Genomic DNA, 56,356 nt, shown 5'->3' with positions numbered 1-56,356 from the left:
CCGTGCCACTGAAGTACCAACGCGAGGGTATCAAGTACAAGGAACTGTCCGAAGAAGAAAAAGAACAGTGGGATGCGCTGGAGTGGGACGAAGACGGCAACATTCCCGACGCGGTGGACTCCGCCGCCTTGAACAAGTGGCTATTCAACACCGACACGGTCGACAAGGTATTGCAGCACCTGATGACCGAAGGCGAGAAAGTGGCCAGTGGCGACCGTCTCGGCAAGACCATCGTCTTCGCAAAGAGCAACGCTCACGCCGATTTCATCGCCGAGCGATTTGACATCAATTATCCGCAATACAAGGGAGCGTTCGCGCGTGTGGTGACTTACAAGACTGATTACGCGCAGAGCCTGATTGACGAGTTCTCCATTAAGGAGAGCATGCCGCACATCGCTATCTCGGTTGATATGCTAGATACCGGTATCGATGTGCCGGAGGTGGTCAATTTGGTGTTCTTCAAAATTATTCGCTCCAAGACGAAGTTCTGGCAAATGATTGGTCGAGGTACCCGTCTTTGTCCAGATTTGTATGGACCGGGCCAGCACAAGCAGTTTTTCAACGTTTTCGACTATTGCCAGAATCTGGAATTCTTTAACCAGGAACTCCCGCCGGATGAAGGCAAATCTCCGGTTCCATTGAGCACGCGACTGTTCAGGGCACGGCTGGAAATGATTGCCGAGTTGGACAAGACCTTCGGAACGGGGACCAAAGTGGCAGAAGCAACAACCGGCTATGGTGAGCAACCAACGGATGAGCAGCTGCGCGCGGAACTGGCGGGTTTTCTGCACCAGCAGGTTGCAGGTATGAATCTCGATAATTTTGTAGTCCGGCCTCGCCGTCAGTCGGTCGAAAAATTCGCGAAGCTGGCTGCCTGGCACATGCTCGACGATGACAGTTTGCAGGAGTTGAGCGAGCAGGTAGCGGACCTGCCCACTGCATTGCTGGACAACGATGAAGAAGCCAAGCGATTCGATATGCTGGTGTTGCGTACGCAGCTGGCAATATTGCAGGCTCAGCCGGATTTCTTACCCCTGCGCGAACGAATGCAGGCCATCGCCGGCGCCCTGGAGGAACAAGACGCAATTCCTGCCATCAAGGCGCAAATGGTACTGATTCAGTCGGTGGCCGGGGATGAATGGTGGGACGACGTAACCATCGGCATGCTGGAGGTCGCACGGAAGAAACTGCGCGCGCTAGTCAAGCTGATTGAAAAGAGCAAAAAAAATATCGTATATACCGATTTCGAAGACGAGCTGGGCGTAAGTGCCGTGATTACTTTACCAGGTGTCGGTACTGGCATGAATATGGCGAAATTCAAAGACAAGGCGCGTCAGTTCCTAAAAGCCCACGAGAGTCACTTGTCATTGCAACGGCTGCGTCGCAATCAACCGCTGACGCCATCGGACCTTGATGAACTTGCCAAGATGCTATTGGAGGCAGGCGGCTCGCCGGAACTGATTCAGGAAGCGACGAAGCAAAGTCATGGGTTGGGAATTTTCATTCGCTCCTTGGTCGGAATCGACCGTGAGTCAGCCACCCAGGCCTTCAGTCAGTTTATCGTCGGCACTACGGTCACTGCCAAACAGATTGAGTTTATCGACCTTATAGTGCAGTACCTGACTGAAAACGGTGTAATGGCGCCAGAACGGCTTTACGAATCCCCCTTCACTGATATAAATCCACAAGGTCCGGAAGGAGTATTCCCTTCGCCGAAGGTAGACCAAATTGTAAAAGTACTCGCCGAAGTGCGAATTCGAGCCGTCGCCTGACCACATCATCGAAATTATCAAAAAAAGCATATGCAGCCAACCCAGCAAGTCCTACATAGTCTACAAATCTCCCGCCTCAAGGGATTTAAAAATCTCGACGAAATTAAGTTCGATGATAAGCCTTTGACCGCAATCCTAGGCGTTAACGGATGCGGGAAGTCGACATTACTGCATGCGTTAGCGTGCTGCTATCAACCGAATTCTGGACGGCAGGGAGAGAACTTCAAATTTAGTCATTTTTTTACACCAACAACCGATGCGACATGGGCTGGAAGTCAATTTTCGATGAACCACTCATACCGGGTGGAACAGGAAAGGCACAACCACCAAATTACGACGTACTCAAAGCAAGCAGACCGTTGGGCACCTCGATATAGCACACGACCGGAGCGGGACGTAATCTTCATTGGAATTAGAACCTGTGTACCAACAATCGAAACTGAAAGCTATACGTCATTAATAAGATACGTTACAACTACAAGCAGCGATGTACTTTCTGCAACGATATTGCTGAAGGTTGGAACAATTTTCAATCGAAACTATACGGAACTCAATTCCCACAATTCAACAGGTGGTAAACGATACTCAGGTTTGGCGTATGGCGGCATTCGATATTCGTCGCTCAGCATGGGGGCAGGTGAACAACGTGTATTATTAATTATAGGTTTGGTATTCAACGCACCCAAATATTCCCTTATTTTAATTGATGAAATAGATTTACTTCTTCATACAGATGCTTTAAAAAGACTCCTTAAAATATTACACGATAGAGCAGCCGAAAAATCCCTACAAATAGTATTTACGACGCACCGTGAAGCGGTATTGGAACTGGATTCAACCATAAGCATTAAGCATATTTTACAAACTCCAGAGAAATCATATTGCTTTTCAGACACGAAGCCAGATGCAATACATCGCCTAACCGGGCAGCAAGAGCGGCCAATAGAAATATTCGTCGAAGACGATATGGCAAAAGCTATAGTTACAAAAGAACTGGCCCATCACTCGATGCAGCGCTTTGCGGCAATAACGCCCTACGGAGCTGCCGCCAACTGTTTTGCCTTGGGAGCAGGTCTTTTATTACGTGGCCATGATGATTTTTCAAACAAGTTAATTGTATTAGACGGTGATATATATCGCTCGGAGAGCGATAGATTAGAGCGAATTAAAGCTGTTCTTTCGGGTACAGAGAGTGATTTACCTCAAAAACGGTCAAATATTTTAGCCGCCATCAAGGAATTTAATGTGGGGAATCCAAACATTACTCCTGAGGCAAAATTACATCTTATGCTTCGGAATAATAGCATTGTCGGCCACGAAGAAATCGTTCAAATTGCGAATTCAATTGAAGCGGTTAACGATACTCACAGTTTTGTCGGGGAAATAATTGAGCGACTTGGCGTCGATAGGCTAGTTGGATTGTCGAAAATAGTGGACGCCGCCTACACCACCGCGGAATGGCCAGGATATGTGGCAGAAATTCGGCAATGGCTAAATCAGCGACGAGCTAACTTCGTGGAAGCTCAGTAGCAATCCGAACGGATGATTCTCGACCTCATTTAATACGTATTCTCTAATCCGTTTGACCTCGATTTGGAGGCACGAGGGGCCGCTCTAACTGCTCTTGCGAAATACCTTTACCGATTGCATTTTGTAAATACGTAATCAGTCTGACATCGTAGGCATGCAGTGTTTTAAGCAATTCCGCATTTTCGGCTCTAACTCCTGCATATTTCTGCGCCAATATTTCATGCTCAGGTAGAAGCTCGCGCGGAGGCTTTCCTGTCTTTCGAAACTTACGATACTCTTCGCGCTTGTTTTCATAAGCGGTCTTAATTTCGGAGTGCGACTGCAACGCTTGCCTGGACCACAGGTAGCTGGTTTGATTTTTGATTTCGCCAACAAGTTCGTTCCAAGTCAACTGCTTGTTGCCAGGCAAACTTGCAATCAGTTTCTTGATGTACGAAACCCGTTGCTCCGTAAGATTTATACGTCGCTTCCTGCGTCGCAGGGTTTTCATAATCCGTTACTCCTCCGAATCGTCGTAAATGATGTTCTGTTTGCCCAGGTGAACAAGTGTACCGAACGGAATGGATGGGTCGTTATGCGTTGCAACAATTTGCGTCAATCGTATGAGCGTTTTTTCATGAGCGATTTTCCAGTTATCGACACCGTAAGTACCGTCCTGCATTTCGGTTTCGACCATTTTGAGCAGTGCTTCCGTGTTTTCCTTTGCTTCATTCGCACGACCCTTCTGCTCCGGATTTCCTTTCTCAATGAGATGTTCTTCACAAAAGAAATCGCATTTGCCATGCTTGGGACATGGCAGTGCCGACCAGTCGTGAATACATATGCCAAGGTCCGTAACGTGGCCAGTTCCAACCATGGAGAGCAAAAATTCTTCCCTGCGTACTGGGTCATTTATTCGGTTAGCTAACTCCGGTAGTGGGCCTATTGGGTCATTCTTTTGCAGGTGCTGTCTTACGCTTTCCGCAAGCTGCCTCCCGGTCATTTGGTTGTATGTCGAGTTTTGTCCGATTTGCGTTCTTCCCATCCAACGCGCAAGCTCGGTTTCACCTAGCCCCCCCTCAATACCGAGAGTATTCAGCCAATGTCTGAACTGATAAGCAATGACTTTGAACGGTTTTCCGTCATCATCGCAAATATTGAGTCGCTCGAAAATTGATGGCACTCCTGGGCGCCCTACCATGTAATCGCTTAGCTGTCCTTGCGTCGCCAAAATTGCAGTTCCATTCAGGGTATTTTTTGTTGAGTGGAAATAATTTACGCCCACTACAAATAGACACTGGTCTAAAGAATATCTTGCTTGTCCACTATTAAAGACAGTCGACACCCCGCAACGACTGACTAGTGCGCGTTCCAAGTCACCCTTTGCAACTAATGTCACTTCTCTTCCATTTATATCATTTGTGAACATATTGGAGCAGTAACTTTTGGCAAACTGCCTTCCAGCCTTTCCGTTATTTCTGGTTAGGCCTACTGCTTCCTCCAATTCAGCCATTGTGAAAGTGTAGTCATCCGGCAACAAGTGCCAAGGCTTCGGCAACAGCGTCCTATGACGATTTTTAATAATGAAACTCGCAATGTTACAAAACGGCTCGGTTATACGGAGGATGTCGGTAACAGCTCTTCTGGCCACGTCCGCCATCACTGTCGGAAGCCATTTTTTCTGAGAGTCCTTATGGGCGTTTTTTCCGGGAATATACCGTAGCGCATATCGCACAGCAGGATTTCCATTTCTATCGACAAGCGGCTGTCCATCCGGTGAAAATTGTGGCTCCTCAATCCAACAATCACGGCGAAGCGTCAAAAGTTCACAGGGGCGAAAGCCACAGCACAACAGAAGTTCAATTGCCCGTTGGCAGAGTAAATCTTTGTCGGTTAAATCTGTCCGATTAGATATACGAGCCGCAGCGTCCAGTACGTCGTTCTTCGGAAGTTTCTGGGCTCGCCGTGCCTCAAACTTTTTTCCTAAGCGACTATGGTGCATTCCGCCGTCTTCAGCGTCACGGGTCGTCGTATTTTTCCATTCAATCCTCACCTTTGTAAGCCTAAAGGTATCAAGCATCTTTGCAAGCTCTGCTAATTTTCCACCAATTCTGTAAACCGAGGACCTCTTTTCTTTTAATTTACAAGAATTTATTGCTAAATCAAAATCCATGGGTAGTAAATCAATCGGGTCATGGCTGCGCAATCGAATTGAGGCATACAGATAACGCAGGGCTCTAACCATGACCATATGGTCTATTGTTGGAAGGCCTTTGATATTGCGAATTTCACGTCGACACATAACTGCCTTAACAAATGAGCCAAACGGTTCGACAAACGACTCTGCGTTACTTATAGTGGTCTTGGCAACAAAATTTGCATTAAACCAAATCCTCTCTTCATGTCGCCCATCAGACGCTCTGCCTTTTTTTTGCACTGGCCACATTACGCTTGTCCATGGAACTTCTCCAAATGGATTTGCCGACCTGGATTCATTGATGAATTCCTCTAAGCTTTTTTGTACAGAATGATGAACGGTGCTTTTAAACGTCATAATGAGGCCTTTGCGGCACAACCTCGCCACTCATTGCAGATTTCGATAACCCGCTTTACGGCTTCAATCGTGGACTCGTTGACATTGACCATTCGGGGGTCGGCCCCGCGGCGAAGGCGGTCGTCGCGTTCGTGTTCCAGCATAGTTAAAACCTCCTGATGAGGGCCCTCCAACCAGGGTTGAAATTTGAAGCAGGTATAACAAGCTATGGGAGCGAACAGGCCACAAAACTTAAAATTCCCACACGAACCGATGGACGTCATCTTGCGATTTTTTTCATCCACAAATCTGATGCGGCTCGCCAGGTCATTACCACGCATTGCATCTTTTTCATCGAGCACCACAAGTCCCATGAATGCCTGCGCTGTCCATGTCAATCGAGAAGTCAAAGCTTTATCAATTGCAACCACAGCGTCGGAGCGCGAGTTGAAATAGACCATTACGTACTGTAAATCGGTATGGTCTAGGGCATCTGCCAATTCATAAGGCGAGGCTCCCTCCTGAACCATTCTTGTTGCAAAACTATATCTCAGTCGACGAGGTGACAGTGCGAGCGGGTCGCCGGTTAAGGAACGAAGGTCAAACATATCCACGAATTTTCGCAATACGTTCGAGAACTGATGAGACGTCCACCGGTACGCCTCTGGTGCGAAATCAGTATGTAAGATATTTGTGCGTGGAGAAGAGCGCGAGAACAATGCTGGCTCAAAATCGTGCCCAGCCGCAGTCAATCCCATTTCCCACTGGCTATTTTGCGATATTAGTTCTTCGACTAACTCGCCGATTTGCGGTTGCAATGACCTCGTTTTATAGCCCTCGCGAAGCTGCACGTTCCTCTTTTTTATACGTGGGATGCGCAACTCATAAACGGCGCTACCATCGGACAAATGTGTCTTTATTAAATCTTCATTATTCAGTAGTCGTAGATTTTTTGTGTTAGTTCCAAATGCAAGCAATAGCCAAATCACTGTCAACTCTGACGCGGGCATCAACCGTTCTTTTGTTGCGTGACGCAACCAAGTTGTCAATTGATGGATTTCGGATGGGCGCAGGGGACCTTGCTGCGGGTCATCGCTCATGACCAACGCGCCTTTTAGATTTCCGCCAATAGTCCGGCTTTCCAAGACGGTCGCAAATTCGTCATCAAACCCGTCTTGCACTACGTCTACGCACCAGAGGTACCACCTCCTAAATGCGTCAAGCGTATTTGCCGCAGTGCCAGAATCAAAATCTCTCAATAAGCGGAGCCTCGTTCCTTCATACAAATGCATGTTATACGAACTCGCATCATGAACGTTAAACCCGGCATCTATCGCCGCCTTCAAAAAAGCATTTAAATTGTAAAATTGATTTCGAATATAGACCGGATTATTTTTCGTAATAAAAATTTGAAAATACAAGCGTATCGCTGTTAATACTGCGCCTGGCTTAAGCGGAAGCAATAGCCAGTTCAGTATTTCAGTTGCCCCAATTCTCCAAGTCGAACCTGATACATCGACGCTTTCGCCTGACCTGGTAATGACCGAAAAAGTTTGGTCACGGGGGCGCGCGATAGAGGTTGCGTCGCATTTTGATTGTCTTGAAAGTGTCATTTAGTTAATGCCTTCCTTTGAAGTTCCATACTTCTCCGGTTCGCCGATTTACGAATGGCACGTTTTGCATACACCGCGGGCATGGATGACGTCGGGCACCAACCGTTTTGATATTTTTGGTCTCGCTCACTGATTTCATGGTCAGCGTCTGCCGTGTTTTCTACCCAGCGCTCATTAAAATCATGTCGCAAAATATGCTGGCAGACATCCTTAAAAATGGGGTGACGGTCTCGCAATTTTTCGATAATTCGTCGGTGACCGCGGTTACCAAGCGGTTCACCGCGATAGTTTGTAAAGATATAGGGGTGCTTTCTCGCTGCCGGGAATTCTTGTTTATTTGAGCGGTGTTCACTAATCCAGACGTCGAGCGCATCCCGTAATTCGTTATCCATCGCCATAAGTCTGCCGAGTGTTTTGCTGTTCGGCGGGTTCTTCCTTGGGTCCTCCGGGTCATCATGACGTCGATGAACAGTCAGCGATGCTGGGCGGGCCTGGAAATCGATATCGCGCACCTTCAAACCGAGAATTTCGCCGGCTCGCGGCCCGAGGGCGAACGCCAGCAGAAACATCGCATAATTTCTTTGTTGTAATTTTTTTCCAAACGGATTGTTGACCGCACCAGGCTTAATACACTCGAGGAAAAATGCGCGTTGTTCGGGGGTAAAACCCAGGCGCTCCCCAGGCAATTTTGATTGATGACCACGATATCGGGGAGATATGCTTTTCGCACGTTTTAAGAATCGTTTGAGTTCTTCGTTTGCGGCGTAGCGGCGCCGGTCGTTATCAATGCGGGCGAGCACTGGTTCAGAGGTCCACTCAATGAATTTGATGCAGGTCGCGTATCGATGAGCAGCATACGAGGGGGTGACCACCGCCAGGCCGTCTTGCGTGAGTCTGCATCGCTCAGAGAGGGCGACCAACTCTTCCAAGCTGAGGAATTGTTGCTTTGCTGCGCGTTCAACGAGGTCAATATGCCGCTCCTCGAAAAACCGAAAAGCTAACGCCAAGAAGCGTAATTTTTGGCGAATGGCACTGGCTGTTATGCAAGTAGGCCGCAGCTTTGTCAGGACGTACCGCATCGCGGTCATGACGGGCAGCCCCAAGGGTTGGCCTTCCACCAATGTGGGTACTTGCTCTCCAGACGGCAATTTCACTTCCCGAATAGAAAAATGCGTCATCTCCGCCTCGTCACGTCAACATACCGAAACTGAGCTTAATCCAGAAAACCGAGCAATGCAACTAAGTCATTGATTACAAAGACTTTTTGCTATACTAGTCGACAGCAAGAATAAAACTTCATTGCGTTCATGAAAGTACTCGTCATCTTCGGAAATTTGCCCGAGGTCACCTTTAATGGCTGTTTAGAGGAAGAACGACGGCACGCATTGGGGGAAATTGCCGCGGTCGAGAGCAAACCCAAAATCACCGTCTTGAGAGAAGCGGGCTACGCTGCGCTTCGCCCGCTAGAAATTCTCGGAACTTTGAGAGCGGCTGCGTTTTTGCAAGTGGCTGGAAAACGAGATGAAAAATTTACGCGTCAGCAACCGGTATGAAGGAGACATCTTTACAATAAAAATGCGGTTCCGGTGAGACTGTCATGAAGCTCAATAGAAAAAACCGGAGTTATCTACATAACCAATTGATTATGCAGACACTTCCGGTTTTTCTTAACAAATTAAATAGTGGTTCCGCCTAGAATGGAATATCGTCGTCCATGTCCGAGAAGTTCGGCGCCGGACGACTGCTGGCCTGGCGCGGTGCGCTGGCGCCAGATGCTGCGGCCGGCGCGCTTTGACGCGGTGCAGGCGCATTGCCGTAATCGTCATCACTTGGCGCGCCGCCACCGCCCATGCCCTGGCGACTGCCGAGCATCTGCATTGAATCGGCGATGATTTCGGTGGTGTAGCGCTCGACATTTTCCTTGTCGGTCCACTTGCGCGTTTGCAATTTTCCTTCGATGTACACCTGCGACCCTTTTTTCAGATACTGACCGGCGATCTCTGCCAGCTTGCGATAGAAGGTGATGCGATGCCATTCGGTGACTTCTTTCTTTTCGCCGGTGTTCTTGTCTTTCCAGCTTTCAGTCGTCGCCACGGCAATGTTGGTCACCGCTTCGCCGTTCGGCATGTAGCGGGTTTCCGGATCGCGGCCGAGGTTGCCGATGATGATGACTTTGTTGATCGATGCCATGCTTGATTCTCCTGGAGGTACCTGTGTCGCGGCAGTCGCACTGCCTTCGGGTCGATGATCTGGCCGCAATTATAAGCCAGCCGCGCACCGCCCAACCAGCCATGGCAGCGGCGCAGGGTGCACAACTGTCCGGGCAGACAAAACCCGTTATAGTGTCGTGTTCACGCCAGCCGATCGCGCCGCATCGCCGCGACAGTGCCAGGCCATCCCCACGCATAAGGCAGTTCATGGAAGAGATTCGCATTCGAGGTGCGCGCACGCACAACCTCAAAAACATCAATCTGGATTTGCCACGCAATAAACTGATCGTCATCACCGGCCTGTCCGGTTCCGGCAAGTCGTCGCTGGCCTTTGACACGTTGTATGCAGAGGGCCAGCGCCGTTACGTCGAATCGTTGTCGTCGTATGCGCGGCAGTTCCTGCAACTGATGGAAAAGCCCGACGTGGATCTGATCGAGGGCCTGTCGCCGGCGATTTCGATCGAGCAGAAAGCCACATCGCACAATCCGCGCTCGACCGTCGGTACCGTCACGGAAATCCACGATTACCTGCGCCTGTTGTACGCCCGCGTCGGCACGCCGTATTGCCCGGATCATCCGGAAAATCCGTTGGCGGCACAATCGGTGTCGCAGATGGTCGATGCGGTGCTGGCGATGCCGCTGGAGAGCAAGCTGATGATCATGGCGCCGGTGGTGGCCAATCGCAAGGGCGAGCATGTCGATCTGTTCGAGCAGATGCAGGCCCATGGCTTCGTGCGCTTTCGCATCCAGAGCGGCACCCATGCGGCAAAGATTTATGAAGTCGACGATCTGCCGACGCTGAAGAAAAACGAGAAGCACACCATCGACGTCGTAATCGACCGCATCAAGGTCAATCCCGAGATCAAGCAGCGTCTGGCCGAGAGTTTCGAAACCGCGTTACGGCTGGCCGACGGCCGCGCGCTGGTGCTGGAAATGGACAGTGGCGTCGAGCACGTCTACTCGAACAAGTTTGCCTGCCCGATCTGCGGTTATGCATTGCAGGAGCTGGAGCCACGGCTGTTTTCGTTCAACAATCCAATGGGCGCCTGCCCGGAATGCGATGGCCTCGGTCATATCGAATTTTTCGATCCGAAGCGCATCGTCGCGTTTCCGAATCTGTCACTGGCCAGCGGCGCGGTCAAGGGCTGGGACCGGCGCAATCAATTCTATTTCCAGATGCTGTCGAATCTGGCGGCATTCTATGACTTCGACCTCGACGTCCCGTTCGAGCAGCTGCCCGAAAAGGCGCAGCAGGCGGTGCTGTATGGCTCCGGCAAACAGGTCATTCCTTTCACGTATGTGAATGAACGCGGCCGCGCCGTGGTGCGGGAACACACCTTCGAAGGCGTGGTGACCAACCTGCAGCGGCGGTATCGCGAGACCGATTCCAACGCGGTCAAGGAAGAGCTGGCCAAGTTCATCAATGAAAAGGAATGCCCGTCTTGCCATGGCGCGCGCCTGCGCATCGAGGCGCGCTTCGTCAAGGTCGGCAATGGCGACCAGCAACGCGCCATTTATGAGGTCGCCGCCACACCGCTGCGCGAAACGCTGGAATTCTTCGAAACCCTGACCCTGGTCGGCGCCAAGAAGGAAATCGCCGACCGCATCATCAAGGAAATCGTTTCGCGCCTTCGCTTCCTCAATAATGTCGGGCTGGATTACCTGTCACTCGAACGCAGCGCTGACACCCTCTCGGGCGGCGAAGCGCAGCGCATCCGGCTGGCTTCGCAGATCGGCTCCGGCCTGACCGGCGTGATGTATGTGCTGGATGAGCCGTCGATCGGTTTGCACCAGCGCGACAACGACCGGCTGATTGCCACGCTCAAGCATCTGCGCGACATCGGCAACAGCGTGCTGGTGGTCGAACACGATGAGGATGCGATTCGTTGCGCCGATTACGTGGTCGACATGGGACCGGGCGCTGGCGTGCATGGCGGCGAAGTGATCGCGCAGGGCACGTTGAAAGACATCCTGAAAAGCAAGGAATCGCTGACCGCGCAATACCTGAACGGCACGCTTGCCATTGCCGTCCCCAAAAAGCGCACGGCACCCGATCCAAAACGGCAATTCGTCATTACTGGCGCCACCGGCAACAACCTGAAAAACGTCACGCTGGAACTGCCGGTCGGCTTGCTGACCTGTGTGACCGGCGTGTCCGGTTCGGGCAAGTCGACGCTGGTCAATGACACCCTGTATCACGCAGCGTCGCGCCATCTGTACGGTTCGCAGGCGGAACCGGCGGCGCACGAGACCATCAGCGGCTTCGAACATTTCGACAAGGTGATCTCGGTCGACCAGGGCCCGATCGGGCGCACGCCGCGCTCGAATCCGGCCACCTACACCGGCCTGTTCACACCGATCCGCGATCTGTTTGCGACGGTACCGATGGCCAAGGAACGCGGCTACACGGCCGGCCGGTTTTCCTTCAACGTCAAGGGCGGTCGCTGCGAAGCCTGCCAGGGCGATGGCGTGATCAAGGTCGAGATGCACTTCCTGCCGGACGTGTATGTGCCGTGCGATGTCTGCCACGGCAAGCGCTACAACCGCGAAACGCTGGAAGTGCATTACAAGGGCAAGAACGTCACCGAGGTGCTGGCCATGACGGTGGAAGAAGCCGCCGTGTTCTTCAAACCGGTACCGGTGATCGCACGCAAGCTGCACACACTGCTTGATGTCGGCCTCGGCTACATTCGCCTCGGCCAGAGCGCCACCACGCTGTCAGGCGGCGAAGCGCAGCGCGTCAAGCTGTCGCTTGAATTGTCCAAGCGTGACACCGGTCGCACGCTGTATATCCTCGACGAACCGACCACCGGTTTGCATTTCCATGACATCGATCTGTTGCTGAAAGTGATCCATCGGCTGCGTGATCAGGGCAACACGCTGGTGATCATCGAACACAATCTGGACGTCATCAAGACGGCCGACTGGCTGATCGACCTGGGGCCGGAAGGCGGCGCTGGCGGCGGCATGATCATTGCCACCGGGACGCCCGAGCAGGTCGCCAAGAATGCTGCGAGCTTCACCGGCCGCTATCTCGCACCGCTGCTGAAAACCCGCCGCTAGGGTGCGGCGCCGCGTGGCGCGTTACGGTTGACGAACGCGACCACCGTATCGAGCACCGGCGCCAGTCCGCGCAACGGCCACGCAATCGCTCCCACCAGGCTGGTATGGCTGGTGCGATCGAAAACCACTTCCTCGACCGGCACGCCGGCGTCGCGCAGGCGCTGCGCCAGGCCGCCGGTGTTGCGTACCGGATTGACCAGCTTGTCGTTGCGCGAGGCGATCAGTAACGTGTTGGGCGCGGCGCGTGTGACGTGGTTGATGGGCTGCGACGCCGGCGGTGTATCGGGATAAAAGAATACCGGTCGCACTTCCGGATTGACGATGGGAATGAAGTCATACGGCCCGGCCAGTCCAATGAATCCGCGCAATGCCGCGGGCGACTGCCCCTGCTGCGCCAGCCAGCGCGAATCGAGCGCCACCATTGCTGCGTTGTAGGCGCCAGCGCTGTGCCCCATCACAAACACCCGCTTTGGATCGCCGCCATGCTGCCCGATTTCCTTCAGCGTCCATGCCACCGCCAGCGCCGAATCGGTCAGGAAGTCCGGATAACGCACCTGCGGATAGAGCCGGTAATCTGCCAGCACCGTCACAATGCCGCGTTCGGCCAGCGCCTCGCCGACAAACGCATAATCACGCCGGTTGCCGCTGTTCCACGAACCGCCGTAAAAGAACACCACCACGGGCGCCGGACTGACGGCTGACCTGGGCCGATAGATGTCGAGCTTGTTGCGCGCATCGGGCCCATAGCTGACGTCGAGCAGTTTTTCCGAGGCGCTGCCCGAAGTCAGCGCGTTAATCACGCCCAACGGCGAACAGGCCACCAGGCTGGCCGCCAGGAGCAGCGATGCGGCAGAGATCAGAATTATTTTCATTGGCACTTTACTCAGATTGGCACAGCGAGAAGGAAGCTTGCTACAGTACTACGACGAATCCACGTCGTCGGATTCAAGGAGTCTGTCATGTCACCTTCGTCGCAGCAATTTATTCAGCGTTGGCTGTGGCCGTTGCGTTTTGGCCTGATCCTGATCATTCCGCTGTCGATGGTCCATGCCGTGCGACTCGGCAACGCGACCGGGATGCCGAACCTGTTCGCCTTCTGGCCATTGTTCGTCAACTATATTCTGCTGAGCATCATCGACTATTCGGTTGGACGCGACACCTCGCAACCGAATGCCGACGTGCGCGACATTCCGCTCTACAAGTGGCTCGCGCTGGCCGCATTGCCGACGCAGATACTGTCACTGATCTGGGGCCTGCATGTGTTCAGCCACGCCGGTTTCAGCTGGGTCGGACAAGTGGGCTGGATTCTGTCGGTCGGCGCCGTCTCCGGCACGGTGGCAATCACCGCCGCACATGAACTGATTCACCGCCCCGGTCGACTTGAGCAACGCTGCGGCGGGGTGTTACTGGCGCTGGTTTGCTATGGCGGATTCAAGATCGAACATGTGTACGGTCATCATGTGCATGTCGCCACGCCGCTGGACGCGTCGTCAGCGCGCTTCGGGCAATCGGTCTATGCCTTCCTGCCGCAGGCTGTGGGACGCAACCTGGCCAACGCCTGGCGGATTGCAGCGCGGCAGGCGCAGCGGCATGGCCTGCCCGCCCGGCGCAATGAAATGCTCGGCTGGAGCATGCTGTCGGTGGCCTTTGCTGCGCTGGTCTGGGCCACCTTCGGGGCGGCCGGAGTGCTGTTCTTTTTTGCGCAGTCGATGGTGGCGTTCTGCGAACTCGAAGTGATAAATTACGTCGAGCACTACGGACTGACACGCCGCCGCACCGCGAGCGGGTATGAGCGGGTCGCGCCGATCCATTCGTGGAATTCGAGCTACCGGATGATGAACTGGTTCTTGCTCAATCTGGCGCGTCACTCCGACCATCACGCCGCGGCATCGCGCCGTTACCAGGAGCTGCGTCATGTCGACGACGCGCCGCAACTGCCGGGCGGTTACGGCGCGATGTTGCTGCTGGCGCTGCTGCCGCCGCTGTGGTTCCGCATCATCAATCCGCGCGTCCCGCAGCAAATGCGCGAACCGGCCTGATCAGATTTTCAGCAGCCGCTTTTCGGCCCGTCCAACGCTCTCGCTGGTGCCGCGCAGGACCACGATGTCGCCTGCCAGCAGCACCGTCTGCGGGGTGGCGTCAACCCGGCTTTTGGCACGCCGTAGCGCGGTGATCTCGGCGCCCAGCTCGGCCAGGTTGAGCGCGCCCAGGGTTCTGCCCACGGCCGCTGCGCTGTCGGTCAGCGGCACCGAATGCAGTCGCACATGGGCCTGCTCGGCATCCGCTTCGACGTCGCTGGCGCCATGGAAATACCCGCGCAACGAGGCGTAGCGTTCGTCACGCGCGCTCTGGACCCGATGCACCACGCGTCGCAGTGGCACCCCCAGCATCACCAATGCGTGCGAGGCCAGCATCAGACTGCCCTCGATCGCTTCCGGCACCACTTCGGCGGCACCCGCCGCACGCAGCGCATCGAGATCGGTGTCATCGTGACTGCGCACAATCACCGGCAACGCCGGCGCCAGTTCATGGGCAAAGTGCAGCACCTTCAACGCTGCCGGGGTGCTGGCGAAGGTCACGACCAGCGCCGCGGCTCGATGGATGCCGGCCGCCACCAGCGCTTCGCGTCGCGCCGCATCGCCATACGACACATTCGCCCCGGCCGCCTGCGCTTCCTGGACCCGGTCCGGATCGAGGTCGAGCGCGTGATACAGGATGCTCTCTTCCTCCAGCAGCTTGGCCAGGCTCTGGCCGCTGCGGCCAAAGCCCGCAATGATCACGTGCTTCTGGGTCTTCATGGTACGGGTAGCGATCTGGGTCAGCGCGAGCGACTGCATCATCCATTCGTTGGTGGCCAGCTTCATCACGATTGCATCCGAATTGGCCAGAATGAATGGCGCCAGCAGCATCGACAGCACCATCGACGCCAGGATCAGTTGCACGATGAACGGATCGATCAGATGCATGCCGCCAACCTGATTCAACAGCACGAAACCGAATTCGCCCGCCTGTGCCAGCGCCAGCCCGGTGCGCAGCGCAATGCCGGTGCTGGCGCCAAACAGGCTGGCCAGACCGGCGATCAGGACAAATTTCAGCAGCACTGGTGCGGCCAGCATCAGCAATACCAGCCACCAGTTCTCGACCACCAGCCTGACATTGAGCAGCATGCCGATGGTAATGAAGAACAGGCCAAGCAGGACATCGCGGAACGGCTTGATGTCTTCTTCCACCTGATGCTTGTATTCGGTCTCGGAGATCAGCATGCCGGCGACGAAGGCGCCCAGCGCCAGCGACAGGCCGGCCTGCTCGGTAATCCATGCGGCGCCGAGCGTGATCAACAGCAGGTTCAACATGAACAGCTCCTGCGAGCGGCGCTGGACCACGACACGGAACCAGCCGCGCACCAGCTTTTGTCCGAGCACCAGCAGCAGGATCAGGACACCGGCCGCTTTCAGGACGGCCCAGCCGAGCGTAACCGCCATCTCCTTCGGGTCTTGCGCCAGCGCTGGCACCAGAATCAGCAGCGGCACCAGCGCCAGGTCCTGGAACAGCAGGATGCTGATGATGCGCTTGCCATGCTCGCTCTCCAGCTCCAGTCGTTCGGTGAGCAGCTTCGAGACAATCGCGGTCGACGACATCGCCAGCGCGCCGCCAATCGCAAACGCCGCGCCCCAGCTGATATCGGCCACCTGCGGCAGCAATCGGGCCACCAGCCAGCCCGCCAGCATGGTCACCAGAATTGTCAGAAGGACCTGCGCCATGCCCAGCCCGAATACGGTGCGTCGCATCGACACCAGCTTTGGCAATGAGAATTCGAGACCGATCGAGAACATCAGGAACACCACGCCAAACTCGGCCAGGGAACTGGTCGTGGCACTGTTTTCGGCCCAGCCGAAACCATGTGGTCCGATCAGGATGCCGACGGCAAGGTAACCCAGCATCGGCGGCAAATGCATCATGCGAAACGCCACTACGCCCAGGACGGCAGCGCCAAGCAACAGCAAGGTCAGTTCGAGGGCGGAATGCATCGGAATGAAGGAATCCTCGGAGAAAAATCAAGACGCCATTTTAGTTGGCGCTGGCAGAATTTTTGCTTTGTGATTTCGTTTATACTTCAGCGATGAGTGTACCCCATCAAAATTCCGTCTCCCCCCTCCTCTCAATCGAACGTGCACAGCGCGCACTGCAGCTTGGCCGCGAAACCCTGCAGATCGAAGCCGATGCCTTGCTGACACTGCAGGAACGCCTGACCGGCGAGGTCGGCAGCCGCTTTTCGCTGGCGGTCGGTCTGCTGCTCAACTGCACCGGTCGCGTGGTCGTTTCAGGCATCGGCAAGTCGGGCCATATTGCGCGCAAGATTGCCGCCACCTTTGCCTCGACCGGCACCCCGGCCCTGTTCGTCCATCCGGCCGAGGCGGCGCATGGCGATCTTGGCATGGTCGCGGCCGACGATGTCTTCCTGGCGATTTCCAATTCCGGCGAAACCTCCGAGTTAATGGCAATCGTGCCGACCATCAAGCGCATGGGTGCCACCCTGATCTCGATGACCGGCAATGATGCTTCCACGCTGGCCCAGCTGGCCACCGTGCATTTGAATGTTGCGGTCGACAAGGAAGCCTGCCCACTGAATCTCGCACCGACTGCCAGTACCACCGCGGCGCTGGCGCTGGGCGATGCGCTGGCGGTGGCCTTGCTCGACCTGCGCGGCTTTCGTGAAAAGGATTTCGCGCGCTCGCATCCCGGCGGCGCGCTCGGCCGGCGGCTGCTGACGCTGGTGCGCGATGTAATGCGCAGCGGCGATGCGGTGCCGGCAGTCACACCCGAGGCATCCCTGTCGGCTGCGCTGGTCGAAATCACGCGCAAGGGCATCGCCATGACCGCGATTGTCGATGAGCGCTTCCATCCGGTTGGCGTGTTCACCGATGGGGACCTGCGCCGCCTGATAGAGCATGTCCAGGATTTCACCAAGCTGTCGATCGCCGATGTGATGCACCCCAATCCACGCAGCATCGGCGCCGACCAGCTGGCCGTCGATGCGGTGCAGATGATGGAAGAATTCCGCATCAACCAGCTGCTGGTGACCGATGCCGATGGTGTTCTGATCGGCGCATTGCACATTCACGACCTGACCCGTGCCAAGGTGATTTGATGGGGTCGACGTTGCAGCAGGCGATGACGCGGGCGGCGCAGGTCAGGCTGATGATCTTCGACGTCGATGGCGTGCTGACCGACGGCAGCCTGCACTACGACGCCGACGGTGAAGTACTCAAGACCTTCAACGTGCACGACGGGCTGGGCATCAAGATGCTGCAGCAGTCGGGCGTGATGACCGCCATTATCAGCGCGCGTCAATCGTCGATGGTGCTGCGCCGCGCCAAGGACCTCGGCATCACCCATGTCTTTCAGGGCGGGCACGACAAGCGCATTGCGTTCGACCAGTTGCTGGCGCAAACCGGTGTCACTGTCGCCCAGTGCTGTTTCATTGGCGACGACGTGATTGACCTGCCGATTCTGCGGCAGGTCGGATTTGCGGTCAGTGTGCCAAACGGTCACGATGAAGTGCGCCAGCGCGTGCATTACATCACGACCGCAGCGGGCGGTCGGGGCGCAGTGCGCGAGCTGTGTGATCTGGTACTGCGTGCGCAAGGCAACTATGAGGCGGCACTGGCGCCGTGGCTGGCATGAATCGGGCGGTCACCGCCAACCGCTTTCGGCTGGCAATCCTGGTCACGCTCAGCCTGGTGCTGGTACTGGGCAGTTACTGGGTTCTTGAAGTGCTGCGCAAGAGCGGCGACGCCGGCGCCACGCGGCCGGTGCGCACCGCACCCGACTACTACGTGCAGAAATTCACCTTCGTCAAAATGGCCAAGGCAAGCAACGCGCGCTACAACATTTCCGGCGACTTGCTGGTCCACAATCCGAAAGACGACTCGTTCGAGGTTACCCGGCCGATTGTCAACAACCTGGTCAGTGGTCGACCGGCGACGGTGATGCACTCCGATCGCGCGCTGGTCAACAGCGGCAGCTCCGAAATCCAGATGATCGGCAATGTCGATGTCAACCGCCCGGCCTCGGGCGCCTCCGAACGCTTTCACATGATCTCGACGTATTTGCTGCTGCTGCCCGACGACGACATCATGAAAACCGACAAACCGGTCGAACTTGCCCTGGGGACTACCGTGCTGCACGGCACTGGCATGGTCGCCAACAACAGCACGCGCCAGCTTGACCTGGCCAGTCGCGTGCATGGCGTCTACGTGCCGGCAGTGGCGAAATAGCCCGTGCGCACCAACCCGATTGCATGACATCACCTGGACATTCCATGAAACTGTTTTCCTTCCTTTTTTTGCTCATGCTCAACGCTGCCCTGATGGCCAGCGTGCATGCTGAGAAAGCTGACTCCACCAAGCCCACGGTCGTCGATGCGAACCAGATGGCCTATGACGACGTCAAGCAGATCAACACCTTTACCGGCGACGTGATCCTGACCCGCGGTACCTTGACGATGAAAGCCGCACGCGTGGTGGTGACGCAGGATGCCGCCGGCTATCAGTTTGCGACGCTGTACGCCGGTCCCGGCGCCCTGGCCAGTTTCCGCCAGAAGCGTGATGGGGGTCCCGACCTGTGGATGGACGGGCAGGCCGAACGCATCGAATACGACGGCAAGACCGAACTGGTGAAACTCTTTTCGAAAGCAAGAATGCGTCGACTCGACGGCAACAAACCCACCGACGAAGTCGAGGGCGAATTCATTTCCTACGATAGCCGCAGCGAATTTTTTGCCGTCAACAACACCCCGGCCGGTGGCGAGAGCAAGCCCGGCGGCGGTCGCATCAAGGCCGTGATCCAGCCGCGCATCACCACGCCGGCTGCGGCCGTCCCGGCAGGTGGCGCCAAATGAGCCAGAGCAATTTGAGCGTGCGCGGCCTGCAAAAAAGCTATGGCGTGCGGCAGGTCGTCAGCGACGTCTCGCTCGATGTCGCCAGTGGCGAGGTGGTCGGCCTGCTCGGCCCGAACGGCGCCGGCAAGACCACGTCGTTCTACATGATCGTCGGGCTGGTGCCGTCGGACGCCGGCGCGATCTGCCTTGATGGCACCGATATCTCACGCCTGCCGATCCATCAGCGCGCCGTGCTGGGACTGTCCTATCTGCCGCAGGAAGCCTCGGTATTTCGCAAGCTGACCGTGGCCGACAACATTCGCGCGGTGCTGGAATTGCAGCGCGATGGCGGCAAGCCCTTGACGCGTGCGGCGATCGACAAGCGACTCGATACCTTGCTGCACGATTTGCAGATCGAAAAGCTGCGCGACAACCAAGCCATGTCGCTGTCCGGTGGCGAACGGCGGCGCGTCGAAATTGCGCGTGCACTCGCTACCAATCCGCGCTTCGTGCTGCTCGATGAACCGTTCGCCGGGGTTGATCCGATCGCCGTCATCGAGATCCAGCGCATCGTGCGCTTCCTGAAAGAGCGTGGCATCGGCGTGCTGATCACCGATCACAATGTGCGCGAGACGCTCGGCATTTGCGACCGCGCGTACATCATCAACCAGGGTGCCGTGCTCGCCAGCGGGCGCCCGGACGACATCATCCAGAATGAGTCGGTCCGGCGCGTCTATCTGGGCGAACACTTCCGCATGTGAAGCCAGTTCCTCCGCGCGCATGAAACAGTCCCTTCAACTCCGCACCTCGCAGCATCTGGCGCTCACGCCGCAGTTGCAGCAGTCGATCCGGCTGCTGCAACTGTCGACGCTCGAACTGCATCAGGAGCTGGAGCAAATGCTCTCGGATAACCCGTTGCTGGAGCGGCTGGATGATCCGCTCGACCACTCGATCCGGCTGCTCGCCGACGGCGCCATCGGCGCCGATGGCATTCGGCAGCAGGGTGCCAGCGAGGACGCCAACGCGCCGCCGCCATCCAGCGACAGTGACGGCAGCGCACCGGACCAGAATGAGTCGGCCGAGTCGGCCGTCAATGGCGAGAGTGACTGGAGTTTTGACGATGTTGCGCGCACCGGCAAGACACCGGACGACGAAGACTCGCGGCCACAGCTGGAAGCGCCGGTCTCGACCTTGCGCGAGCACCTGCTCGAACAAATGCGTGTGACGGTACGCAACCCGCGCGACCGGGCGCTGATCGAGTTGATGATTGATGCGCTCAACGACAACGGTTATCTGGACGATACGCTGGAGGCCATCCACGAACGACTTCCGGCCGAGCTGGAAGTCGAAGCGGAAGAGTTGAGCATTGCCTTGAAACTGCTGCAGAGCTTCGATCCGGCCGGCGTCGGCGCCCGCAATGCGGCCGAATGCCTGGCGCTGCAGATCCGGCGCTTCCCCAGTGTTCCGATGGTCACCCGGCGCATGGCGCTGGGCATCGTCGAACAGCATCTGAACCTGTTCGCCCAGCGCGACTTCGGCAAGCTCAAGAAAATCCTCGACTGCGACGACGAGGACCTGCGCGAGGCGCAATGCGTGATCCGGCAATGCAATCCGCACCCGGGTGCGCTGTTTGGTTCCGGCACCTCCGACTACGTGGTGCCGGATGTGATCGTCAAGCGCCTGCGCGGAAACTGGCAGGTGATGCTCAATCATGATGTGATGCCGCGCCTGCGCGTCAATGCGCTGTACGCCAACATCCTGAAGCAAAACAAGGGCGACGCATCGCTGACTTCGCAGCTGCAGGAAGCCAAGTGGCTGATCAAGAATATGCGTCAGCGATTCGATACGATTTTGCGCGTGGCACAGGCCATCGTCGACCGCCAGCGCAACTTTTTCTCGCACGGCGCCGTCGCCATGCGCCCGCTTGTCTTGCGTGAAATTGCTGATACACTGGGTCTACACGAGAGCACTATTTCCCGTGTGACAACCCAGAAATATATGCTGACCCCGCATGGCATGTTCGAGCTGAAGTACTTTTTTGGCAGCCATGTCGCCACCGAAGCTGGCGGCGAAGCGTCTTCCACGGCGATCCGGGCACTCATCAAACAATTGATAGGAGCTGAAGACCCGAAAATTCCATTCTCTGACAGTAAAATTGCAGACATGTTGGGAGAACAGGGCATGGTCGTCGCCAGACGTACCGTCGCAAAATATCGCGAAGCGCTCAAGATCCCTCCTGTGGCCCTGCGCAAGGCTTTGTAGTTTTCTCCGTAGTTTTGTTTTTCATGTCGTACCTGTCGTTGTGTTCGGACGTGCCAGTCTGACCGCGCACACACCGAACCGCCAGCGGCACTATTCAAAGGAGCGCTGTATGAATCTCACAATCAGTGGACATCACCTCGAAGTGACCCCTGCCATCCGCGAATATGTGCAAACCAAACTTGAGCGTATTCGACGCCATTTCGATCATGTCATTGATATCGCTGTCATCCTGACCGTCGATAAACTTCCTGAAAAAGAAAAGCGGCAAAAAGCAGAGATCAACCTGCACCTGCGTGGCAAAGACCTGCACGTCGAAAGTATTGCGCATGATTTGTATGCGGCCATCGACGCTTTGATCGACAAACTCGATCGGCAAGTTATCAAATACAAAACCAAGTTGCAGGCACATCAGCACGACGCGATCAAGCACATCCCTGACCCGGCTGCGATCCTCGTCTCCACTTCCTGATCAGACTGGTTGCCGGGCAGACCGGCATGACTCCACTGAGGGCGCATTCGATGCGCCCTTTTTGATTTTGACCAGGTGTGCGGCAAGCCCCGCCCTTCAGGTTGAAGTCATAGGCACGGTCGGCGCTGCCGGCCAAGATGTTGACGTGTTCGCTTGTCACGTTGCATTCCGACACGGTAATGTTCGAGTATGCTAATTCAACGCGCTTACAAATACCGCCTACGCACCAACGGTGCGAACACGCGCGCAATGCGCCGCTTCGCCGGCTGTGGGCGCAAGGTGTGGAATTTGGCATTGAACCTGCAGCAGGCGAACTACGCCGCTGGCGGCAAGTACATCAGCTATGCGGCGATGTGCAAACACCTGACCGGCTGGCGCGCAGCGCCGGCTACAGTATGGTTGTCGGACGCGCCGGCGCATACACAACAGCAGGCGCTAAAAGACCTCGATCGTGCGTACCAGAACTTCTTCGCCGGTCGGGCCGACTTCCCGACATTAAAGAAGAAGGGTCGGGCTGACAGCTTCCGTTACCCGGACGCAAAGCAGTTCAAGGTCGATCAGGGCAACGGACGAATCTTCCTGCCCAAGCTTGGCTGGATCCGCTACCGCAACAGCAGGACGCTGCTCGGCACGCCGCGCAACGCCACCGTCAGCGCGGCAGCCGGCGACTGGTTCGTGTCGGTACAGACGCAGTATGAGGTCATAGAGCCGGTGCCGGTGGCAACCGATGCCATCGGCATTGACCTCGGCATTGTGCGTTTCGCCACCCTGTCAGATGGCGCATTCATCGCACCATTGAACAGTTTCAAGAAGCACCAACAGCGCCTGGCGAAATACCAGCGCTGCATGAGCAGAAAAGTGAAATTCAGCAGCAACTGGAGAAAAGCCAAGGCCAAAGTCACGGCAATTCACCGTGACATCGCCAATGAGAGAAATGACTTCCTGCACAAGACGACAACGACTATCAGCAACAACCACGCGTTGGTCGCGGTCGAAGATTTAGAGGTCGTGAACATGACAAGGTCGGCGCAGGGGACTGTTGAAACCCCGGGCAAGAACGTGCGTGCTAAGGCAGGATTGAACCGGTCGATCCACGATCAGGGCTGGGGCGAGTTTAGCCGCCAGCTCGCGTACAAGCTCAACTGGAATGGCGGATTTTTCATGCAGGTGCCCGCCCACCATACCAGCCAGACTTGCCCGTGCTGCGGGCATGTCGACAAAGCCAACCGAAAGACCCAGTCGGCGTTTCTGTGTACCATTTGCCGGTACCAGAACAACGCCGATGTCGTCGGCGCGATCAACGTACTCGATCGCGCCCTAGCGCAACTTTCTAAACCGAGTACTGAAGAAGGGCCGGACACGGCCCGGATCGCCTGTGAAGTGAACGGAGCAATCAGTCCGTCAGCAGCAGGAACCTGCCGAAGCGACGTGCAAGAGGTTCTGCATGCGCAGTAGGAATCCCTTCGTTTTCGCACAAGCGGCAGCCATCAGGCTGAGACGGGGGAGGATGTCAACGGTACACTTGCGGTCTGCCCAACTCGACACATTACCATGACCGAATTCATTCACACCGCACGCAACCACGCCACCGGCATCATCACACTGGATCGCCCGAAGGCCCTCAACTCGTTGTCGCTGGAGATGGTGCGGCGACTGACCGAGCAATTGCTGGCTTGGCGCGACGACGCAGCCGTGGCAGCCGTGGTGATCCGCGGCAGCACCGAAAAGGCGTTCTGCGCGGGCGGCGATATCCGTTTCTTTCATCAGGCCGGCACCGCCACACCGACTGGCGGCAGCGCCCTGCTGGAGGACTTCTTTACGGAAGAATACGCACTCAACCACCTGATCCATAACTTCCCGAAACCCTATGTGGCGATCATGGATGGCATCGTCATGGGCGGCGGCATGGGCGTGGCGCAGGGCGGTGCAGGCAATCGGCTGCGCATCGTCACCGAGCGCACCAAGATGGCCATGCCCGAGGTGAACATCGGCCTGTTTCCGGATGTCGGTGGCAGCCATTTCCTGTCGCGCGCAGCGGGTCAGCTCGGCACCTGGCTCGGCGTCACCGGTGAGATCATCACTGCCGCCGACGCACTGTATGCGGGCCTGGCCGACCTGTTCGTGCCGGCGGCCGAGCTGCCGGCGTTGCAGGCGCTGATCGCCGATTCGACAGATGCTTATCTGCGTACGGCGATCCGGAATTTCGCGGCCCCATTCGCTGCGCAATGCGATCCGTTGAGCGGCGTGCTGGCGCAACATCGCGCTGCGATCGAGCGGCACTTTGCGTTTGATTCGGTGCCGGAAATCGTTGCCTCGCTGGCGCAGGATGGCAGTGACTTTGCCCAACGGTCCGCTGCCGTCATGCAAAAACGCTCGCCGATGATGATGTGTGTGACGCTGAGCCAGTTGCGGCGCGGTGCGTCGCTCAATCTGGCGGATTGCTTGCGCATGGAGCGCACGATGGTGCGACGCGCGTTTGAACACGGCGAGGTATTGGAAGGAGTCAGGGCCGTCGTCATCGACAAGGACAACCAGCCGGCCTGGCAACCGGCCACGCTGGAGGCGGTAACGCCGGCGTTGATCGAACAGTTCTTCGTGCCGGCCTGGCCGGCCCACGCCCACCCGCTGCGCGCGCTGGCCTGAGTCGATTCGGGTCAAATTTCGTCGACCATGAAAATGCGGCGGTGCTCGCGAATCGCGTACCGGTCAGTCATGCCGGCAATGTAGTCGGCCACCTTGCGCAATTGCGCCGCATCGTCGCCGGCCGGGGCCTGATAATCAGGTGAGAGCAAGCGCGGTTCGTCGATAAATGCTCCGAACAATTCCGTGATGATGCGGCGCGCCTTGCTCGTCATCCGATTGACCAGATAGTGCTGATACAGGTTCTTGCGCAGGAATTGTTTGAGCAGTGTCGCCTGTGCCTGCATTGCCGGTGAAAAGGTAATCAACGGCGCCGCGTTGCGCACGTCATCGACGCTGCCGAGGCGGGCTTCGTCGATGCGCGCGCGCGAGGCATCGATCAGATCGACGATCAGCGCGTTGATCATTCGCCGGATGGTTTCGCTGATGGCGCGACGTCCGCTAATACCCGGAAAAATCTGTTCGACTTCGCGCCGGTGCCGCCCATACAGCTCCACCTCATCAAGCTGCGCGACCGTCAGCAAACCCGAGCGCAGGCCATCATCAATGTCGTGATTGTTGTAGGCGATTTCATCGGCCAGATTGGCCAACTGCGCTTCCAGCGTCGGCTGCTTGCGGTCGATGAAACGCTGGCCGATGGCGCCCAATGTTGCGGCGTTATGCAACGAGCAGTGTTTCAGGATTCCTTCACGCGTTTCGAACATCAGATTCAGGCCATCAAAGGCGCCGTAGCGCTCCTCAAGCACATCGACCACGCGCAGGCTTTGCAGGTTATGTTCGAAGCCCCCATGCTGGGCCATGCAGGCATTGAGCGCATCCTGGCCAGCATGGCCAAACGGCGTGTGACCGAGGTCGTGCGCCAACGAAATTGCTTCGACCAGATCCTCGTTCAGATGCAGATTACGGGCGATCGAGCGCGCGATCTGGGCCACCTCGATGCTGTGCGTCAGGCGCGTGCGAAACAGATCGCCCTCGTGATTGACGAACACCTGGGTCTTGTACTCCAGGCGACGGAACGCCGCACAGTGAATGATGCGATCACGGTCACGCTGAAACTCGGAGCGGGAAGCCGGCGCCGGCTCGGCGAACTGGCGACCGGTCGAGGCGGCGGGATGGGCGGCATACACCGCCAGATTCAATTCGTGCGGCATCGTTACCTCAGGCGGATGGTAGGGATCAGGCTGACGCGACGCAGGCCTGCAGCGTCGCCGCCAGCATCGCTGGGGGAACCGTGTCGATCTTCGCTGCCCCCAACGGTTGCAGCAGGATAAAGCGTATCGTGCCGCCTTCGTTCTTCTTGTCGACCTGCATCAATTCCAGCCAGTTGGTGACGCCAAGATTGGGGGCCACCACTGGCAACCCTGCGGCCTTGACCAGGGCGGTGATGCGCTCTTTCGACAGGGCGTCGAGCAACCCGAGCCGGTGCGATAGATCGGCCGCCATGACCATGCCGCAACCGACGGCCTCGCCATGCAACCAGGTGCCATACCCGAGGCCAGCCTCGATCGCATGCGCAAAGGTGTGCCCGAAATTCAGGATCGCGCGGATGCCGCCTTCGCGCTCGTCCTGACGCACGATCTCGACCTTGATTTCGCAGGAACGCAAAATCGCATGCGCCAGCGCAGCAAGATCTTTGGCCAGCAGGGCGGCCATGTTGGCTTCGATCCAGCTGAAGAATTCGGCGTCGATGATCGCGCCATGCTTGATGACTTCGGCCAGTCCGGCCGACAGTTCGCGTGCCGGCAAGCTGTCGAGTGTCGCGGTGTCGGCGATCACGGCACGCGGCTGGTAGAACGCGCCGATCATGTTCTTGCCGAGCGGATGATTGATGCCGGTCTTGCCGCCCACCGAGGAGTCGACCTGCGACAGCAATGTGGTGGGTATCTGGATCAGCGGCACGCCGCGCATGTAGCTGGCGGCGGCGAAACCCGTCATGTCACCGACGACGCCGCCGCCGAGCGCGATCAGGGTCGTCTTGCGGTCGCATTTGTTGGCCAGCAGCGCATCGAAGATGGTCATCAGATTCGCCCAGGTTTTTTCTTCCTCGCCGTCTGGCAGCACGATCGCGGTGACCTGCTTGCCGGCGGCGGCCAGTGTACGCGTGACGCGTTCCAGGTAAAGCGGTGCGACGACGGTATTGGTGACAATAGCGGCGCGCTCCCCGCACACATGACGCGCCATCAGCGTGACGTCATCGAGCAGGGCCGGGCCGATCGCAACGGGATAGCTTCGATCACCGAGGCTGACTTCCAGCGTGACGGTCGCGTCGGCGCAAGCGGCAGGCGGGGGATTCGACAGGTGATGGTGTGAAGGCATGGCGGAATTGGCGGCACTCGAACCGGTCTGGTCGAGCTGGTTAAGAATGGCATTCACCAAAAATTGTACATTAGGCCGGCCGGTATCAATGACGATATCTGCAATCTCGCGGTACAACGGCTCGCGCTCACGCGACAGTTCTTCGATGCGCTGGCGCGGGTCGGCCGTCTGCAAGAGCGGTCGATTGCGGTCATGGCTGGTGCGCTGCAAGATGCTGTTGACGCTCGCGCGCAAATAGATGACGGTGCCGTTTGCGGCCAGCAGGCCCCGACTCGCCGGATTCAGGATGGCGCCGCCGCCGGTGGCGACCACGACGTTGTCGAGGGTTACCAGCTCGCGGATAACCTCCGCTTCGCGCTGCCGAAACGAGGCCTCGCCTTCGATCTCGAAGATCAATGGAATAGAGGCGCCGGTACGCGCCTCTATCTCATGATCGGAATCGATGAACCGTTTGTTGAGTTTTCTGGCGAGGGCTCGGCCGACCGTGGTTTTGCCGGAGCCCATCAGGCCGATGAGAAAGATGTTTCGTATCACGTTATAGCCATCATCAAAGCAACTTGCCGTCTGGGAATCAGTAAGCATCTCGTCCGACGCAATTTTAAGTGCAACCGCGCCCGTCTTAATCTTGAAAATACATGTGCCGTGCAAAAAAAACCGGTGGCGGGTGCTGCGAGCACCGAGCCACCGGTAGTTGCGTCAACGTGTCAGGTCAAGTCAGCGTCAGGGTTGTACTTGTCGCCAGGCCAGCAGGTGAGGTCACCGTGATATCGACGAAGTCGCCCGCTGCACAGGCCGGATCGACGGTTACCTTTGCGGTGTATGGCCCGACTTGGTTCGGAATGATGGTTGGCGTGGGTGTGACTATCGCCGTGCACGTTCCGCCCACAATAGCTGCCCTTCCAGTAACCTCTATCTTGGTTCCGGTTGGCATGCTGTTGCCGTTCACGTCAGCGACCGTAAACCGAACGCCGTTCGGGCGCGCCGTGCCAAGTGCGCTGAAAGTCGCCTGGCCGCTTGCAAACACCACCATTATGTGACCCCGGACATCGACCACTCCCCAAACGCCGTCGCAGGTGTCGGGACTGCCCTTGAAATTACCAACTACGGGACAAGTGGTCAATCCGGTCGATCCAGGCGATTTGGTGCGCGGCACAACGAATTCGCCTGCGTTGAAAACATCGTCAAAATTATCGTCGCGGTAAGCATTACCGAGATCGGTGAAGCTTTCGCCCAAGTCGTAAACGTTGTTCCCGTTTGCATCGACAAAATCTTCCTCACCAGGCGTGTAAGCCAGGATGGCTACTCGACCATTTGCAGGACGCGTTCCCTGCGAGCGAATCGTGGTGGTGCAGGCTGACGTCGAGGTGCCATCGAGAGCGGCAGGTACGACGCAAGTCGCCGGAACCATAACCCCGGAGCTACTCACGAAGTTTACCGAGGTACCAACTGGAACAGGATTGCCCTGACGATCCGCAAGTGAGAAAGTAATCTTGTCTGTGACCCCGTCAGTAAACAAGCCCTCGATACTCAACTTTTCGGCAGCGATACTCGCCGCAGATTGAACCGGAACTCCTGATGCGACCAACAAAGTGTTTGACTTCGCCTTCACCGAGGGATTCGACACCAGCACCGCATTAACCTGAAGAGAGGTCGGAATCGAACCGGAAAATACGGGGACCGAAACCAAGCCGGCGTAATTACTTGTTTGTGTCACAGTTCCGGTGTTACCGACCGTGTCGAATGACACGCCCGGTGCCGAATTGGCCAGGGACAAATTCACAGGTTGACCTGCCTGCGTGTTGTTGCTGGAATCAACCACCTTAAATGTTACTTGCGATTGTGTCGCACCCACCGAATCCACCAGATAAATCAGCTGTGGCGCAGCGCTGACGAATTGAAGATTGGTTGCCAGTGTCGGCTGCACGGCGATAGCTCCGCTCAGTGTAGTAGCGCTCACTGCGCCCGCCGTGATGGTTACATTGGCACCTGCGCAACCGGGGATCGTGGTGGAGTTGGCAGTATAGGTCGAGGACGCCTTGCCCGTGCCATCAGTGGTTACGGTCGCCGGCGCCACGACTCCGCAATTGGAAGCGAAGGTCACTTGTATCGGCGTATTGGTTGCGGCAACGCCATCAATGTTTGCCGTGACGGAAACTGACCTCGTGCCATAGGCTGCCAGCGGCGTGGAAGACTGCACGTCGAGTGATGTCAGAGTCAAACTACCAGGAGATAGTTGAAAATCGAGCGTGCCGGCGGTGAGGATACCGGTGCCACCCGCAGCGGGCACCACCGTGGCCGATGCACTCAACGTTCCGGCGCCACCGGACGACAATCCCGCAGGCAAGATTTGAACAGTTGCGATACCGGTGACCGCATCCGTCAGTACCGATCCGGATGCGGGATTGAATTTAATCAGTGCGGGGTCGCCGGAAAATGTCACCAGCTTGCCACGGACCGGATTGTTATTATCGTCAACCACTGTCGCTTTCGCGCTTGTCACACCGGACGCACTCACTGATGACGTCGAGGTCGTGCCACTAAACAAGGTAATCGTTAACTTGGGTACTGGCGCAACCGTTGGAGTGACTGGCGTAACGGGAACTACTGGGGTGACGGGCGTGATGGGAGTAACGGGAGTCTTTCCACTTCCGGCAGCGCCGGTGGTTCCCGCCGCGCCTCCGCCGCCGCCGCATGCGGTCAATCCGACAATGGCAAGTGTCGCAATAGCTGCAACGGCGAATCGCGACAGCATACGATTTTTCAACTTGGAGGTCATTTTCTTTACCCTAACAATTCAGTTTTTCGACAATCGGTGATGGCAAACCCGCTTCTATCAGCGCGTCGTAATACGTTCAGCCACGATCTTCGGTGTAATGAAAATCAGCAGTTCAGTCTTGTCGTTGGTCCGGCCAGTTTGCTTGAACAGGTTTCCGAGCACCGGAATGTCACCGAAAAATGGAATCTTCGTGACCTGATCGAGTTCCTGCTGGGTGAAGATCCCGCCCAACACCACCGTGCCGCCGTTCTCGACCTGCACATTGGTTTTGACGTGCTTGGTGTTGATCGCATAGCCGCCGGTGGTCAGGATGCCGCGGCTGTCCTTGTTGACGTCGACAGTCAGAATGATGTTGCCGTCGGGCGTAATCTGCGGCGTCACTTCCAGCTTCAGGTTGGCCTTCTTGAACTCGACCGAGGTCGCGCCGCTGCTGGTGGCTTTCTGGTACGGAATTTCTTCGCCCTGCTCGATCAAGGCCTGTTGCTGGTCAGCCGTCACGACGCGCGGACTGGAAATGATCTTGCCGCGGCCATCTGCTTCCAGGGCGGACAGCTCCAGATTCAGGAAGCGGTTGGCCGCTGCCGAAAACAGACTGATTGCCAGGCTGCCTGCATTGGCGCCATTGATCCCAGCAGCCGGCAGGCTGACGAATTGGGAGTTGGGAATATAGCTCTGGTCAGTAACGGTCGCCTGACCCGTCTGCTCGCCAATTCCCAGATAATTACCCGTGAGTCCGACCCGGTTATTGCCGGCGATCTGATAGCCGGTATCACCACCGCGCAGCGTGCGCAAATCGGTGAAGCCGAGCTTGGCGCCCAGATTCTTGCTGAAGGTGTCGGTGGCTTCCACAATCCGTGCCTCGATCAGCACCTGCTTGGTGGCGACATCGGTGACCTGAATCAGCTTGCGCACTTCTTCCAGCTTGGCGGCGATGTCGGTCACGATCAGTTTGTTGGTGCGTGGATCAATGGCCGCACTGCCACGCTTGGACAGAATGCGGTTCTTGGTGTCGCCCGAAGAGCTGTCAAGGCCGAACACCAGTTTGAAGGCATCGGCTTTTTGATAATTCAGCTGGAAGGTTTCGGTTTTCAGCGGTTCCAGATCGGCGATTTGGGCGCGTTGTTCGAGTTCCAGTTTTTCCTTGGTCAGCAGTTCATCCTTCGGCGCAATCCACAGTACCGATCCGTTCTTGCGCATGTCCAGGCCCTTGGCCTGCATCACGATGTCCAGGGCCTGATCCCACGGCACATCCTTCAGGCGCAACGTCAGGTTGCCGGTCACGGTGTCGCTGGTAATGATGTTGAGTCCGGTGAAGTCGGCGATCACTTGCAGCACCGAACGCACTTCAACGCTCTGGAAATTCAGTGACAGCTTTTCGCCGCGGTATCCCTGGGTGCCCTGTGCCAGCTTGTTCGGCTCTTCCTTGATCGGACGCACCTCGATCACCAACTGCGAGTCGCTTTGATAGGCACTGTGTTCCCACAGGCCTTTTGGCTCGATCACCATCCGGACGTTGTCGCCTTGCGGTGAAGTCGTGATGAACTTGACGGGCGTGCCGAAGTCACCCACGTCGATGCGGCGGCGCAGCACTTCTGGCAGGCCGGCCTTGAGAAAATCGACGACGATGGTCTGTCCTTGCTGACGCACATCGACACCCATTTGATTGGACGGCAAGTCGATGACGACACGGCCTTCGCCGGCGACGCCACGCCGGAAATCGATATCCCTGATTTGTTGTTTTCCTGCTGGCGCCCTGGTTGCCGAAACGACCGGCAAGCCAGCCGAATTGACGGGAGTTGCCAGTCCGCCCGAGCCGTCGATGGTGACGATGACCGCGCTGCCTTCAACGATGGTCGCGTAGTTCAATGCGCGACTGAGATTGAAGACCAGTCGCGAGCGCTCACCTGCCTGCACCACGTTGACATTTCGCACCTCGCCCAAACCGATGTCCTGGGCCGTCTTGCCGGTCGCGTTCGTCGTATTGGCGAAATCCAGGGCGATGCGGGCCGGGCTCGTGATCGAAAATCCGATCGGCGGCTTGACCACGGCATTTTTCAACTGGATCTTGACGATGACATTGGCACCCTGCTGATTGGCAGTAATGGATTCGATCGCATTTTCCTGTGCGTGAACGACACCTGCGCCACCCAGCAGGGCGATCATGCCAACCAGCGCCAACACCTTTCGCGCGAGCTGATTGAATGGTCCGACGTATTTGCTTGATGCGATCATTTCTTGGTCTCCTGCAATTCTAACGTTGCCTTGCGTTCGACCCATTCGCCGGACGCATCTTGAACAATTTCCTTCAAATCGACGGAGGTCTCGGTAATGCGGGACACCATCCCAAAATTCTGCCCAACGTAATTTCCTGCCTTAACCTGAAACACCGTCTTGTCAGCCTGAATCAACGCGTAGCTCAGACCCGGTTTTTGCAGCGTTCCGACCATTTTCAGCGTATCGATCGGATAGGCCTCAAGCGGCTCCCGGCGACGCTCAAGATCCGGTTTGAATTTGGAGTTATTGCTTTGCAGTTTCGCAAAAGCAATTGCCAGCTTGCTGGGGTTGAAGGGATCCACGGTATTTTTCCCGCTGTACAAATACGGCGTGAAAATTTTAGGTGGCGACAGCTTTGGAATGGAGACTCTGGTCTCCTGCTTGACCTGTTTCATCCATTCCGTCACTTCGGCCACACCACTGTCCCCGCATCCACCAAGGCTCGCCAATAAAGTGGCCGCGAGCAGTAACCCGCCGCCGCGTCGCAATGTCGTCATGGTTTCACCTTCTTGTCGGCAACGGCCTTGCGTTGTGCCACCACTTCTTCCGGATCCAGATAGCGGAAAGTCTTTGCGACGGCGTCGAGCGTCAGGGTGCCGGTGGTGCCTGCGGTCAACGACATGTTATTGAGGGTAACGATGCGCGGCAGGTTGGCAATGTCGCTGGTAAATGCGCCGACATCATGATAATTGCCCGTGACCTTGATATCGATTGGCAACTCGGCGTAATAGTCACGCACGACAACCTGACCGGGCTTGAACAATTCGAATTGCAAGCCGCGTCCAACACCCGCCTGATTGATGTCCGACAGCAGTGCGTCCATTTCCGCCTTGCTTGGCAACTGCTTCTCCAGCGTCGCAACATATTCGCGGACCTGCTCTTTTTGTTTGCGCAGGCCTTCGAGATTGATCGATTGCTGGATCTTTCCCTTGTAGGCCTCCTTGAGCTTCATTTCCTCGGCCTCACCCGCGTCGAGCTCGTCGATCTGGCCGCTCCAGTAGCCGAACCAGCCAAGCACCAAAACCAGGACCAGGACGCCGAACGCGCACAACAGGCGCGGTGCGATCGGCCACTGACCGGGATGCCGTCCATTGAGTCCGCGAAACTGCGCGGCCAATGATTCTCCCAAATTTTTCAGATCTGCCATCGGAGGTCTCTCGCTTATTTTGGTGGAGCCGGCTCAGCGCCGGCAGCCGTCGTTTTTCCTGCCGGGCTGCCAGGTGCAGGCTGATCCTTGTCGCGCGGACGCTTGATACCGACATTGACGGTGAAGTCAAATACCCGCTTGGCGTCCTTGCTTTGGCCCAGCGTGGTCGCCTTGATCTCAATCAGGTCCGGACGCTCAAGCCATGGTGAATTGTTGCTCAGGTTGCGCAGCAATTCGGAGACACGCTCGTTGGACTGGGCATAGCCATTGACCGCCACGCGCTGCCCTTCCTGCTTGAACGAGCGCAAATACACGCCCTCCGGAATCTGCTTGACCAGTTCATCCATCAGATACACCGGTTGATTGCGGTCGCCCTGCAAGTCTTCGACCGCTTGCTGGCGCGCCTTGAGCGATTCGATTTCGGCCTTCAGGCTGGCGATTTCCTTGATTTCCTCATCAAGTTTCTTGTTCTCGGCCTTGATGAATTCATTGCGCTGGGTCTGGCTGGAAATCTTGTTGGCGATCACAACGCCGACGATCAGCACCAGAAATCCGCCGATCACCGCTGCGGCGACCATCATCGCAATAAATGCGTTCTTTCTTTGTTTGCGCCGCTCTTCACGATGCGGTAACAGGTTAATCCGAATCATTGGTCGAACCTCCGCATGGCCAGCCCGCAAGCAACCAGGTAGGCTGGTGCCTCGCTGCGCAGTTGTTTTTCACGCACATTCGCGGCGAGCTGCATGCCTTTGAACGGACTGACCACCGAGGTCGAAATCTTGGTACGCCCGGCGACGGTGTCGACCAGGCCGGGAATGATTGCGCATCCACCGGCGAGAAATATCTGATCGATGCGGGTGTAGGGGGTAGAGGTAAAAAAGAACTGGATCGCACGTGAGACTTCCAGTGCGGCGCTGTCAAGAAAGGGCTCCAGCAACTCGCGCTCATAGCCTTCCGGCAAATCTCCGGATTTCTTCTTGGCCTCGGCATCCTCGTAAGACAGGCCATACGCACGCACGATGTCTTGCGTGAGCTGGTGGCCGCCGAATGGCTGCTCGCGCTCATAAATCGGTTGCCCGTCGAGCAGCACGGAAATGTGGGTGATTTGGGTACCGATCTGGAACAGCGCGACGATCTGGCCCTTGCCTTCTTGCGGCAACTGGGCAACCAGGCGATCGATCGCGGCACGGGCCGCATACGACTCGATGTCCATCACGATCGGGCGCAAACCTGCCGATTCCGCGACGGCGACCCGGTCCTCGACCTTTTCCTTGCGCGTTGCGGCCAACAGCACCTCCACGTCGTCCGGAGAGTTGGCTGCCTGTCCGATCACGTCGAAGTCAAGACTGACCTCATCCAGCGCAAAGGGAATGTACTGACTGGCTTCCGTCTCGACCTGAAATTCAAGATCTTCCTCGGACAGTCCGCCGGGCAGGATGATTTTCTTGGTGATGACCGAGGCTGGCGGCATGCCAAGCGCAACAAGCGTTGCGCGTGTGCCGCTTTTCTTCCATACACGCCGCACGGCTTCGGCAACTTGTTCGATGTTCTCAATATTGCCGTCAACGACCGCGCCACGCGGCAGCGATTCGGACGCGAAACGCTCCAGTCGCAATTCGTTTTTTCCGGCATCGGCCAGCTCAACCAGCTTGACACCCGACGTACTGATGTCCAAGCCGATCATGGGGGCGTTCTTGGTACCGAATAATGATCCCAGATTTAGTGCCAAAGGTATTCCCCCTACGAACGCTGTCATTGATGATGTGGGCAGGCCAATAAACGGCTTGTCGAACTGTTAAATTTGTTGGCGGTTTGTAAAAATTCTGTTTAAAAACCTGCGCTTAGATGACATTTGTAAAACGGCACATTAAATCGTAGCAATAAGCCGCAGAAAGTGTAAAGAGATTTCCGAAAAGTAATTTGCAAACGCGTTGCCAAAATCCCACGACACAAAAAGACACAGTGTGTGCCGCACGCATTTTTGTGCGTAATCCGATCCCTCCAGCAGCTGCCTATATAATGCTGCGGTCAACGACCTTCCCCACCCAGCATGGCCACTAAAAATTCGCCTGATGTCGCAGCGCCCCGCTCCGAACCATCCCGCCCTGCTTCGAGCATGCTCAAACGCGCACTGATCGGCATGGCGATCGTGTTCGTCGGTCTGATCCTGGCCACCATACTGATTATCGGGTTTACCCTGGCGCTGGCGTATCCCAAGTTGCCGCCGCTGGATTCGCTGACGGACTACCGCCCGAAAATCCCGCTGCGCATTTTTTCTGCGGACAATGTCCTGCTGGGCGAATTTGGCGAGGAAAGACGCAATCTGGTGCGTATCAACGATATTCCGGACATCATGAAGAAAGCCGTCCTGGCCATCGAGGATGACCGCTTCTACGAACACGGCGGCATCGACTACCTTGGCATCGCGCGCGCGGCACTACACAACCTTGCTGGGGGCGCCCGTCAGGGCGCGTCGACCATTACCCAGCAGGTCGCCCGCAATTTCTTCCTCTCCAGCGAGCAGACGCTCAAGCGCAAGGCATACGAAGTCCTGCTGGCATGGAAAATCGAACAGAACCTGACCAAGGACCAGATTCTTGAGGTGTATCTCAATCAGATTTATCTGGGCCAGCACGCCTACGGATTTTCGTCCGCCGCGCAAATTTATTTCGGCAAGAAGCTGCCCGAATTGACGATTGCGGAGTCGGCGATGCTGGCGGGCTTGCCGAAGGCTCCGTCGGCGTACAACCCGGTGGTCAATCCGAAGCGCGCCAAAGCGCGCCAGCAATATATCCTGCAACGCATGCACCAGTTGGGCTACATCACCGACGTGCAATTCAAGGAAGCCCAGCAGGAAGAGCTGAAGATAAAGACCGACACCACGGAGTTCGGGGTGCACGCTGAATATGTCGCCGAAATGACGCGCCAGCTGGTCTACGAGCAATTCAAGGAAGACACCTACACGCGCGGCTTGAGCGTCTTCACGACGATTACCAAGGCCGATCAGGATGCCGCTTATCTGGCGCTGCGGCGGGGCGTGATGGACTATGAAAAACGGCATGGCTACCGCGGCCCGGAGGGTTACATGGAGATTCCCGCCGCCAAGGATGAAGCCGACGATGCCATTGAAGTCGAGCTGGCCGATCATCCGGACAGCGACGACATCGTCGCTGCGGTCGTGCTGGAAGCAACGCCAAAGCTCGTGCGCGCTGTACTGGCCTCCGGCGAAGAGGTATCAATCACCGGTCCGGGCCTGATCTTCGCGACCAATCTGCTCAGCGACAAGGCGCCGCCAAACCGTCGCGTCAAACGTGGCGCCATCATCCGCATCGCGCAGGAAGGGCGCGTCTGGAGCATTACGCAGATGCCCGAAGTGGAGTCGGCGTTCGTGTCGGCGAGTACGGAAGACGGCGCCATCCGCGCGCTAATTGGCGGCTTCGACTTCAATCGCAATAAATTCAATCATGTCACCCAGGCCTGGCGTCAGCCCGGCTCGTCGTTCAAGCCCTTCATCTACTCGGCATCGCTGGAAAAGGGCTTGTCGCCGTCGACGATCATCAACGATGCGCCGATCAGCTTCGATGCCGGCCAGACCGGTGGCCAGGCATGGGAACCGAAGAACTACGACGGGAAATATGAAGGGCCGATGTCGATGCGCAAGGGTTTGACGAAATCCAAGAACATGATTTCGGTTCGCATCCTGCACAAGATAGGCGCCAAATACGGACAGGAATACACCACCCGTTTCGGCTTCGATGCCGACAAGAACCCGCCCTACCTCACCCTCGCGCTCGGCGCCGGCGCCGTGACGCCGCTGCAAATGGCCGGCGCTTACGCCGTGTTCGCCAACGGCGGTTATAAAGTCAGTCCCTATCTGATTTCCCGCATCGTCGACAACGATGGCAGGGTTCTGTCGAAAGCCATTCCGGACAAATCGAACGACGAAGCCAACCGCGTGATCGATGTGCGCAATGCGTTTTTGATGGACAACATGCTCAAGGACGTTGTCAAGTACGGCACCGCCACCAAGGCACTGATCCTCAAGCGCAGCGACATCGCTGGAAAAACCGGCACGACCAACGATTCGTTCGACGCCTGGTTTGCGGGCTACCAGCAAAAACTGGTCGGCATTGCGTGGATCGGTTTCGACCAACCAAAAAATCTCGGTAACAAGGAGACCGGCGGCGGCCTGGCGCTGCCGATCTGGATTGGTTACATGCAGAAGGTACTCAAGGATGTCCCGATCGACGAACGCCCGGTTCCGGCCGGAATCATCACGGCCAATGGCGAATTCTATTACGCAGAAAATCCGCCGGGAGTAGGTGTAGGAAGCTTGGGCGTGAGCGAAAATCCGGCCAGCCCCGATGCGGAGAAAACCCGCGATGAGGTCAAGAACGAGTTGTTCTGACCTGACGCAAAAAGAAGTTAGCTGGATTGATCCGACAAAACGACCGCGGCCCCACCCTGCTGGCTGACCATCGCCGACAGCGCCGCGAACAGTTCCGTACCGTCGCGCGTGTTACGCCATTGGGCGCCGTCATGACGGTAGTGAAATCCGCCCGACTTCGCCGCCACCCACATCTCGCACATGGGGGCCTGGCTGTTGACGATAATCTTTGAACCGTTGTCGACAAATTCAATTTCCAGTACGTTGCCGCTGCGGCTGCATTCGACGTCTACCGCGTCGGTCATCGCAGCGCGGTCCAGCGCAGCCTCGATGGCATCCAGCGCGGCTTCGGCCAGCGCCAGGAATTCGGATTCCGTCATGTTAAACTCCCTTGAACAATGCAAACCGAGATTCTAAACGTGAAGCGTCACCCACCCCTGTTCCGCCTGCTGGTTTTGTTTCATACCGTTGTCCTTGGACTGGCCCTTGCAGGTTGCGGCCAACGCGGCCCGCTGCGCCTGCCGGTCCGGCCACCAGACCCGTCCACGCTGAACGCACCGGCCGCACCGATCGCCAAGCCGGCCGAAACGCCCGATTCCCCTTCCCGATAAGCGCCACGCCATGTCCGATTTTTCGTATCAACACGGCGCCTTGTGCGCCGAAAATTTGTCACTGGCCACCATCGCCGATGAGTTCGGCACGCCCGCCTACGTGTACTCCAGAGCCGCGATCACGCGCGGCTACATGGCCTATGCCGATGCCTGCCGCGATGCCGGCCGTGATGCCGGAACGGCGCTGGTCTGTTATTCGGTCAAATCGAATTCCAATCTCGCGGTGCTGCATCTGCTGGCGCAGCTGGGCTCCGGTTTCGACATCGTCTCGGGGGGCGAATTACTGCGCGTTCTGGCTGCCGGAGGAAATCCCGGCAAGATCATTTTTTCGGGCGTCGGCAAAACCCGCGCGGAGATGCAGCTCGCCCTGTCGCACGGGATCGCCTGCTTCAATGTCGAATCGGTCTCCGAGCTGCACCGGCTCAACCGGGTTGCCGGCGACATGGGTGTAGTCGCCCCCATTTCACTTCGGGTGAATCCGAATGTCGATGCGAAAACCCATCCGTACATTTCGACCGGGCTGAAGGAAAACAAATTCGGCGTCGCATTTGACGATGCACTGGCGACCTACCGCACGGCGGCCGCCTTGCCGCATCTTCGCGTTACTGGCATTGACTGCCATATCGGCTCGCAGTTGCTCGACGACGCGCCCTTGCTGGAAGCACTCGACAAGCTCATCGAGCTCATCGACCAGCTCGCCGCAGAGGGCATCGTGATTGCGCATCTGGATATCGGCGGCGGCCTGGGCATCGATTACGAGGCCGAGCAACCGGTGGCGGTCGGCGCCTACCTTGGACGCCTGTTCGCCAGAATTGATGCATGGCGGGTCGCACGCTGGCAGGGAGCGCCAGTCAAGGTGCTGTTCGAGCCTGGGCGATCGATCGTCGGCAATGCCGGCGTACTGCTGACACGGATCGAATATTTGAAACCAGGCAGTGAAAAGAATTTCGCCATCGTCGACGCCGCCATGAATGATCTGATGCGCCCGGCGATGTATCAGGCATGGCACGGGGTCGAGGCAGTGCTGCCGCGTTCGGGCACTACGGCAACGTACGACGTGGTCGGCCCGGTGTGTGAATCCGGCGACTGGCTGGCACGTTCACGGGCACTGTGCGTCGAAGAAGGTGACCTGCTGGCCATCATGTCGGCGGGTGCCTATGGCATGACGATGGCATCGAACTACAACACGCGCGGACGGGCAGTTGAAGTCCTGGTGGACGGAAACGTCAGCCACCTGATCCGGGAGCGCGAACTTCCAGAGCAGTTGTTCGCGCTGGAAAAAATCATTTCCTGAGCGCGCGGATCACCAGCTGATCGGTGATTCGCATTCGCGTCGATGGCCATGACGCCCGCGATATGCATCGGCCACCATGCGGCGATCGGTTTCAGCGTTGCCCGACAGTTGCAATACGGTGGTGGCAAAGACAGTGCGCGTCGCGTAATCGATGCTCACGGCGAGGATCGGCAATTCAGCCGTCAGCGCAAGGTGATAAAACCCACTGCGCCAGTGATCCCGATATTGGCGCGTGCCCTCCGGCGCCAGCGCCAACCAGTACCACGGCGCTGCCTGGATGCGCCGGGCCAGCCGTTCAATGCTTCCGCTTGCGGCGCCGCGCTCGATCGGCTCGCCACCCCAGGCCCGCAATATCGGTGCGAACAACCTGCCAACGGGCCCGGTAAACAGCGATGCCTTGCCGATCCAGTGCAGCGGCAGGCCAATCGCCCACTTGGCCAGCAAGCCGATCGGAAAATCCCAGTTCGAGGTGTGCGGATACACGATGATCAACCCGCGCGGCCCCGGTAGCGGTGCAAACCTTACCTTCCAGCCAACCCATCCCAGCAAACGCACCGCAACACGCCGGCGCGTCGAATCAACATTGTCTGGCGTTAGCAAATGATCCGTCATGGTCAGGCCTGGTTATTCTCAACATGCAAAAAGGGTGGCCGCAGCCACCCTCTCGTTCAATTCACGTTCCGATGCGGCGTTATTTGAGGCCGGCGATGTAGTCGGCGACAGCCTGCATTTCGTCGTCAGACAACCGTTTTGCAATAGCCGTCATCTGGACGCTGTTCTTGCGCGCGCCGCTACGGAAATTGGTCAACTGTGCCACGGTATATTCCTGGTGTTGCCCACTCAATCGAGCAAACTGCGCCGGGATGCCGGCACCGTTCGGACCGTGACAGGCAGCGCATGCCGGCACGTTCTTCTCGGCGATTCCGCCGCGGTAAATCTTCTTGCCGAGTTCGACGATGTCCTTGTTCTTCGCCGCGCCCTGCTTGGCAGGCTGTGCATTGAGATAGGCAGCGATGTTTTTGACTTCATCGGCCGTCAATGCCTTGGCAATCGTGGTCATGATCGCGTTGTTGCGATCCGGCCCCTTGAAATTGTTAAGCTGCTTGGCCAGATAGGCCTCGTGCTGACCGGCCAGCTTCGGATTCTGCGCGATTGCGGAGTTTCCTGCCGCGCCATGACAGGCTACGCATGCCGTGATGTTGCGAGTCGGATCGCCATTGGTAAAAAGCGCTTCGCCTTTCGCCAGATCGGCTTTGGCTGGCTTGGCTTCTTCAGCGGCATGCGCCATCGAAGCAAACGTCAATGCCGCGACACACAGTGACTTCAATACGGGATAGAAAACTCGGTTCATTCAAACACCCTGAGACTTGATTTTAAAATTCTGCCCTGATGGCGTTCGCGCGATCACTGTGGCGCGGATCCTGTTCTGCATAATGTTGAGGCAATGCCTCGTCCATGCATAGCAGCGTATTGTACAATAGCTTGCTGGCATTTTCGCCCTTCCCACCGCATTTTCTGTCCACCTATGTCCCAACTTTGGCAAGCCCGTTTTTTCACCACGGTGAATCACCTCCGTGATTTGCCAACAACGCAAGTGCCAGAAATCGCGTTTGCCGGCCGCTCCAACGCGGGCAAATCAACCGCGATCAATATCCTGTGCAATCAAAAGAAGCTCGCATTTGCCTCGAAGACACCCGGGCGTACACAACACATCAACTATTTCTCGATCGGCGGCGCGCAGATCAATCAGCACCGCAAGGACGAAACCAAGGTCGACGAGATTCGGGCGCTGCTCGTCGACTTGCCAGGCTATGGCTATGCGGAGGTCTCGGGTTCGGCCAAGCTGCACTGGCAGGAGCTGCTGGGTGATTACGTGCAACGCCGCGAACAGCTCGCCGCGCTGGTGCTGATCATCGACGTGCGCCGGCCATTCACGGATCTGGATATTCAAATGCTGGAGTGGTTCGCGCCGACCGGCAAGCCGATTCACTGCATCCTGACCAAGGCCGACAAGCTCAACCGCAATGACGCGACGAACGCGTTGCGCGTCGCGCGCAGCGTGTTGGCCAGCTACACGGATGACGAAGGAAAACCCTTCCCGTTTACCGCACAACTGTTTTCGGCCTTGAAACGAACCGGTCTCGAAGAAGCCGATGCACGCATTTCAGCACTGGTGGGCCTGACGCCGCCACTGGCGCCGACGGCCGAAGCGCCCGCCGACACGGCAAATTAGGGACGAAAAAAAACCCTGGAGAAAGGGGAATAACTCCAGGGCATGAACGCCTTATCGCAAGTTGTACGATACGGCCCCGCTCAGGGAGGAGAAGCGGGAGGTGAAATACATCACCTGCTGCTATGAGAGCGTGATTCTCAATTAGTTCCGGCCCCTCCGCGAAGATATACTGCGCCTAACCTGACTGCTTTTAACCCGGTAACGCAATCATGACAAACATTCTGAAACCCCGCCAATTTCCTGCCGTTCGCATGCGCCGTATGCGCAAGGATGCCTTTTCGCGGGCGATGATGCGCGAGCATGTACTGACCGCATCCGATCTGATCTATCCGGTTTTCATTCAGGAGGGCCGCAACCAGCGCGAGAAGATTGCCTCGATGCCAGGGGTCGAGCGACTGTCGATCGATGAGCTTCTTGGCGTGGCCGAAGAATGCGTCGCGCTGGGCATTCCCGCCCTGGCGCTTTTCCCGGTCATAAACAATTCCCTAAAAACACCAGACGGCATCGAGGCGACCAATCCCGATGGACTGATCCCGCGCGCGGTCAAGGAATTGAAGCGGCGTTACCCTGAATTGGGCATCATGACCGATGTCGCGCTCGACCCCTACACCAGTCATGGCCAGGATGGCGTGATCAACGCCGACGGCTACGTACTCAACGATGAAACCTGCGAGCTGCTGGTTCGCCAGGCGCTCACCCAGGCAACCGCCGGCGTCGATATCGTGGCGCCATCCGACATGATGGATGGCCGCATTGGCGCGATCCGCATGGCGCTGGAGGCAAACCAATTCATTCATACGCGCATCATGGCGTACTCCGCCAAATTCGCCTCGGCGTTTTATGGTCCTTTCCGCGACGCGGTGGGCTCGAGCGCCAATCTGGGCAAGAGCAACAAGGCAACCTATCAGATTGATCCGTCCAACAGCGACGAGGCACTGCGGGAAGTCGGACTCGATCTGGACGAGGGTGCTGACATGGTCATGGTCAAGCCCGGCATGCCCTATCTGGATATTGTCCGTCGCGTCAAGGATGAATTCAAGGTGCCGACGTTCGCCTATCAGGTCAGCGGTGAATACGCGATGATCAAGGCGGCTTCCGAAAATGGCTGGCTGGATCATGACAAGGTCATGATGGAAGCGATGATCGCGTTCAAGCGTGCCGGCGCCGACGGCGTGTTGACCTATTTTGCGCTGGACGTTGCACGACGCCTGAAGCTCGGGTAACGCAGTCTGAATTGAAAATGACCGGCCAAGCCGGCGCGGAGACACCCGATGCAAGAGAAAGTCATCACACTGGCGACCCCGGTGTTCTTCCTGCTGATCTTTGCAGAATTACTTATCGGGCACCTGCGCGGACGGACCGGCTATCGCGCCAATGATGCGATCAACAGCATCAGCCTCGGTGTCATGAGCCAGGTCTCCGGAGCGTTCTTCAAGATTTTTCAGGTCGGCATTTATGCCTGGATGGTCGCCCATATCGCGTTGTTCAACCTGTCTCCCACGAGTGTGTGGGTCTGGGTGCTGGGCCTGTTGCTCTACGATTTCTGTTATTACTGGCTGCACCGGATGGGGCATGAAGTCAACGTGCTCTGGGCCGCGCATGTGGTGCACCATCAAAGTGAAGCGTACAACCTGTCGACAGCATTGCGGCAAACCAGCACCGGCGCGTTCTTGTCCTGGATCTTTTATTTGCCATTGGCACTCATCGGCGTTCCGGTCGAGGTGTTCATTGTCATCGCCCTGATCGATTTACTGTATCAATTCTGGGTCCATACCGAACAGATTGGCAGGCTCGGCTGGTTTGATCGCGTATTCGTGTCGCCTTCGAATCACCGCGCCCATCACGGCGTCAACGACATCTACCTCGACAAGAATTATGGCGGCATCCTGATCCTGTGGGATCGATGGTTCGGCACCTTCGTTGAAGAACACGTCGATGAGCCGGTGGTTTACGGAACACGCAGTCCACTACGCAGCTGGAATCCGCTGATCGCGAATCTGGACGTGTATCGCTCGCTCTGGTTCGATGCATGGCACGCGAGCCGCTTCCTGGACAAGCTCAAGGTCTGGGTGGCGCGACCGGGCTGGAGGCCGGCCGATGTGGCGGCACGCTGGCCAGGCGCCGCTTTCGATATCCGCCGCGAAGTGTTTCATCCACCGTTATCAACCGCGTCGCTGGCTTATTGTCTGATGCAGTTCAGTCTGCTGCTGTTGGTGACAACGCATTTTCTTGCAGCGCACGCAACCTTATCGATGCCCCTCACGCTTCTGTATGCCGGCTGGCTGATCGGAGGCCTCTGGATTGTGGGCGGACTGATGCAACAGGAATCGTCGCACTATCGCCTGCTCGAAAGTTTGCGACTGGTTGCGACGGCTGCGGCGATCCTGTCGACGCAGGCGTGGTTCGGCGGTGTGCCGCTGACGCCCTCCTATCAGGTCGTCATCGTTGCGTGGTGCGTCGCCTCACTGGCCATGACGTGGAAATTATTTAACCTGCACAGAAAAGTACATGGACATCTTCCAGATCACTGAACACAGTGTGACCCCGTGCGTAGTGGGCACGACCGGGCTGCCGGCGAAAGGATTCGTATGGATTGACGCCAGGCTCGATGAGATAGCTGCCGATCCGGATGCATGGCGAAACGAAATCGAACGCATTACCGGCGTTGCCATTTACGACCTGCACATGACGGATGCGATGAACCTGCTGCACCCATCCTATTTTGACTCGACGCATGATTATGAAATGGTGGTTTTCCGCAAGCTTTCGCTCGCCGCCACCCTTGATGGCGCCGCTTCAACGTCGCCCCCGGAGCCGAGCCGGGCGACCAGAAAAATACCGGCAGCGCTGATCGATCTGCTGACGCAACCGGTCACCTTTTTCGTCACCGATCGCGTCCTGATTACGGTGCACGGTGATCAGAGCCGGACCATCGACGCGGCCCGTACGCGCATGCTTGAATATCGTCAGAACCTTAACGGCGGCAGTCACAGCATGCACCTGCCGGCCTCGCCACAGGAATTGATGCTGCGCCTGCTCAACGCCATGGTGGATCAATACCTCGCCCTGCGCCAGCCGCTGACCGACCAGATCGATCGCTGGCAGCGCGCCCTGCTCGACGCACAGCGGCCCTTCAAGGACTGGATGGCGCTGCTTGACGCGCGCATCGCCTTGCGCAAACTGGACCATCTGTGTGAAGAACAGCACGACGCCCTGCAGGAATTGCGGGATCACTTTGTCGACAGCGTACGTCAGGGCGAAGACGACCGCGCCAAGGACCTGCTGCTGGTGCGTGTCAATGATGTGATTGAACATGTGGCGCGCGTTCTCGGGCACGCGCGGCGCCTTGAGTCGTCCATTGAATCAGCCGTGCAGATTCACTTTTCGGCGATGTCGCACCGGACCAGCGAGATCGTCCGCACCCTGACCGTAATCACCGCGTTGTTCATGCCGTTGACGCTGATCACCGGGATTTTCGGCATGAATTTCCAGGTCATGCCGCTGTTGACCAATCCGCAGGGCTTTTGGCTGACGATGGGCAGCATGGCAGTGATTGTGATCGGCTTGCTGCTGTTTTTCCGCCGCAAACATTATCTCGACGAGTAACCGGGCAGACACAGCCACGTTCTGCATTTACCCGGGCAAGGTTACTTGTTCGGCTGCGGCGTGATGCGCAAGTAAGGCTTGGCGGCGACGTAGCCCTTCGGGTATTTTTGCTTGATGACCGCCTCATCCTGAATCGACAGGGGAATGATCACATCATCGCCATCGCGCCAATTTCCCGGCGTCGCGACGGTATAGGCATCGGTGAGCTGAAGTGCGTCAATCACGCGTAACACTTCGTCGAAATTACGGCCGGTGCTCATTGGATACGTAATCATCAGGCGCACCTTTTTGCGAGGATCGATCACGAACAGTGAACGCACTGTCATGGTCTCCGACTGGTTCGGATGAATCATGTCGTACAGTTCCGCGACCGACTTGTCGGCATCGGCAATGATGGGAAATCCCACCACAGTGTGCTGGGTTTGCTCGATGTCCTTGATCCATTGCAGATGTTTATCCGCCGCATCAACCGATAGCGCAATTGCCTTGACATTGCGCTTGTCGAATTCGGGCTTGAGCTTGGCAGTCAGGCCAAGTTCTGTGGTGCAGACCGGGGTAAAGTCGGCGGGATGCGAAAACAGCACCACCCACGCGTCGCCAGCCCATTCGTGGAACTTGATCCTTCCGATTGAACTGTCTTGTTCGAAATCGGGGGCGGTATCGCCTAAACGCAGTGTCATAGCTGTCTCCCTGATGAAAAGAAGTCAACTATAGCTTTGCCAAAGGGATCGCTCAACGATTTTTCCCCTCTATGCAAATAACCGCCGACCGATCAATTGATACGGGTCAAAGATCGCCAATCACACTTAGCGACTGAGCGAATTTGTCAGGCGGCTGATAGCCGATGACCCGCGCATTGGCTAATTCACTTCCTTGCTTGAAAAACAGGATCCCTGGCGGTCCGAACAAATGAAATCGTTTCAACAGGGCCTTGTCGTCCGCATTGTTCGCCGTTACGTCCGCTTGCAGCACAACCATGCGGTCAAGGCTGGCGCGTATGGCTTGCGCTGTGAACGTCAGTTTCTCCATTTCCTTGCAGGAGACACACCAGTCCGCATAGAAATCGAGCATGACCACCTTGCCAGGGTTATTGCGCAAGGCCAGGTCGAGTTCCACGCTTGATTTGACGCGCGTAAAAGTGAGCGGCGGGGATCGTGACGAAGATAGATGCCCGAGTGGCTCCAGGACATCCCGCCCTCCCGTTGCCACGCCGACCAGTTCCAACAGGCCGACAGCGGCGAAGCCAATACCCAACGCCTTGCCCACCCACCCAGTTCGCGTGGCAAATAACAGGTATGCCCCGTAACCGAGCGCGAGCCCCATCCAGGCCAGCATTTGCAGCGCGAGCGGCAGTATCGGCGTCACCATCCACAGCGCCACCGCGAGCATCAGCACGCCAAAGAAGCGCTTTACCTCCGCCATCCAGGCGCCGGCGCGCGGCAGCAAGGCGCCGGCAGAAATTCCAACGAGCAGAAGTGGCACACTCATGCCAGCGGCCATCGCGAACAGTGCCGAGCCACCTAGCGTGACGTCGCGCGTCTGGCTGATGTAAACCAATGCACCCGCCAACGGTGCGGCCACGCAGGGCCCGACGATCAATGCCGACAGCGAACCCATCGCAAACACACCCAGTAGTTTTCCGGGGCGTTGCTGACCGGAGGTTGTCATCAGCCGCTCCTGCACGAACGCGGGCATTTGCAACTGGTACACGTCAAACATCGACAGCGCCAATCCAACCATCAACAGTGCGAATCCTCCCAGGATCCACGGATTCTGCAGCGTTGCAGCAAGCCCTTCACCGATTAGGCCGGCAGCAATACCGAGCGCGGTGTACACAATCGCCATCCCCAACGCATAGTTGAGTGACAGGATGAAGCCCCGCGTGCGTCCCACCGTGGCTCCCTCACCCACGATGATGGCAGACAAAATCGGCACCATCGGCAAGACACACGGCGTAAACGAGAGCCCCAGTCCCAGCAGAAAGAACAACGGCAGGATTAGAAGCAGGCGCCCGCTGCGCAAAACAGTCTCAATGCGTCCTGTGTCGTCCGATGCCGCCGCTCCGGTTCGCGGAAAATCGGCAGATGGGCCCGAATTCGAAGCAGATTGCAGAGGTGCCGCCAAGGCTGTTGTCGAGAGTATCGCTTTGCTCTCCTGTGGCGCATAGCACAGGCCCGCGTCCGCGCAACCTTGCCCAATCGCGGTGAGGGTAAAGCTGCCGTTGGCGTCGACCGGAACCTCGATCATCACGCTGCCGCGGTAGGTCTCGACGTTACGCTGGAAGGTTTTGTCAAACTTCATCAACGGCGCCGGAAAATTCGGGACGCCCGCACTTCCACTATCGACCTTGAAGCTGAAGCGCTCACGGTACATGTAATACCCATCCGCGATCCGGTAGGTCACTATTGCGAGCTTTGGCGTTGTCATCACGGCCGAAAACTGAAAGGCGCGCTCGGGCTCGAGGTAATCATCCCCAGCTCTTGCGGCTGTGCTCACAATGCCGAGGCCCAGAATCATTGCCAGGATAATGACGAAATCGTGCAGGCTACGGCGTAATGAATGTTTGAACATTGAGGTTTTTCCGGATAGTCGAACGAAGCCGCATGTGGACACAGCCAGCACGCGCACATCTTGCCACATCAACCTGGCGAACGCTTTGGGCGCATGGCCGGGCACGGCCGATGCCGCAATACGCTTTTCACTTGCGCTGCTGTTGGTCACGCGAGCACCTTGGTCCTGACAGATTTTTGATCGCTGCCTCAACAGCCTGAGCAAAGAAGCCATTTCCTCAGGCCGGGACAAAATGGCAGTTGCGGCCAGAAACGAAAAAGCCAGGCATCGCCTGGCTTTATAGCTAACTGCTCAAGCAGTTATTCTGCTTCGTCGACTTCAACTGCTTCCGTGTCAGTCGGACGATCCAACAGCTCGATGTAAGCCATCGGTGCATTGTCACCAACGCGGAAGCCCATTTTCAGGATACGCAAGTAACCACCATTGCGATTCGCGTAGCGCGGACCCAGCTCGGCGAACAGCTTGACGACCATTTCGCGGTCGCGCAGTCGGTTGAACGCGAGGCGCTTGTTGGCCAGCGTGTCGGTTTTGCCCAGGGTCAGGATTGGCTCGATGACCCGACGCAATTCCTTGGCTTTCGGTACCGTTGTTTTGATGGCCTCATGGCGCAACAGGGAAACGGTCATGTTGCGGAGCATGGCGAGGCGATGTGACGACGTGCGATTTAATTTACGAAGACCGTGACGATGACGCATGGTGATACCTTTCAGTGTTTAATATTAATCCAGCTCTTCGATCGGCATCCGAAAATAGACGCCGCGGGCCGGTATGTGTGAAATTCTGGGTTGATGACAGCACCAAAACGAGGCCAGAATTATGGGCCACGTTCAGGCAAACAGCTACTTATTTTTCCAAACCGGCAGGTGGCCAGTTTTCCAGCTTCATACCGAGCGTCAAACCACGCGATGCAAGCACTTCCTTGATTTCGTTGAGCGATTTCCGGCCCAGATTTGGCGTCTTCAACAGCTCATTCTCGCTGCGTTGAATCAGATCGCCGATGTAATAGATATTTTCGGCTTTCAGGCAGTTCGCCGACCGGACCGTCAACTCAAGATCATCGACCGGACGCAACAGGATAGGATCCACCGACGGTGCACGGGAAGGTGCCTCTGCGGTTGCTTCTGTTCCCTCGAGCGCGGCAAACACGTTCAGCTGGTCAACGAGTACGCGGGCCGACTGACGAATCGCCTCTTCCGGCGTAATCACGCCGTTTGTCTCGATGTTGATGATCAACTTGTCGAGGTCGGTACGCTGTTCGACGCGCGCAGACTCAACAAAGTACGACACCCGACGAACCGGCGAAAAGGATGCATCAAGAATGATGCGGCCAATGGTCTTGTTGGCATCCTCAGCCAACCGACGCACATTACCAGGAACATAACCACGGCCCTTTTCGACCTTGATCTGCATGTCCAGCTTGCCGCCAGCAGTCAGATGCGCAATGACGTGGTCCGGATTGATCAGTTCGACGTCATGCGGCAAGTCGATATCGGAAGCAAGGACGGCGCCTTCGCCGTCCTTTTTCAGGGTCAGCGTGACTTCGTCGCGATTGTGCAACTTGAAGACGACACCTTTCAGGTTCAACAACATGTCGACGACGTCTTCCTGCACGCCATCCAGCGACGAATATTCATGTACGACACCGGCGATTGTTACTTCGGTCGGTGCGTATCCCACCATCGATGACAACAGCACGCGGCGAAGAGCATTGCCCAGCGTATGGCCATAGCCACGCTCGAACGGCTCCATGACAACCTTGGCGTGCCCGGCACCCAATGCTTCGACTTCGATAATACGTGGCTTCAACAAACTGTTTTGCATGAAATGTCCTCTTCAATACCCTCGGCTCATTACACCGATAAGGCTGATGGCATTACGAAAAATGCCCATCGGAGACCGATGGGCAGCGATGCGAATATTAACGGGAATACAGTTCGACGATCAGCGATTCATTGACGTCGGCGGCGATCTCGCTGCGATCCGGCAGGGATTTCAGAATCCCTTCCATCTTCTTCGGATCAACGGATACCCATGACGGCATGCCAATCTGCTCGGCAAGTGACAGTGCCTCGACAATGCGCACCTGTTTCATTGCCTTTTCACGGACGGCGACGACATCACCAGCCTTGACCTGATACGACGCAATGTTGACAACGATACCGTTGACAGTGAATGCCTTGTGCGAAACCAGCTGACGGCCTTCAGCGCGAGTTGAACCAAAACCCATGCGATAAACCACGTTGTCGAGACGCCCCTCAAGCAGCTTGAGCAGGGTTTCGCCGGTATTACCCTTGCGACGATCCGCCTCAGCGAAATAGCGGCGGAACTGACGTTCCATCACGCCGTACATCCGCTTTACTTTTTGCTTCTCGCGGAGCTGGTTACCATAGTCAGATGTCCGCGCACCAGAAGTGCGACCGTGCTGACCTGGCTTCGAATCCAGTTTGCACTTTGAATCGAGGGACCGACGTGCGCTCTTAAGAAAGAGGTCAGTGCCTTCGCGACGGGATAGCTTTGCCTTAGGGCCAATATAACGTGCCACGTGAATTTCCTTTATGTCATGACGTAACCCGCAAACCCCTCGGGATTTGCCGAAACGCTAGTCCGATCTACCTGCGATCAAACGGTGGGCTTAAGAACAAAACCCGCCAAGGCGACTGGCGGGCAACAGCAAATGCGACAACAGCATCGCCTCAAATACGACGGCGCTTCGGCGGACGGCAACCGTTGTGCGGCACAGGCGTGACATCTTGAATCTCGGTGATCTTGATACCCAGATTGTTCAATGCGCGCACAGCCGACTCGCGACCAGGACCTGGGCCCTTGATTCGCACTTCAAGATTCTTCACGCCGCACTCAACCGCCACTTTACCTGCAGCTTCAGCCGCTACCTGTGCTGCAAACGGTGTCGATTTACGCGAACCCTTGAAGCCGGCACCGCCGGACGTTGCCCATGAAAGCGCATTGCCCTGGCGATCGGTGATCGTGATGATCGTGTTATTGAAGGAAGCGTGAATATGCGCAATCCCCTCAGCAACGTTCTTTTTAACTTTTTTACGAACGCGCGCCGCAGCGGCGTTGTTTGGGGCTTTTGCCATAATTATTTCCTTGAATCCATCAAATCAAGCAGATGCTTGATTATTTTTTCAACGACTGCGCTGCTTTACGTGGGCCCTTGCGAGTCCGCGCATTCGTACGGGTGCGCTGACCACGGCATGGCAAACCTTTACGATGGCGCAGACCGCGGTAGCAGCCCAAATCCATCAAACGCTTGATGTTCATGGAAACTTCGCGACGCAGATCGCCTTCAACGACAAACTTTGCGATTTCATCGCGCAGTTTTTCGAGTTCGCTATCGTCAAGATCTTTGATCTTCTTTGTCGACAAAACGCCGGTCGTGGTGCAGATTTTCTCTGCACGCGGACGCCCAACACCATAAATTGCTGTCAAGCCAATTACGGTGTGCTGATGATTTGGGATATTGACCCCTGCTATACGTGCCATTCGTTATTCCTCAATCAATAACGTTAATTAACCTTGACGCTGTTTATGGCGCGGTGTGATGCAAATGACACGAACAACGCCCTTGCGCTTGATGATCTTGCAGTTGCGGCAGATCTGCTTGATTGATGCGAGCACCTTCATGTTTGCCCTCTTTCTCTCTGTTCTAAATTCAATTAAACGCTATTTGGTTCGGAATACGATACGAGCCCGACTCAAATCATACGGTGTCAATTCGACGGTAACCTTGTCTCCTGGGAGAATACGAATGTAGTTCATCCGCATTTTCCCGGAAATGTGCCCGAGAACGACATGTCCATTTTCCAACTTGACTCTAAATGTAGCATTCGGGAGATTCTCAAGAATCTCACCCTGCATTTGTATAACGTCGTCTTTTGCCATTCGGTTTGCTCGGTCTCCTGGGCGCTTAGCGAGTCGGAATTCCGCCCTTGAAATTCGCTTTACGAAGCAACGATTCGTATTGCTGCGACATGACGTAGTTTTGAACCTGCGCCATAAAATCCATCGTCACTACGACAATGATCAGAAGTGATGTTCCACCAAAATAGAACGGAACCTTGTACTTGGCGACCAGAAACTCGGGCAACAGGCAAACAAGCGTAATGTAGACCGCGCCAGCCAATGTCAGTCTGGTCAAAATTCTATCGATATAACGTGCCGTCTGATCACCAGGCCGAATTCCCGGTACGAAGGCTCCGCTCTTTTTCAGGTTGTCGGCAGTCTCTTTGCTGTTGAAAACCAGCGCTGTGTAAAAAAAGCAGAAAAAGACAATCGCAACTGCATACAAGAGCGCATGGATCGGCTCACCTGGAGCCAACGATGCCGACAGGTCCTTCAAGAATCGGACGAACGGGTTTGTCGTATCCCCGGCAGTAAACCAACTCGTTATCGTGGCCGGAAAAAGAATGATCGACGACGCAAAGATCGGAGGGATTACACCGGCCATATTCAGCTTCAACGGCAGATGACTGCTCTGCCCACCATAGATCTTGTTCCCTACCTGACGCTTGGCGTAATTCACCAAAATCTTGCGCTGACCACGTTCAATGAAGACAACAATGTAGGTAACAGCCGCAACAATCACGCAGATGAAGATAGCAGACAAGGCATTCATCGAACCGTTACGAACAAGTTCAAAGAGCCCGCCGAGTGCAGTTGGCAGCCCGGCCGCAATACCGGCAAAAATGATAATCGAAATACCGTTACCAAGTCCGCGTTCGGTAATCTGCTCACCCAGCCACATCAAAAACATTGTTCCTGTCACAAGGGTCACGACGCAGGTGAACCTGAACGCCAAGCCCGGATCGAGAACAAGTCCAGCCTGCGACTCGAGCGCAACCGCAATTCCCAACGCCTGAAACAGCGCCAACAAAAGCGTACCGTACCTGGTGTATTGCGTAATTTTGCGACGACCTGATTCGCCTTCTTTTTTTAATGCCTCGAGCTGAGGAGAAACGATGGACATCAACTGCATGATGATAGAGGCAGAGATGTACGGCATGATCCCCAAAGCAAACACGGTAAACCGCGACAGAGCACCACCTGAGAACATATTAAACATTCCCAGAATGCCACCCTGGTTTTGCTTGAACAACTGCGACAACTGCAACGGGTCAATTCCAGGCACCGGGATGTGCGCACCGATACGATAAACGACAAGTGCCGCAAGCAAAAACCACAACCTGCCCCAAGGAAATCCACTTGAGGTATTTTTCGCAGCCTGAGGACCTGTTGCCAATTCGCGCTCCAATTAATCCGAGACGTTAAGCGACTGAGCCGCCAGCGGCTTCAATAGCAGCTTTTGCGCCCTTGGTGACGATCAAGCCCTTCAATGAAACCTTTTTGGTGAGCTCACCCGACAGAATCACGCGGACAACACGTGCGAGTTCGGAGATCACGCCAGCTTGTTTCAGTGCCAGGATATCGACATCCAGAACTGGCAACTTCTCCAGATCGGACAGTCGGACTTCCGCCTTGTAAGGCGTCGCAAGGGACTTGAATCCGCGCTTCGGCAGGCGCCGCTGCAGTGGCATCTGTCCGCCCTCGAAGCCAACCTTGTGGAATCCACCAGCACGGGACTTCTGTCCCTTGTGCCCACGACCGGCAGTCTTACCGATGCCAGAACCAATACCGCGGCCAACACGACGCTTGTAGTGCTTTGCACCGTCAGCTGGTTGAATATTATTCAATTCCATAATTTTTCCTATCCGCGAGCCAAAGGCTTACGAAATGACTTTTACTAGATACGAAACTTTATTAATCATGCCGCGTACCGATGGCGTGTCTTCAAGTTCCGAAACCGAATCAATTCCACGCAAACCAAGGCCGCGAACCGTTGCACGATGTGTCTCGCGCGTACCGATCAAACCCTTGACCAACGTCACTTTTACTGTCTTTGCCATTTCGCTCACCTTAGCTCAGAATTTCTTCGACCGACTTGCCGCGCTTCGCCGCGATGTCAGACTCAGTATTCAATTTGGCCAAGCCGTCCAGCGTAGCCCGAACCATGTTGTATGGGTTTGTTGAACCGGTCGATTTGGCAACCACGTTCGTCACACCCATGACTTCGAAAATCGCGCGCATCGGGCCACCTGCGATCACGCCTGTACCGTCTTTTGCCGGCATCATCAGCACCGATGACGCACCGTGTTTGCCGGTCACGGCGTGCGGAAGCGTACCGTTCTTTACCGGAACCTTAACCAGGTTGCGGCGCGCTTCTTCCATTGCTTTCTGCACTGCGACTGGAACTTCCTTCGACTTGCCCTTGCCCATACCGATGCGACCATCGCCATCACCGACGACTGCCAACGCTGCGAAACCCATGATACGACCACCCTTGACCACTTTGGTCACACGGTTAACCGCGATCATTTTTTCGCGCATGCCATCGTCTGGCTTTTCCGTTTGCATCTTGGATTGCATTTTTGCCATGATGATTCTTCCTTAGAACTTCAGACCAGCTTCACGCGCCGCTTCGGCTACTGCCTTGACACGCCCATGGTAACGAAAACCGGAGCGGTCAAAAGCGACTTCGGCGATTCCAGCCTTGAGAGCCTTCTCGGCAACGCGCTTGCCAACCAGTGCGGCCGCTGCAGCATTGCCGCCCTTGCCGGACTGACCAGCAAGTTCAAGTCGAACTTCCGCTTCCAACGTAGACGCAGAAGCAAGAACGGTTGCGTCCGGGCCGATAATCGTCGCGTAAATGTGCAAATTGGTACGATGCACCGCGAGACGGGTAACCTTTAACTCTGCGATCTTGGCACGGGTTTGGCGTGACCGGCGCAGACGTGATTGTTTCTTATCCATCGTCAACCTCTATTACTTCTTCTTGGTTTCTTTAATGACTACCACTTCGCCCGAATAACGGACGCCCTTGCCTTTATAGGGCTCAGGTGGGCGATAGGCTCGAACTTCAGCGGCTACTTGGCCTACGCTCTGACGGTTGATACCCTTGATCAGGATCTCGGTCGGCGTTGGCGTCTCGCATTTCACACCCTCAGGCATCTGATGCACAACTGGATGCGAAAAGCCAAGGGACAGGTTCAACTTGTCTCCTTGTGCCTGAGCCTTGTAGCCCACGCCAACCAAATTGAGCTTTTTCTCAAAGCCCTTGGTAACGCCCTCAACCATATTGTTCACCAACGCGCGCAGCGTACCGGACATCGCGTTGGCCTCGCGGCTGTCATTGGCAACCGAAAATTTCAACATTCCGTTTTCATTGACCACCAGCACCAAGCCAGTAAGCGCCTGGGTCAATGTCCCCATTGGGCCCTTGATGGAGATCCATTTATCGGAAATCGTCGCCTCGGCGCCGCTTGGCAGCGCGACCGGCATTTTACCTACTCGTGACATCTTGCACTCCTTAGGCGACGTAACAAATAACTTCGCCACCGACACCGGTTGCGCGCGCTTTGCGGTCTGTCATCACACCTTTTGGCGTGGAGACGATCGCCACACCCAAGCCGTTCATGACGTTAGGAATATCATCCTTGCCTTTGTAGATGCGCAATCCTGGACGGGATACACGCTCCAGGCGCTCAATTACAGGACGACCTGCGTAATACTTCAAACCGATTTTCAGTTCCGCTTTGCCACCAGCCTCGGTGACAGCGAAATCTTCAATGTAACCCTCGTCCTTCAGGACATCGGCAATTGCAATCTTGACCTTGGACGACGGCATCGAAACCGTGGTCTTCTGCACAACCTGCGCATTGCGGATACGGGTCAGCATATCGGCGATAGGATCGCTCATACTCATTGCATATTCTCCTATTACCAGCTTGCTTTTGTCATTCCGGGAACTTCGCCACGCATGGCGACTTCACGGAGTTTGATACGGCCCAGACCGAACTTGCGGAAAGTGCCACGTGGGCGACCAGTCAATGCGCAACGATTACGTTGCCGAGTCGGAGCAGAGTTGCGAGGCAGAGCCTGCAACTTCAGGCGCGCTTCATAACGCTCCTCTTCCGACTTCGATTGGTCATCAATGATTGCCTTCAACGCAGCACGCTTCGGGGCAAATTTCTTTACCAGGTCAGCACGCTTTTGTTCGCGGTTAATCAATGCCAGTTTTGCCATGGCAACCTCAGTTTCTAAACGGGAATTTAAATGCGGCGAGTAGCGCTTTCGCTTCTTCGTCGGTCTTCGCGGTCGTGGTGATACTGATAT

General features: G+C 56.5%; 57 protein-coding genes (2 of these 57 only partly in view). 21 read left to right on the top strand and 36 right to left on the bottom strand.

What is annotated here, in order from left to right:
* A protein-coding gene (locus RCH09_RS05550; protein ID WP_326940050.1) for a DEAD/DEAH box helicase family protein crosses the window boundary here: on the top strand, window positions 1-1,772 show its 3' portion. The gene continues 1,645 nt to the left of window position 1, outside the view; only the last 1,772 of its 3,417 coding nucleotides appear in the window; the start codon falls outside the window, past its left edge; it ends in the stop codon at window positions 1,770-1,772.
* A 30-nt stretch (window positions 1,773-1,802) separates the two neighbouring features.
* Window positions 1,803-3,302: an AAA family ATPase gene (locus RCH09_RS05545; protein WP_326940049.1), complete on the top strand. Its 1,500-nt coding sequence runs from the start codon at window positions 1,803-1,805 to the stop codon at window positions 3,300-3,302.
* Between the two features lie 43 nt (window positions 3,303-3,345).
* Here the strand turns inward: RCH09_RS05545 and RCH09_RS05540 are convergent, their stop codons facing one another.
* From RCH09_RS05540 to RCH09_RS05525, 4 genes are read right to left on the bottom strand one after another with little or no spacing between them, the layout of a single operon-like run.
* Complete coding sequence (locus tag RCH09_RS05540; RefSeq protein WP_326940048.1) at window positions 3,346-3,792, bottom strand: hypothetical protein; 447 nt, start codon at window positions 3,790-3,792, stop codon at window positions 3,346-3,348.
* 6 nt (window positions 3,793-3,798) lie between these two features.
* Window positions 3,799-5,835: a hypothetical protein gene (locus RCH09_RS05535; protein ID WP_326940047.1), complete on the bottom strand. Its 2,037-nt coding sequence runs from the start codon at window positions 5,833-5,835 to the stop codon at window positions 3,799-3,801.
* Window positions 5,832-7,427 (bottom strand): tyrosine-type recombinase/integrase, encoded by a 1,596-nt coding sequence (locus tag RCH09_RS05530; RefSeq protein WP_326940046.1) that lies wholly within the window; start codon window positions 7,425-7,427, stop codon window positions 5,832-5,834. Before RCH09_RS05530 ends, RCH09_RS05535 begins: the two co-directional genes overlap by 4 nt.
* Window positions 7,424-8,605: a tyrosine-type recombinase/integrase gene (locus tag RCH09_RS05525; RefSeq protein ID WP_326940045.1), complete on the bottom strand. Its 1,182-nt coding sequence runs from the start codon at window positions 8,603-8,605 to the stop codon at window positions 7,424-7,426. Before RCH09_RS05525 ends, RCH09_RS05530 begins: the two co-directional genes overlap by 4 nt.
* 129 nt (window positions 8,606-8,734) lie before the next feature.
* Between RCH09_RS05525 and RCH09_RS05520 the strand changes: the two genes are divergently transcribed.
* On the top strand, window positions 8,735-8,980 hold the full coding sequence (locus RCH09_RS05520) for a hypothetical protein (RefSeq protein WP_326940044.1): 246 nt from the start codon (window positions 8,735-8,737) through the stop codon (window positions 8,978-8,980).
* Between the two features lie 139 nt (window positions 8,981-9,119).
* Here the strand turns inward: RCH09_RS05520 and ssb are convergent, their stop codons facing one another.
* Complete coding sequence (ssb, locus tag RCH09_RS05515; protein ID WP_326940043.1) at window positions 9,120-9,617, bottom strand: single-stranded DNA-binding protein; 498 nt, start codon at window positions 9,615-9,617, stop codon at window positions 9,120-9,122.
* A 227-nt stretch (window positions 9,618-9,844) separates the two neighbouring features.
* On the opposite strand from ssb, the gene uvrA reads away from it, so the two are divergent.
* A complete protein-coding gene (gene uvrA / locus RCH09_RS05510) occupies window positions 9,845-12,700 on the top strand; it encodes an excinuclease ABC subunit UvrA (RefSeq protein WP_326940042.1) in 2,856 nt (951 codons plus the stop codon).
* On the opposite strand, the gene RCH09_RS05505 is transcribed toward uvrA, so the two are convergent.
* Window positions 12,697-13,572, bottom strand: coding sequence for an alpha/beta hydrolase (locus tag RCH09_RS05505; protein ID WP_326940041.1), 876 nt, complete (start codon window positions 13,570-13,572; stop codon window positions 12,697-12,699). The genes uvrA and RCH09_RS05505 overlap by 4 nt on opposite strands.
* A gap of 87 nt (window positions 13,573-13,659) precedes the next feature.
* Between RCH09_RS05505 and RCH09_RS05500 the strand changes: the two genes are divergently transcribed.
* Window positions 13,660-14,739, top strand: a complete 1,080-nt coding sequence (locus RCH09_RS05500) for an alkane 1-monooxygenase (protein ID WP_326940040.1) — start codon at window positions 13,660-13,662, stop codon at window positions 14,737-14,739.
* Here the strand turns inward: RCH09_RS05500 and RCH09_RS05495 are convergent, their stop codons facing one another.
* Window positions 14,740-16,728, bottom strand: coding sequence for a monovalent cation:proton antiporter-2 (CPA2) family protein (locus RCH09_RS05495; protein WP_326940039.1), 1,989 nt, complete (start codon window positions 16,726-16,728; stop codon window positions 14,740-14,742).
* Between the two features lie 92 nt (window positions 16,729-16,820).
* Here RCH09_RS05495 and RCH09_RS05490 point away from each other — a divergent pair, with 92 nt between their 5' ends.
* The 9 genes from RCH09_RS05490 to RCH09_RS05450 all read left to right on the top strand — a co-directional run bounded on the left by RCH09_RS05490 (window position 16,821) and on the right by RCH09_RS05450 (window position 24,954).
* A complete protein-coding gene (locus RCH09_RS05490) occupies window positions 16,821-17,849 on the top strand; it encodes a KpsF/GutQ family sugar-phosphate isomerase (RefSeq protein WP_326940038.1) in 1,029 nt (342 codons plus the stop codon).
* Window positions 17,849-18,385 (top strand): KdsC family phosphatase, encoded by a 537-nt coding sequence (locus tag RCH09_RS05485; protein WP_326940037.1) that lies wholly within the window; start codon window positions 17,849-17,851, stop codon window positions 18,383-18,385. Before RCH09_RS05490 ends, RCH09_RS05485 begins: the two co-directional genes overlap by 1 nt.
* Complete coding sequence (gene lptC, locus RCH09_RS05480) at window positions 18,382-18,978, top strand: LPS export ABC transporter periplasmic protein LptC (RefSeq protein WP_326940036.1); 597 nt, start codon at window positions 18,382-18,384, stop codon at window positions 18,976-18,978. Before RCH09_RS05485 ends, lptC begins: the two co-directional genes overlap by 4 nt.
* A gap of 44 nt (window positions 18,979-19,022) precedes the next feature.
* Complete coding sequence (gene lptA / locus RCH09_RS05475) at window positions 19,023-19,601, top strand: lipopolysaccharide transport periplasmic protein LptA (protein ID WP_326940035.1); 579 nt, start codon at window positions 19,023-19,025, stop codon at window positions 19,599-19,601.
* Window positions 19,598-20,341, top strand: coding sequence for an LPS export ABC transporter ATP-binding protein (gene lptB, locus RCH09_RS05470; protein WP_326940034.1), 744 nt, complete (start codon window positions 19,598-19,600; stop codon window positions 20,339-20,341). The genes lptA and lptB overlap by 4 nt, the downstream gene beginning before the upstream one ends.
* A 19-nt stretch (window positions 20,342-20,360) precedes the next feature.
* Window positions 20,361-21,842 carry an RNA polymerase factor sigma-54 gene (locus tag RCH09_RS05465; protein WP_326940033.1) on the top strand — a complete coding sequence of 494 codons (1,482 nt, stop codon included), beginning with the start codon at window positions 20,361-20,363 and terminating at the stop codon, window positions 21,840-21,842.
* A gap of 109 nt (window positions 21,843-21,951) precedes the next feature.
* Entirely contained in the window at window positions 21,952-22,311 is a 360-nt protein-coding gene (hpf, locus tag RCH09_RS05460) for a ribosome hibernation-promoting factor, HPF/YfiA family (protein ID WP_326940032.1), read from the top strand.
* A 249-nt stretch (window positions 22,312-22,560) separates the two neighbouring features.
* Complete coding sequence (locus tag RCH09_RS05455; RefSeq protein WP_442785006.1) at window positions 22,561-23,766, top strand: RNA-guided endonuclease InsQ/TnpB family protein; 1,206 nt, start codon at window positions 22,561-22,563, stop codon at window positions 23,764-23,766.
* A 96-nt stretch (window positions 23,767-23,862) separates the two neighbouring features.
* Window positions 23,863-24,954 (top strand): enoyl-CoA hydratase/isomerase family protein, encoded by a 1,092-nt coding sequence (locus tag RCH09_RS05450; protein WP_326940030.1) that lies wholly within the window; start codon window positions 23,863-23,865, stop codon window positions 24,952-24,954.
* An 11-nt stretch (window positions 24,955-24,965) separates the two neighbouring features.
* Here RCH09_RS05450 and RCH09_RS05445 read toward each other — a convergent pair whose 3' ends face one another.
* The 8 genes from RCH09_RS05445 to RCH09_RS05410 form a co-directional block, all read right to left on the bottom strand.
* Window positions 24,966-26,102, bottom strand: a complete 1,137-nt coding sequence (locus RCH09_RS05445; protein WP_326940029.1) for a deoxyguanosinetriphosphate triphosphohydrolase — start codon at window positions 26,100-26,102, stop codon at window positions 24,966-24,968.
* Between the two features lie 25 nt (window positions 26,103-26,127).
* Window positions 26,128-27,771, bottom strand: coding sequence for a bifunctional shikimate kinase/3-dehydroquinate synthase AroKB (gene aroKB, locus RCH09_RS05440; RefSeq protein ID WP_326940066.1), 1,644 nt, complete (start codon window positions 27,769-27,771; stop codon window positions 26,128-26,130).
* 205 nt (window positions 27,772-27,976) lie between these two features.
* Window positions 27,977-30,043, bottom strand: a complete 2,067-nt coding sequence (locus tag RCH09_RS05435) for a hypothetical protein (protein ID WP_326940028.1) — start codon at window positions 30,041-30,043, stop codon at window positions 27,977-27,979.
* Window positions 30,044-30,100: 57 nt separating this feature from the next.
* Window positions 30,101-32,275: a type IV pilus secretin PilQ gene (gene pilQ / locus RCH09_RS05430; RefSeq protein ID WP_442785005.1), complete on the bottom strand. Its 2,175-nt coding sequence runs from the start codon at window positions 32,273-32,275 to the stop codon at window positions 30,101-30,103.
* On the bottom strand, window positions 32,272-32,814 hold the full coding sequence (locus tag RCH09_RS05425; RefSeq protein WP_326940027.1) for a pilus assembly protein PilP: 543 nt from the start codon (window positions 32,812-32,814) through the stop codon (window positions 32,272-32,274). The genes pilQ and RCH09_RS05425 overlap by 4 nt, the downstream gene beginning before the upstream one ends.
* Entirely contained in the window at window positions 32,811-33,464 is a 654-nt protein-coding gene (locus tag RCH09_RS05420; protein ID WP_326940026.1) for a type 4a pilus biogenesis protein PilO, read from the bottom strand. The genes RCH09_RS05425 and RCH09_RS05420 overlap by 4 nt, the downstream gene beginning before the upstream one ends.
* 14 nt (window positions 33,465-33,478) lie before the next feature.
* Window positions 33,479-34,114, bottom strand: coding sequence for a PilN domain-containing protein (locus RCH09_RS05415; protein ID WP_326940025.1), 636 nt, complete (start codon window positions 34,112-34,114; stop codon window positions 33,479-33,481).
* Window positions 34,111-35,148 carry a pilus assembly protein PilM gene (locus RCH09_RS05410; protein ID WP_326940024.1) on the bottom strand — a complete coding sequence of 346 codons (1,038 nt, stop codon included), beginning with the start codon at window positions 35,146-35,148 and terminating at the stop codon, window positions 34,111-34,113. The genes RCH09_RS05415 and RCH09_RS05410 overlap by 4 nt, the downstream gene beginning before the upstream one ends.
* A 432-nt stretch (window positions 35,149-35,580) precedes the next feature.
* Between RCH09_RS05410 and RCH09_RS05405 the strand changes: the two genes are divergently transcribed.
* On the top strand, window positions 35,581-37,872 hold the full coding sequence (locus RCH09_RS05405; protein WP_326940023.1) for a penicillin-binding protein 1A: 2,292 nt from the start codon (window positions 35,581-35,583) through the stop codon (window positions 37,870-37,872).
* A 17-nt stretch (window positions 37,873-37,889) separates the two neighbouring features.
* On the opposite strand, the gene cyaY is transcribed toward RCH09_RS05405, so the two are convergent.
* A complete protein-coding gene (gene cyaY / locus RCH09_RS05400) occupies window positions 37,890-38,231 on the bottom strand; it encodes an iron donor protein CyaY (protein WP_326940022.1) in 342 nt (113 codons plus the stop codon).
* Between the two features lie 18 nt (window positions 38,232-38,249).
* Here cyaY and lptM point away from each other — a divergent pair, with 18 nt between their 5' ends.
* On the top strand, window positions 38,250-38,462 hold the full coding sequence (gene lptM, locus RCH09_RS19695; RefSeq protein WP_442785004.1) for an LPS translocon maturation chaperone LptM: 213 nt from the start codon (window positions 38,250-38,252) through the stop codon (window positions 38,460-38,462).
* A 10-nt stretch (window positions 38,463-38,472) separates the two neighbouring features.
* Window positions 38,473-39,756, top strand: a complete 1,284-nt coding sequence (gene lysA / locus RCH09_RS05395) for a diaminopimelate decarboxylase (protein WP_326940021.1) — start codon at window positions 38,473-38,475, stop codon at window positions 39,754-39,756.
* A gap of 9 nt (window positions 39,757-39,765) precedes the next feature.
* Here the strand turns inward: lysA and RCH09_RS05390 are convergent, their stop codons facing one another.
* Complete coding sequence (locus RCH09_RS05390; RefSeq protein ID WP_326940020.1) at window positions 39,766-40,368, bottom strand: 1-acyl-sn-glycerol-3-phosphate acyltransferase; 603 nt, start codon at window positions 40,366-40,368, stop codon at window positions 39,766-39,768.
* A gap of 79 nt (window positions 40,369-40,447) precedes the next feature.
* Window positions 40,448-41,107 (bottom strand): c-type cytochrome, encoded by a 660-nt coding sequence (locus RCH09_RS05385; protein WP_326940019.1) that lies wholly within the window; start codon window positions 41,105-41,107, stop codon window positions 40,448-40,450.
* 174 nt (window positions 41,108-41,281) lie between these two features.
* Here RCH09_RS05385 and yihA point away from each other — a divergent pair, with 174 nt between their 5' ends.
* The 4 genes from yihA to RCH09_RS05365 all read left to right on the top strand — a co-directional run bounded on the left by yihA (window position 41,282) and on the right by RCH09_RS05365 (window position 45,595).
* Window positions 41,282-41,989 (top strand): ribosome biogenesis GTP-binding protein YihA/YsxC, encoded by a 708-nt coding sequence (gene yihA / locus RCH09_RS05380; RefSeq protein ID WP_326940018.1) that lies wholly within the window; start codon window positions 41,282-41,284, stop codon window positions 41,987-41,989.
* A 209-nt stretch (window positions 41,990-42,198) separates the two neighbouring features.
* Window positions 42,199-43,212, top strand: coding sequence for a porphobilinogen synthase (gene hemB, locus RCH09_RS05375; RefSeq protein ID WP_326940017.1), 1,014 nt, complete (start codon window positions 42,199-42,201; stop codon window positions 43,210-43,212).
* Between the two features lie 48 nt (window positions 43,213-43,260).
* Window positions 43,261-44,520, top strand: coding sequence for a sterol desaturase family protein (locus tag RCH09_RS05370; RefSeq protein WP_326940016.1), 1,260 nt, complete (start codon window positions 43,261-43,263; stop codon window positions 44,518-44,520).
* Window positions 44,498-45,595 carry a magnesium transporter CorA family protein gene (locus RCH09_RS05365; RefSeq protein WP_326940015.1) on the top strand — a complete coding sequence of 366 codons (1,098 nt, stop codon included), beginning with the start codon at window positions 44,498-44,500 and terminating at the stop codon, window positions 45,593-45,595. Before RCH09_RS05370 ends, RCH09_RS05365 begins: the two co-directional genes overlap by 23 nt.
* A 41-nt stretch (window positions 45,596-45,636) precedes the next feature.
* Here the strand turns inward: RCH09_RS05365 and RCH09_RS05360 are convergent, their stop codons facing one another.
* The 18 genes from RCH09_RS05360 to rplE all read right to left on the bottom strand — a co-directional run.
* Entirely contained in the window at window positions 45,637-46,275 is a 639-nt protein-coding gene (locus RCH09_RS05360; protein WP_326940014.1) for a peroxiredoxin, read from the bottom strand.
* A gap of 106 nt (window positions 46,276-46,381) precedes the next feature.
* Window positions 46,382-48,112 (bottom strand): protein-disulfide reductase DsbD, encoded by a 1,731-nt coding sequence (dsbD, locus tag RCH09_RS05355; RefSeq protein ID WP_326940064.1) that lies wholly within the window; start codon window positions 48,110-48,112, stop codon window positions 46,382-46,384.
* A gap of 353 nt (window positions 48,113-48,465) precedes the next feature.
* Window positions 48,466-48,861, bottom strand: coding sequence for a 50S ribosomal protein L17 (gene rplQ, locus RCH09_RS05350; protein ID WP_326940013.1), 396 nt, complete (start codon window positions 48,859-48,861; stop codon window positions 48,466-48,468).
* A gap of 148 nt (window positions 48,862-49,009) precedes the next feature.
* Window positions 49,010-49,987 (bottom strand): DNA-directed RNA polymerase subunit alpha, encoded by a 978-nt coding sequence (locus tag RCH09_RS05345; protein WP_326940012.1) that lies wholly within the window; start codon window positions 49,985-49,987, stop codon window positions 49,010-49,012.
* 97 nt (window positions 49,988-50,084) lie between these two features.
* Window positions 50,085-50,708 (bottom strand): 30S ribosomal protein S4, encoded by a 624-nt coding sequence (gene rpsD, locus RCH09_RS05340; protein WP_326940011.1) that lies wholly within the window; start codon window positions 50,706-50,708, stop codon window positions 50,085-50,087.
* 151 nt (window positions 50,709-50,859) lie between these two features.
* Entirely contained in the window at window positions 50,860-51,264 is a 405-nt protein-coding gene (gene rpsK, locus RCH09_RS05335; RefSeq protein WP_326940010.1) for a 30S ribosomal protein S11, read from the bottom strand.
* 40 nt (window positions 51,265-51,304) lie between these two features.
* On the bottom strand, window positions 51,305-51,670 hold the full coding sequence (gene rpsM, locus RCH09_RS05330) for a 30S ribosomal protein S13 (RefSeq protein WP_326940009.1): 366 nt from the start codon (window positions 51,668-51,670) through the stop codon (window positions 51,305-51,307).
* 27 nt (window positions 51,671-51,697) lie between these two features.
* Window positions 51,698-51,811 (bottom strand): 50S ribosomal protein L36, encoded by a 114-nt coding sequence (gene rpmJ, locus RCH09_RS05325; protein WP_326940008.1) that lies wholly within the window; start codon window positions 51,809-51,811, stop codon window positions 51,698-51,700.
* Window positions 51,812-51,850: 39 nt separating this feature from the next.
* Window positions 51,851-52,069, bottom strand: a complete 219-nt coding sequence (gene infA / locus RCH09_RS05320; RefSeq protein WP_005663428.1) for a translation initiation factor IF-1 — start codon at window positions 52,067-52,069, stop codon at window positions 51,851-51,853.
* Between the two features lie 25 nt (window positions 52,070-52,094).
* Entirely contained in the window at window positions 52,095-53,426 is a 1,332-nt protein-coding gene (secY, locus tag RCH09_RS05315) for a preprotein translocase subunit SecY (RefSeq protein WP_326940063.1), read from the bottom strand.
* Between the two features lie 25 nt (window positions 53,427-53,451).
* Window positions 53,452-53,883 carry a 50S ribosomal protein L15 gene (gene rplO, locus RCH09_RS05310; RefSeq protein ID WP_326940006.1) on the bottom strand — a complete coding sequence of 144 codons (432 nt, stop codon included), beginning with the start codon at window positions 53,881-53,883 and terminating at the stop codon, window positions 53,452-53,454.
* A 27-nt stretch (window positions 53,884-53,910) separates the two neighbouring features.
* On the bottom strand, window positions 53,911-54,090 hold the full coding sequence (rpmD, locus tag RCH09_RS05305) for a 50S ribosomal protein L30 (protein WP_326940005.1): 180 nt from the start codon (window positions 54,088-54,090) through the stop codon (window positions 53,911-53,913).
* A 10-nt stretch (window positions 54,091-54,100) separates the two neighbouring features.
* The gene (gene rpsE / locus RCH09_RS05300; RefSeq protein ID WP_326940004.1) at window positions 54,101-54,619 is read right to left on the bottom strand and encodes a 30S ribosomal protein S5; all 519 of its coding nucleotides are present in this window, start codon (window positions 54,617-54,619) and stop codon (window positions 54,101-54,103) included.
* A 12-nt stretch (window positions 54,620-54,631) separates the two neighbouring features.
* Window positions 54,632-54,994, bottom strand: a complete 363-nt coding sequence (gene rplR / locus RCH09_RS05295; RefSeq protein WP_326940003.1) for a 50S ribosomal protein L18 — start codon at window positions 54,992-54,994, stop codon at window positions 54,632-54,634.
* Window positions 54,995-55,006: 12 nt separating this feature from the next.
* A complete protein-coding gene (gene rplF, locus RCH09_RS05290; RefSeq protein WP_326940002.1) occupies window positions 55,007-55,540 on the bottom strand; it encodes a 50S ribosomal protein L6 in 534 nt (177 codons plus the stop codon).
* A gap of 10 nt (window positions 55,541-55,550) precedes the next feature.
* Window positions 55,551-55,946: a 30S ribosomal protein S8 gene (gene rpsH, locus RCH09_RS05285; protein WP_326940001.1), complete on the bottom strand. Its 396-nt coding sequence runs from the start codon at window positions 55,944-55,946 to the stop codon at window positions 55,551-55,553.
* 14 nt (window positions 55,947-55,960) lie between these two features.
* The gene (gene rpsN, locus RCH09_RS05280; protein ID WP_326940000.1) at window positions 55,961-56,266 is read right to left on the bottom strand and encodes a 30S ribosomal protein S14; all 306 of its coding nucleotides are present in this window, start codon (window positions 56,264-56,266) and stop codon (window positions 55,961-55,963) included.
* Between the two features lie 7 nt (window positions 56,267-56,273).
* A protein-coding gene (rplE, locus tag RCH09_RS05275; protein WP_326939999.1) for a 50S ribosomal protein L5 crosses the window boundary here: on the bottom strand, window positions 56,274-56,356 show its 3' portion. The gene runs 457 nt beyond the window's last position; 83 of the gene's 540 nt are visible here — the last part of the coding sequence; its start codon lies off the right edge, out of view — the gene reads right to left on this strand; its stop codon occupies window positions 56,274-56,276.

The organism is Actimicrobium sp. GrIS 1.19, from assembly GCF_035984655.1.
Lineage (GTDB): Bacteria > Pseudomonadota > Gammaproteobacteria > Burkholderiales > Burkholderiaceae_D > Actimicrobium.
The sequence above is the reverse complement of the archived record's forward strand: the minus strand, read 5'-3'. Positions and strand labels throughout refer to the sequence as shown.

Excerpts from the sequence above, each read along its gene's own strand:
- aroKB (WP_326940066.1), bottom strand. The coding sequence starts at position 27,771 with ATGGGCTCCGGCAAAACCACGGTCGGCCGAGCCCTCGCCAGAAAACTC.
- RCH09_RS05360 (WP_326940014.1), bottom strand. The coding sequence starts at position 46,275 with ATGACACTGCGTTTAGGCGATACCGCCCCCGATTTCGAACAAGACAGT.
- RCH09_RS05545 (WP_326940049.1), top strand. The coding sequence starts at position 1,803 with ATGCAGCCAACCCAGCAAGTCCTACATAGTCTACAAATCTCCCGCCTC.
- RCH09_RS05530 (WP_326940046.1), bottom strand. The coding sequence starts at position 7,427 with ATGACACTTTCAAGACAATCAAAATGCGACGCAACCTCTATCGCGCGC.
- RCH09_RS05535 (WP_326940047.1), bottom strand. The coding sequence starts at position 5,835 with ATGACGTTTAAAAGCACCGTTCATCATTCTGTACAAAAAAGCTTAGAG.
- pilQ (WP_442785005.1), bottom strand. The coding sequence starts at position 32,275 with ATGATCGCATCAAGCAAATACGTCGGACCATTCAATCAGCTCGCGCGA.
- rpmJ (WP_326940008.1), bottom strand. The coding sequence starts at position 51,811 with ATGAAGGTGCTCGCATCAATCAAGCAGATCTGCCGCAACTGCAAGATC.
- RCH09_RS05385 (WP_326940019.1), bottom strand. The coding sequence starts at position 41,107 with ATGAACCGAGTTTTCTATCCCGTATTGAAGTCACTGTGTGTCGCGGCA.
- RCH09_RS05405 (WP_326940023.1), top strand. The coding sequence starts at position 35,581 with ATGCTCAAACGCGCACTGATCGGCATGGCGATCGTGTTCGTCGGTCTG.
- RCH09_RS05450 (WP_326940030.1), top strand. The coding sequence starts at position 23,863 with ATGACCGAATTCATTCACACCGCACGCAACCACGCCACCGGCATCATC.
- RCH09_RS05370 (WP_326940016.1), top strand. The coding sequence starts at position 43,261 with ATGCAAGAGAAAGTCATCACACTGGCGACCCCGGTGTTCTTCCTGCTG.
- RCH09_RS05495 (WP_326940039.1), bottom strand. The coding sequence starts at position 16,728 with ATGCATTCCGCCCTCGAACTGACCTTGCTGTTGCTTGGCGCTGCCGTC.
- RCH09_RS05455 (WP_442785006.1), top strand. The coding sequence starts at position 22,561 with ATGCGCCGCTTCGCCGGCTGTGGGCGCAAGGTGTGGAATTTGGCATTG.
- uvrA (WP_326940042.1), top strand. The coding sequence starts at position 9,845 with ATGGAAGAGATTCGCATTCGAGGTGCGCGCACGCACAACCTCAAAAAC.
- rpsK (WP_326940010.1), bottom strand. The coding sequence starts at position 51,264 with ATGGCAAAAGCCCCAAACAACGCCGCTGCGGCGCGCGTTCGTAAAAAA.
- RCH09_RS05435 (WP_326940028.1), bottom strand. The coding sequence starts at position 30,043 with ATGACCTCCAAGTTGAAAAATCGTATGCTGTCGCGATTCGCCGTTGCA.
- RCH09_RS05425 (WP_326940027.1), bottom strand. The coding sequence starts at position 32,814 with ATGACGACATTGCGACGCGGCGGCGGGTTACTGCTCGCGGCCACTTTA.
- rpmD (WP_326940005.1), bottom strand. The coding sequence starts at position 54,090 with ATGGCAAAGACAGTAAAAGTGACGTTGGTCAAGGGTTTGATCGGTACG.
- RCH09_RS05445 (WP_326940029.1), bottom strand. The coding sequence starts at position 26,102 with ATGCCGCACGAATTGAATCTGGCGGTGTATGCCGCCCATCCCGCCGCC.
- rplO (WP_326940006.1), bottom strand. The coding sequence starts at position 53,883 with ATGGAATTGAATAATATTCAACCAGCTGACGGTGCAAAGCACTACAAG.
- lptM (WP_442785004.1), top strand. The coding sequence starts at position 38,250 with ATGCAAACCGAGATTCTAAACGTGAAGCGTCACCCACCCCTGTTCCGC.
- infA (WP_005663428.1), bottom strand. The coding sequence starts at position 52,069 with ATGGCAAAAGACGACGTTATACAAATGCAGGGTGAGATTCTTGAGAAT.
- RCH09_RS05365 (WP_326940015.1), top strand. The coding sequence starts at position 44,498 with ATGGACATCTTCCAGATCACTGAACACAGTGTGACCCCGTGCGTAGTG.
- RCH09_RS05490 (WP_326940038.1), top strand. The coding sequence starts at position 16,821 with ATGAGTGTACCCCATCAAAATTCCGTCTCCCCCCTCCTCTCAATCGAA.
- rpsN (WP_326940000.1), bottom strand. The coding sequence starts at position 56,266 with ATGGCAAAACTGGCATTGATTAACCGCGAACAAAAGCGTGCTGACCTG.
- RCH09_RS05465 (WP_326940033.1), top strand. The coding sequence starts at position 20,361 with ATGAAACAGTCCCTTCAACTCCGCACCTCGCAGCATCTGGCGCTCACG.
- yihA (WP_326940018.1), top strand. The coding sequence starts at position 41,282 with ATGTCCCAACTTTGGCAAGCCCGTTTTTTCACCACGGTGAATCACCTC.
- lptA (WP_326940035.1), top strand. The coding sequence starts at position 19,023 with ATGAAACTGTTTTCCTTCCTTTTTTTGCTCATGCTCAACGCTGCCCTG.
- lptB (WP_326940034.1), top strand. The coding sequence starts at position 19,598 with ATGAGCCAGAGCAATTTGAGCGTGCGCGGCCTGCAAAAAAGCTATGGC.
- RCH09_RS05390 (WP_326940020.1), bottom strand. The coding sequence starts at position 40,368 with ATGACGGATCATTTGCTAACGCCAGACAATGTTGATTCGACGCGCCGG.
- RCH09_RS05420 (WP_326940026.1), bottom strand. The coding sequence starts at position 33,464 with ATGGCAGATCTGAAAAATTTGGGAGAATCATTGGCCGCGCAGTTTCGC.
- RCH09_RS05520 (WP_326940044.1), top strand. The coding sequence starts at position 8,735 with ATGAAAGTACTCGTCATCTTCGGAAATTTGCCCGAGGTCACCTTTAAT.
- hemB (WP_326940017.1), top strand. The coding sequence starts at position 42,199 with ATGACAAACATTCTGAAACCCCGCCAATTTCCTGCCGTTCGCATGCGC.
- RCH09_RS05415 (WP_326940025.1), bottom strand. The coding sequence starts at position 34,114 with ATGATTCGGATTAACCTGTTACCGCATCGTGAAGAGCGGCGCAAACAA.
- lptC (WP_326940036.1), top strand. The coding sequence starts at position 18,382 with ATGAATCGGGCGGTCACCGCCAACCGCTTTCGGCTGGCAATCCTGGTC.
- RCH09_RS05540 (WP_326940048.1), bottom strand. The coding sequence starts at position 3,792 with ATGAAAACCCTGCGACGCAGGAAGCGACGTATAAATCTTACGGAGCAA.
- rpsM (WP_326940009.1), bottom strand. The coding sequence starts at position 51,670 with ATGGCACGTATAGCAGGGGTCAATATCCCAAATCATCAGCACACCGTA.
- cyaY (WP_326940022.1), bottom strand. The coding sequence starts at position 38,231 with ATGACGGAATCCGAATTCCTGGCGCTGGCCGAAGCCGCGCTGGATGCC.
- rpsH (WP_326940001.1), bottom strand. The coding sequence starts at position 55,946 with ATGAGTATGAGCGATCCTATCGCCGATATGCTGACCCGTATCCGCAAT.
- rpsE (WP_326940004.1), bottom strand. The coding sequence starts at position 54,619 with ATGGCAAAAATGCAATCCAAGATGCAAACGGAAAAGCCAGACGATGGC.
- RCH09_RS05500 (WP_326940040.1), top strand. The coding sequence starts at position 13,660 with ATGTCACCTTCGTCGCAGCAATTTATTCAGCGTTGGCTGTGGCCGTTG.
- RCH09_RS05505 (WP_326940041.1), bottom strand. The coding sequence starts at position 13,572 with ATGAAAATAATTCTGATCTCTGCCGCATCGCTGCTCCTGGCGGCCAGC.
- lysA (WP_326940021.1), top strand. The coding sequence starts at position 38,473 with ATGTCCGATTTTTCGTATCAACACGGCGCCTTGTGCGCCGAAAATTTG.
- rplR (WP_326940003.1), bottom strand. The coding sequence starts at position 54,994 with ATGGATAAGAAACAATCACGTCTGCGCCGGTCACGCCAAACCCGTGCC.
- dsbD (WP_326940064.1), bottom strand. The coding sequence starts at position 48,112 with ATGATTCTGGGCCTCGGCATTGTGAGCACAGCCGCAAGAGCTGGGGAT.
- RCH09_RS05410 (WP_326940024.1), bottom strand. The coding sequence starts at position 35,148 with ATGATCGGCTTGGACATCAGTACGTCGGGTGTCAAGCTGGTTGAGCTG.
- RCH09_RS05345 (WP_326940012.1), bottom strand. The coding sequence starts at position 49,987 with ATGCAAAACAGTTTGTTGAAGCCACGTATTATCGAAGTCGAAGCATTG.
- rplQ (WP_326940013.1), bottom strand. The coding sequence starts at position 48,861 with ATGCGTCATCGTCACGGTCTTCGTAAATTAAATCGCACGTCGTCACAT.
- rplF (WP_326940002.1), bottom strand. The coding sequence starts at position 55,540 with ATGTCACGAGTAGGTAAAATGCCGGTCGCGCTGCCAAGCGGCGCCGAG.
- ssb (WP_326940043.1), bottom strand. The coding sequence starts at position 9,617 with ATGGCATCGATCAACAAAGTCATCATCATCGGCAACCTCGGCCGCGAT.
- RCH09_RS05525 (WP_326940045.1), bottom strand. The coding sequence starts at position 8,605 with ATGACGCATTTTTCTATTCGGGAAGTGAAATTGCCGTCTGGAGAGCAA.
- hpf (WP_326940032.1), top strand. The coding sequence starts at position 21,952 with ATGAATCTCACAATCAGTGGACATCACCTCGAAGTGACCCCTGCCATC.
- RCH09_RS05485 (WP_326940037.1), top strand. The coding sequence starts at position 17,849 with ATGGGGTCGACGTTGCAGCAGGCGATGACGCGGGCGGCGCAGGTCAGG.